At 40.0% G+C, this 57671-nt stretch carries 44 protein-coding genes, 1 tRNA gene, 1 pseudogene and 1 riboswitch; of the genes and pseudogenes, 24 read left to right on the top strand and 22 right to left on the bottom strand.

The window, feature by feature from the left end; genetic code table 11:
• Positions 1–77: 77 nt before the first annotated feature.
• The 3 genes from pyrR to ACE1AT_RS08675 form a co-directional block, all read right to left on the bottom strand.
• Positions 78–635 carry a bifunctional pyr operon transcriptional regulator/uracil phosphoribosyltransferase PyrR gene (gene pyrR / locus ACE1AT_RS08685; RefSeq protein ID WP_374867307.1) on the bottom strand — a complete coding sequence of 186 codons (558 nt, stop codon included), beginning with the start codon at positions 633–635 and terminating at the stop codon, positions 78–80.
• Between the two features lie 123 nt (positions 636–758).
• Entirely contained in the window at positions 759–1724 is a 966-nt protein-coding gene (cbiB, locus tag ACE1AT_RS08680; RefSeq protein ID WP_374867331.1) for an adenosylcobinamide-phosphate synthase CbiB, read from the bottom strand.
• A 116-nt stretch (positions 1725–1840) separates the two neighbouring features.
• Positions 1841–2284 (bottom strand): Rrf2 family transcriptional regulator, encoded by a 444-nt coding sequence (locus tag ACE1AT_RS08675; protein ID WP_374867305.1) that lies wholly within the window; start codon positions 2282–2284, stop codon positions 1841–1843.
• Between the two features lie 415 nt (positions 2285–2699).
• Here ACE1AT_RS08675 and ACE1AT_RS08670 point away from each other — a divergent pair, with 415 nt between their 5' ends.
• Complete coding sequence (locus ACE1AT_RS08670; RefSeq protein WP_016864216.1) at positions 2700–3113, top strand: AbrB family transcriptional regulator; 414 nt, start codon at positions 2700–2702, stop codon at positions 3111–3113.
• Positions 3114–3201: 88 nt separating this feature from the next.
• Here the strand turns inward: ACE1AT_RS08670 and ACE1AT_RS08665 are convergent, their stop codons facing one another.
• On the bottom strand, positions 3202–5106 hold the full coding sequence (locus tag ACE1AT_RS08665; protein WP_374867303.1) for a chloride channel protein: 1905 nt from the start codon (positions 5104–5106) through the stop codon (positions 3202–3204).
• Between the two features lie 346 nt (positions 5107–5452).
• On the opposite strand from ACE1AT_RS08665, the gene ACE1AT_RS08660 reads away from it, so the two are divergent.
• A complete protein-coding gene (locus tag ACE1AT_RS08660) occupies positions 5453–5833 on the top strand; it encodes a hypothetical protein (RefSeq protein ID WP_374867301.1) in 381 nt (126 codons plus the stop codon).
• Positions 5834–6045: 212 nt separating this feature from the next.
• On the opposite strand, the gene ACE1AT_RS08655 is transcribed toward ACE1AT_RS08660, so the two are convergent.
• On the bottom strand, positions 6046–7671 hold the full coding sequence (locus ACE1AT_RS08655) for an ArnT family glycosyltransferase (RefSeq protein ID WP_374867299.1): 1626 nt from the start codon (positions 7669–7671) through the stop codon (positions 6046–6048).
• A gap of 379 nt (positions 7672–8050) precedes the next feature.
• Between ACE1AT_RS08655 and ACE1AT_RS08650 the strand changes: the two genes are divergently transcribed.
• On the top strand, positions 8051–9613 hold the full coding sequence (locus tag ACE1AT_RS08650) for a hypothetical protein (protein WP_374867297.1): 1563 nt from the start codon (positions 8051–8053) through the stop codon (positions 9611–9613).
• Between the two features lie 297 nt (positions 9614–9910).
• Positions 9911–11419 (top strand): ArnT family glycosyltransferase, encoded by a 1509-nt coding sequence (locus tag ACE1AT_RS08645; RefSeq protein ID WP_374867295.1) that lies wholly within the window; start codon positions 9911–9913, stop codon positions 11417–11419.
• Positions 11420–11537: 118 nt separating this feature from the next.
• Here the strand turns inward: ACE1AT_RS08645 and ACE1AT_RS08640 are convergent, their stop codons facing one another.
• From ACE1AT_RS08640 to ACE1AT_RS08630, 3 genes are all read right to left on the bottom strand, one after another.
• Positions 11538–13610, bottom strand: a complete 2073-nt coding sequence (locus ACE1AT_RS08640) for an ArnT family glycosyltransferase (RefSeq protein WP_374867293.1) — start codon at positions 13608–13610, stop codon at positions 11538–11540.
• A 305-nt stretch (positions 13611–13915) separates the two neighbouring features.
• Positions 13916–14302, bottom strand: coding sequence for a VOC family protein (locus ACE1AT_RS08635; RefSeq protein WP_374867291.1), 387 nt, complete (start codon positions 14300–14302; stop codon positions 13916–13918).
• Between the two features lie 82 nt (positions 14303–14384).
• Entirely contained in the window at positions 14385–15629 is a 1245-nt protein-coding gene (locus tag ACE1AT_RS08630; protein WP_374867289.1) for a VWA domain-containing protein, read from the bottom strand.
• Positions 15630–15931: 302 nt separating this feature from the next.
• Here ACE1AT_RS08630 and ACE1AT_RS08625 point away from each other — a divergent pair, with 302 nt between their 5' ends.
• From ACE1AT_RS08625 to ACE1AT_RS08595, 7 genes are all read left to right on the top strand, one after another.
• Entirely contained in the window at positions 15932–16606 is a 675-nt protein-coding gene (locus tag ACE1AT_RS08625; protein WP_374867287.1) for an ATP-dependent Clp protease proteolytic subunit, read from the top strand.
• Between the two features lie 140 nt (positions 16607–16746).
• Positions 16747–17349 (top strand): ATP-dependent Clp protease proteolytic subunit, encoded by a 603-nt coding sequence (locus ACE1AT_RS08620; protein WP_016864202.1) that lies wholly within the window; start codon positions 16747–16749, stop codon positions 17347–17349.
• Positions 17350–17593: 244 nt separating this feature from the next.
• Positions 17594–18640 (top strand): type I glyceraldehyde-3-phosphate dehydrogenase, encoded by a 1047-nt coding sequence (gene gap, locus ACE1AT_RS08615; protein WP_374867284.1) that lies wholly within the window; start codon positions 17594–17596, stop codon positions 18638–18640.
• 680 nt (positions 18641–19320) lie between these two features.
• Positions 19321–20325, top strand: coding sequence for a transaldolase (locus ACE1AT_RS08610; protein WP_374867282.1), 1005 nt, complete (start codon positions 19321–19323; stop codon positions 20323–20325).
• A 166-nt stretch (positions 20326–20491) separates the two neighbouring features.
• The gene (locus ACE1AT_RS08605; protein ID WP_374867280.1) at positions 20492–21649 is read left to right on the top strand and encodes an anhydro-N-acetylmuramic acid kinase; all 1158 of its coding nucleotides are present in this window, start codon (positions 20492–20494) and stop codon (positions 21647–21649) included.
• 158 nt (positions 21650–21807) lie between these two features.
• Positions 21808–22257 carry a hypothetical protein gene (locus tag ACE1AT_RS08600; RefSeq protein WP_374867278.1) on the top strand — a complete coding sequence of 150 codons (450 nt, stop codon included), beginning with the start codon at positions 21808–21810 and terminating at the stop codon, positions 22255–22257.
• A gap of 227 nt (positions 22258–22484) precedes the next feature.
• Positions 22485–24044 (top strand): serine/threonine-protein kinase, encoded by a 1560-nt coding sequence (locus ACE1AT_RS08595; RefSeq protein ID WP_374867276.1) that lies wholly within the window; start codon positions 22485–22487, stop codon positions 24042–24044.
• Between the two features lie 611 nt (positions 24045–24655).
• On the opposite strand, the gene ACE1AT_RS08590 is transcribed toward ACE1AT_RS08595, so the two are convergent.
• A complete protein-coding gene (locus tag ACE1AT_RS08590; RefSeq protein ID WP_009455637.1) occupies positions 24656–24856 on the bottom strand; it encodes an NblA/ycf18 family protein in 201 nt (66 codons plus the stop codon).
• A gap of 413 nt (positions 24857–25269) precedes the next feature.
• On the opposite strand from ACE1AT_RS08590, the gene ACE1AT_RS08585 reads away from it, so the two are divergent.
• The gene (locus ACE1AT_RS08585; protein WP_374867273.1) at positions 25270–25461 is read left to right on the top strand and encodes a hypothetical protein; all 192 of its coding nucleotides are present in this window, start codon (positions 25270–25272) and stop codon (positions 25459–25461) included.
• A gap of 172 nt (positions 25462–25633) precedes the next feature.
• The gene (locus ACE1AT_RS08580) at positions 25634–27172 is read left to right on the top strand and encodes a radical SAM protein (protein WP_374867271.1); all 1539 of its coding nucleotides are present in this window, start codon (positions 25634–25636) and stop codon (positions 27170–27172) included.
• A gap of 119 nt (positions 27173–27291) precedes the next feature.
• On the opposite strand, the gene ACE1AT_RS08575 is transcribed toward ACE1AT_RS08580, so the two are convergent.
• From ACE1AT_RS08575 to ACE1AT_RS08565, 3 genes are all read right to left on the bottom strand, one after another.
• Positions 27292–28017 (bottom strand): Stp1/IreP family PP2C-type Ser/Thr phosphatase, encoded by a 726-nt coding sequence (locus ACE1AT_RS08575; RefSeq protein WP_374867269.1) that lies wholly within the window; start codon positions 28015–28017, stop codon positions 27292–27294.
• Between the two features lie 20 nt (positions 28018–28037).
• Positions 28038–29723 (bottom strand): ABC1 kinase family protein, encoded by a 1686-nt coding sequence (locus tag ACE1AT_RS08570; RefSeq protein WP_374867267.1) that lies wholly within the window; start codon positions 29721–29723, stop codon positions 28038–28040.
• A gap of 196 nt (positions 29724–29919) precedes the next feature.
• Positions 29920–30249, bottom strand: coding sequence for a DUF6825 family protein (locus ACE1AT_RS08565; RefSeq protein WP_374867265.1), 330 nt, complete (start codon positions 30247–30249; stop codon positions 29920–29922).
• A gap of 305 nt (positions 30250–30554) precedes the next feature.
• Between ACE1AT_RS08565 and ACE1AT_RS08560 the strand changes: the two are divergent.
• From ACE1AT_RS08560 to ACE1AT_RS08550, 3 genes and pseudogenes are all read left to right on the top strand, one after another.
• Positions 30555–31193: pseudogene (locus ACE1AT_RS08560) on the top strand (RNA-guided endonuclease InsQ/TnpB family protein); the annotation flags it as partial.
• Positions 31194–31389: 196 nt separating this feature from the next.
• On the top strand, positions 31390–32376 hold the full coding sequence (locus tag ACE1AT_RS08555; RefSeq protein ID WP_374867263.1) for a LysR family transcriptional regulator: 987 nt from the start codon (positions 31390–31392) through the stop codon (positions 32374–32376).
• Between the two features lie 60 nt (positions 32377–32436).
• A complete protein-coding gene (locus tag ACE1AT_RS08550) occupies positions 32437–32814 on the top strand; it encodes a hypothetical protein (protein ID WP_374867261.1) in 378 nt (125 codons plus the stop codon).
• 75 nt (positions 32815–32889) lie between these two features.
• Here the strand turns inward: ACE1AT_RS08550 and nblS are convergent, their stop codons facing one another.
• Together nblS and purD are read right to left on the bottom strand one after the other, a co-directional pair.
• On the bottom strand, positions 32890–34830 hold the full coding sequence (nblS, locus tag ACE1AT_RS08545; protein ID WP_374867259.1) for a two-component system sensor histidine kinase NblS: 1941 nt from the start codon (positions 34828–34830) through the stop codon (positions 32890–32892).
• Between the two features lie 207 nt (positions 34831–35037).
• Positions 35038–36315, bottom strand: a complete 1278-nt coding sequence (gene purD / locus ACE1AT_RS08540) for a phosphoribosylamine--glycine ligase (RefSeq protein ID WP_374867257.1) — start codon at positions 36313–36315, stop codon at positions 35038–35040.
• A 347-nt stretch (positions 36316–36662) separates the two neighbouring features.
• On the opposite strand from purD, the gene ACE1AT_RS08535 reads away from it, so the two are divergent.
• Positions 36663–37649: an NAD-dependent epimerase/dehydratase family protein gene (locus ACE1AT_RS08535; RefSeq protein WP_374867252.1), complete on the top strand. Its 987-nt coding sequence runs from the start codon at positions 36663–36665 to the stop codon at positions 37647–37649.
• Between the two features lie 578 nt (positions 37650–38227).
• Positions 38228–38446, top strand: coding sequence for a DUF4327 family protein (locus ACE1AT_RS08530; RefSeq protein WP_016864247.1), 219 nt, complete (start codon positions 38228–38230; stop codon positions 38444–38446).
• A gap of 83 nt (positions 38447–38529) precedes the next feature.
• On the opposite strand, the gene ACE1AT_RS08525 is transcribed toward ACE1AT_RS08530, so the two are convergent.
• From ACE1AT_RS08525 to ACE1AT_RS08505, 5 genes are all read right to left on the bottom strand, one after another.
• Positions 38530–39744, bottom strand: a complete 1215-nt coding sequence (locus tag ACE1AT_RS08525; protein WP_374867250.1) for a protein kinase — start codon at positions 39742–39744, stop codon at positions 38530–38532.
• A 161-nt stretch (positions 39745–39905) separates the two neighbouring features.
• Entirely contained in the window at positions 39906–41954 is a 2049-nt protein-coding gene (locus tag ACE1AT_RS08520; protein WP_374867248.1) for a serine/threonine phosphatase, read from the bottom strand.
• 177 nt (positions 41955–42131) lie between these two features.
• A complete protein-coding gene (locus ACE1AT_RS08515) occupies positions 42132–43676 on the bottom strand; it encodes a pseudouridine synthase (RefSeq protein ID WP_374867246.1) in 1545 nt (514 codons plus the stop codon).
• Positions 43677–44154: 478 nt separating this feature from the next.
• Positions 44155–46437 (bottom strand): SUMF1/EgtB/PvdO family nonheme iron enzyme, encoded by a 2283-nt coding sequence (locus ACE1AT_RS08510; RefSeq protein ID WP_374867244.1) that lies wholly within the window; start codon positions 46435–46437, stop codon positions 44155–44157.
• A complete protein-coding gene (locus ACE1AT_RS08505; protein ID WP_374867243.1) occupies positions 46428–47750 on the bottom strand; it encodes an NACHT domain-containing protein in 1323 nt (440 codons plus the stop codon). The genes ACE1AT_RS08510 and ACE1AT_RS08505 overlap by 10 nt, the downstream gene beginning before the upstream one ends.
• Before the next feature lie 209 nt (positions 47751–47959).
• A riboswitch (TPP riboswitch) is annotated at positions 47960–48054 on the top strand.
• Positions 48055–48061: 7 nt separating this feature from the next.
• On the opposite strand from ACE1AT_RS08505, the gene thiC reads away from it, so the two are divergent.
• The 3 genes from thiC to gltX all read left to right on the top strand — a co-directional run bounded on the left by thiC (position 48062) and on the right by gltX (position 51743).
• On the top strand, positions 48062–49444 hold the full coding sequence (thiC, locus tag ACE1AT_RS08500; RefSeq protein WP_374867241.1) for a phosphomethylpyrimidine synthase: 1383 nt from the start codon (positions 48062–48064) through the stop codon (positions 49442–49444).
• A gap of 632 nt (positions 49445–50076) precedes the next feature.
• Positions 50077–50150: transfer RNA gene (locus ACE1AT_RS08495), tRNA-Asp, on the top strand.
• 144 nt (positions 50151–50294) lie between these two features.
• Positions 50295–51743 carry a glutamate--tRNA ligase gene (gene gltX, locus ACE1AT_RS08490; RefSeq protein WP_374867239.1) on the top strand — a complete coding sequence of 483 codons (1449 nt, stop codon included), beginning with the start codon at positions 50295–50297 and terminating at the stop codon, positions 51741–51743.
• Between the two features lie 215 nt (positions 51744–51958).
• On the opposite strand, the gene xth is transcribed toward gltX, so the two are convergent.
• On the bottom strand, positions 51959–52741 hold the full coding sequence (gene xth / locus ACE1AT_RS08485; protein ID WP_374867237.1) for an exodeoxyribonuclease III: 783 nt from the start codon (positions 52739–52741) through the stop codon (positions 51959–51961).
• Positions 52742–53303: 562 nt separating this feature from the next.
• On the opposite strand from xth, the gene ACE1AT_RS08480 reads away from it, so the two are divergent.
• Together ACE1AT_RS08480 and ACE1AT_RS08475 are read left to right on the top strand one after the other, a co-directional pair.
• Entirely contained in the window at positions 53304–53426 is a 123-nt protein-coding gene (locus tag ACE1AT_RS08480) for a hypothetical protein (RefSeq protein WP_374867235.1), read from the top strand.
• Between the two features lie 177 nt (positions 53427–53603).
• Positions 53604–54671 carry a glycosyltransferase family 4 protein gene (locus tag ACE1AT_RS08475; protein ID WP_374867233.1) on the top strand — a complete coding sequence of 356 codons (1068 nt, stop codon included), beginning with the start codon at positions 53604–53606 and terminating at the stop codon, positions 54669–54671.
• Between the two features lie 354 nt (positions 54672–55025).
• On the opposite strand, the gene ACE1AT_RS08470 is transcribed toward ACE1AT_RS08475, so the two are convergent.
• Positions 55026–56126, bottom strand: a complete 1101-nt coding sequence (locus ACE1AT_RS08470) for a GAF domain-containing protein (RefSeq protein WP_374867231.1) — start codon at positions 56124–56126, stop codon at positions 55026–55028.
• A gap of 420 nt (positions 56127–56546) precedes the next feature.
• On the opposite strand from ACE1AT_RS08470, the gene ACE1AT_RS08465 reads away from it, so the two are divergent.
• On the top strand, positions 56547–56786 hold the full coding sequence (locus ACE1AT_RS08465) for a hypothetical protein (RefSeq protein ID WP_374867229.1): 240 nt from the start codon (positions 56547–56549) through the stop codon (positions 56784–56786).
• A 348-nt stretch (positions 56787–57134) separates the two neighbouring features.
• On the opposite strand, the gene ACE1AT_RS08460 is transcribed toward ACE1AT_RS08465, so the two are convergent.
• Positions 57135–57446 carry a hypothetical protein gene (locus ACE1AT_RS08460; protein WP_374867228.1) on the bottom strand — a complete coding sequence of 104 codons (312 nt, stop codon included), beginning with the start codon at positions 57444–57446 and terminating at the stop codon, positions 57135–57137.
• Positions 57447–57671: the final 225 nt, after the last annotated feature.

Raw genomic sequence — 57671 nt, 5'->3', positions numbered from 1 at the left:
GATATTTCTCGGTTAGAGATTTTTCGTCATAATTTTGGGGTAGTAGAGACGTTGCATTGCAACGTCTCTCCTATTAGCTAATCTGCAATTAATTCAACTGCATCTCTTCCATCTATATCTTGTAAATAAACCTTGACAATCTCTTCTTTGGCAGTGGGTAGCTGCTTACCAACAAAATCTGGATGTATTGGGACCTCACGATGACCTCTATCTACCAGTACAGCTAAACGAATTACCTCTGGTCTACCATATTCGTTGACAGCATTTAAAGCAGCACGAACTGTTCGTCCTTTAAAGATCACATCATCTACAAGTACAACAGTTTTATCTGTCAAATCAAAAGATATTTCGCTCTTGGCTGGAGTTCGTAGCCCTATTTGGTCGAGGTCATCGCGGTAGAATGTAATATCTAAGGCTCCTACCGGCACAGATACACCTTCTAACACTTCAATTTGGCGTGCTAATAATTCTGCTAAAGGTACTCCCCTAGTATGAATACCAAGCAGCACTAACTGGGATAAATCACGAGCCTTTTCGACAATTTGGGAAGCAAGACGAGTGACGGTACGACGGAGTTCTTCAGATGAGAGAATCTCAACCACTTTAGCTTTGGTAGAAGTGGTAGAAATAGTCATATACCAGTATCCCCCTGAGCAAAATTTATACTAAAAAACCGAGTCATGAGGAATCAGTAACAGATGATGAGCAAGAAAAATACAAATAACCGATTACTGATTACTAATTCCCTATTTTCATGATTACTTGTTTATGGCAATTAACAACAGAGTTGTTATCCCTAACCATAACAAAAAGCAATATCGAGTTAGTTGGAAGGCTTGATCAATGCTAGCTGAAGTGATTGGATGAGTAGCATCTCCCAACAGGGGTTTATGTTTAGCCACGCCGCGATACCAATTAGTACCTCCAAGCTGTACATTTAAAGCAGCAGCATATGCACACTCACTCCAACCAGAGTTTAGACTAGGATCATTGGGTGCATCGCGCTGACAAATTCGGATAACATGCAAAGGTTTACTCGACAGCAGCGCGATAGTAATCACCGTTAACCGACAAGGAACCCAAGTCAAGCCATCTTCTAACCGCGCACTAAACCAGCCCAAATCAGTATAAGGTGCTTGTCGATAACCCACCATAGAATCCAGTGTACTGCTGGCTTTATATGCCAAAGCCAAGGGAACTGGGCCGATAAATGGCACAAATGCGCCAACTATTGCATAAAAAAGAGGAGCCATGACTCCATCAACTGCATTTTCTGTGACTGTTTCCAGAATTGCTCGCAAAATCTCTGATTCTGTGAGATTTTCTGTATCTCGACCAACATAATTACTCAGAGTAGAACGAGCGTCCTGGATTTTTCCTAATGTTAAAGGTTGTAAAACTGTTTGAGCTGCAACTCGTAAACTTTTGGCTGCAAAACAACTGGCTAGGAGAATGATTTCTACAGCAATTCCCAACAACGGATGTAGGGATTTAGCAGTTTGTATTATTAAATAACCAACTATTCCACTACCAATGATCAGAGAAATGCCTAAAAATATTCCTGCTAGTCGTTGTGTGAGAGGATTTTGACAATATATGAAAGCAAATTTGCAGAAACGAGAAATTATCCACCCCATTACTCGCACGGGATGAGGCCAGCCCCAAGGATCGCCAATAATGTAGTCTAAATAAGCTGCAAGGATTAAAACAATCATAGAAGTTATTTGTCATTTGTCATTTGTCATTTGTCTTTTGTTGTTTGTTGCTTTGTCATTCATTATTTGTGCAAAGCTAATAACTAATAACTAATGACCAATGACCAATGACCAATGACCAATGACTAAACAATAAAACTGGCTTCTTCACCAAGAGATGCTTGCCAGCTACGGGCATCGTAATAGAGGTCTGCCAGAGTAATACTGTACAACGCTTCTTTCAATTTTTGGTGCAGCCTTTGCCAAAGAGTAAATGTTACCCAATCTTCTGTTTGTCCTGGGGAAGTTTGATGATGGGGTAAAGGTTCTATTGTTTCACCAACGGCTTCTAAAATTTCTCCTAAAGATATTTGTGCAGGTTTCTTTGCCAGTTGGTATCCGCCGATGCTACCACGAACAGATTTTACTAACCCAGCACGACGCATTTCTATTAGGAGTTTTTCTAGGTAAGGAGCTGGGATATCCTGACGAGAGGCGATAGCTTTAGTAGAAACAGGCCCATAAGCAGCTTGCAAACTCAAATCTAGCAATGCTTTGACACTGTAATGTCCTTTGGTAGTTAGTTTCATTTATTTGTCCTTTGTCCTTTGTCCTTTGTCATTAAGATTAGTCTTCACCAATGACTAATGACTAATGACTAATGACTATGACTAAGGATCAGTTTTACTTATCGTTCTGTGTGTTAATTATCAACTAAGTGTAAGTAAACTACTTTTTTCGCAATGGTTTATAAAACTTAAACAAATATAGATTACAGTGTAGCAGTCTTTCATAAACTAGAGATAGTTATCAGCTTCAGCCTGATTTTTTAAATTAATTTTCAAAGTAAATATTAATAGACATGCAAAAATTTGCTGATTTGTGTAATATACTTTGCGGTAGCTGATATAAAAATAAAAGGATTGTGTTATCACTTCCTCAATCTCAGCTAAAATAAAATCGATTCAACTCACTCAATCGTTCGTTCATTTTCGCTCTAAGTTGATGGCTAAACAGAAAAAAATTGAACCCCTAACCGGCGAAGAGTTGCTCAAGAAAGTCAAAGAACTAGAAAATCTGAGCAAAGAAGAAAAAGCTAAACAGTGCGGCTACTATACTGTGACAAAAAATGGTATAGAGCGCGTCAACATGATGAAATTCTTGAATGCCTTAATTGATGCTGAAGGTATTCAGTTAGATAGCGCTCCTAGCGCAAATGGTCGTGGGGGACGTAGCGCCAGCTATAGAATTAGTGTGCAGTCTAACGGTAACTTACTAATAGGTTCTGCTTACACAAAACAGATGAATCTAAAGCCCGGAGATGAGTTTATCATCACTTTGGGTAAAAAACACATTCGTCTGAGACAAATAGACTCAGATGAAAGAGAAGAGGTCGAAATTCTAGAAGCAACAGCATAATATAGTGAATGGTCAAGAGTCCATAGTCCATAGTCAATAGTCCATAGTCAATACTATTGACCATTGACTATTGACCATTGACTAATAACTAATGACTAGTGACCACATCTGTTTTTGTTACCGATGGTAGATAGTGGCAAAGAGCTTTACGTGTGAGTGCTACATTACAACTTAAAGTAATTTGTTCCCGTTCTAGTAATCCCAAAATTTGTTCCGGGTTATCTGATGCTACCACTGGTAACTGATGCAAACCGCGAACAGACATGCGATCTAAGGCTTCAGATAAGGGTTCATCTTGCCAAGCATAGAGAATATCAGTGGTACAAATATCAATTAGGGTTTGATTGGACAGATCACCCTGATTTGTAGTTGAGGAATCTGGGTAATTTTGCCAAGCAGAAAGAGTACGGTTAATATCTTTTAAAGAGAGAATACCAACTAATTGTCCTAATTCATTAACTACTAAAGCAGTGCGGGTGCGATCGCGTGTCATTTCCAAAGCTGCCTCGATCACTGACATGGTTGTTGGCAGTTTTTTGGGACAAGGATGCATAGCTTCTTCGACAAGAATTTGCTGTAAAATTTCTGCTTGTTCGTCTTTCAATTCCGAAAGACCTATTTGTTGAAGATTGGAGTTGGAGTTTGAATTGGGCTTTATCCGCTCCACCAACCAAACACTTAAACCAACTGCTGCCATTAACGGTAAAACAATGCGGTAGTCTCGTGTTAATTCAAACAATAATAAAATTGCTGTTAATGGCGCTCTCACGCTAGCAGCAAGTACAGCAGCCATTCCTACCATCGCATAAGCAGGGGGAGCTGCCATAAAACCACTCATTGTAGGTGCTATATTTGCTAAGATTTTGGCATAAGCAGAACCTAAAGAAGCACCCAAAAACATAGCTGGTGCAAAGACACCACCAACAAATCCACTTCCAGCACTGATTGCTGTCATAGCCAGTTTAACTATCAACAGCAAAATTAACAGTTGTAGTGAAAACTCCACATCTTGCAGCATCGCTTCTACTGTTTCATAACCAATACCTAAGATTTGTGGTAAGTATAAAGCGGTAAGACCAATAATGAGTCCACCAATAATAGGATGAATAGGTAATGGAATTTTTCCGAAAATAGAAAAACCGGGGACTTTACCTGCAAAGCAAGCTTTTGCTAGGTGAATTAATTGTGTATAGGTCAGAGAAACGACACTTGCCCATAAACCCAAGCCAAGATAGAGTGGTAATTCTAACGGACTGCGGACTTGGTAAACAGGTAAGGCAAAGGCTGGTTGTCCTCCCAAACCAATATGAGCAATTAACGCTGCAACTACTGCTGCGAGTAGCACTACACTTACCGCAGAAGTAGCAAATGATGTTGCTCCTAATACTACTTCTAAAGCAAAAAAAACACCTGCGATGGGAGCATTAAACCCAGCAGCTAAACCAGCAGCAGCACCAGCACCTAGTAGTAAACGCTGGCGTTCTTGTGATACTTGCAACACCACAGACACTAGCATTCCAAAGTTGGCACCAATTTCTACACTAGGCCCTTCTGGACCTAAAGATGCACCACTTCCCAGGGAAACTGCTGCTGCTAACATTTTGGTTACTGGTCGTAATTGTCTTTTGATCTCTCCCTTTTGGGAAGCAGCGATCAATGATGAAAGTCCAGGGCCAAAATCTTGTGTTCGCCAGCGCATCAAACCAACAATTAATCCACCCAGGATGGGAACACAAGCTAAAGTCCAAGCACCCCAAGTACCGATCACACTCATTAAATTTTCCAGCATCAAATGATGGATCAGCTGGATTAAATAATGAAATGTCACCACACCCATACCACTACCACTGCCAATTAGCAAGGCTAAAAATAACACTACTGTTTCTGGAGATGGTTGAAAACGGTTAAGTAAATAGGTTAAACGGAAGGAAGGAGAATGAAAGGTAGGTTGTTCAGTCACCTTCCTAATTTCTGTGGGAGGTAGGAGAGTCATGGAGTGAGGAGTAAATCTAAGAAAAAATTTAAATTTTTATATCTTACTTTTAATTGTGAGTGATCATTTAGCAACCAGACAAGATAGCAAAGAGAAAAGAGAAAAGCGGAAATAATCTTTTTAACCTTTACCCTATGACTGTAGAAAGTCAATTTGGGCAAAAAATCTACATATCTTTGTGTAATTTACAAAGCTTTGGTTAAAAAATTTTTATTGTGGAACATTTATGTGGCGATAATGCTTAAATGGAGAGAATTATGGTCGGGGAAATCTACACGCATTTTCAGCAAGAATTCAATATAGCTCTTGTTATGAACCAAGTAAGTGGACTAAACGGACGAGGTAGATGAATACACACACTTTTGATAATCATTATTTGACTTGCCCCATTTGCCAAAATTCTACGCCCACAGCAGTTAGCAGTTATGTTGGATTGTTTACCTGTCCGTATTGTCATCAGAAGCTAGTGGTTTGTAAAAGCGGCCACTATGTCCGTGATCCTTTTACCTTAAGACAGATTATGATTTCATCGGCACTACGCCGCCAAAGCCGACCTTTAGCCAGAATTATTCGGGATTTTTTTGTCTTCAAAAATCCTTTACTTGCTGTAGTGGTAGGAAGCGCTATTGTTTTTGGTATGATTGCAATATATCAGCAAAATCGTAATAGCGATACCTCGTCACCACAAATAGAAAAAACAATCGAGGAGGGAAGAAAATCCCAGTGAGGAATGCTCCTGGGAGTAATATCCTCTTCCACAGTTTTCAGTATTAGTATATCAAAAAATACTGGGGTTAGTGGTTAGTTGTAGGGACAAACAGTTGTGCGCTCTGAGAATAGTTAGTAGAAGTTTTTACTACTAACCACCAAATACTAACCACTAACTAATATCTTTTTTCAGAGGGAATTCTTAACCCTCTATTAAGAGTTCTCTGTTCCCTATTCCCTGTTCCCTTCTTTTGTAACCAGTTTCCAGCCTTCTGCTTGATCAATAACCTTGAGTGAATCAAGTTGGAGTGTATGAACCGCAGAATTATCAAGCAATAAATAAGGTTGTTTGTGATTGTACCAATGGTCTTGCAGTTGTTTAAAAGAAGCAGGAATAATATTACGATCGCTATAAAAAATCAATGAAGGGCGGTGTTCGGGACTGGATGTGTAAATTTTTGTGCCTGATGGTGTCCCCTCTCGGATTATAGTCGCAAGTGGTTGGACTGGATAACGTTCTGCCAATTCCCAAACCCAGTAATTTGATTTCATAAATAAGAGTAACGAAACATAAGATCCCCAAAATAAAACTTTGAGAAATTGGCGATCGCCTCGTTCTGCCAAAATTGCTGCTAAGGCCATTGTCATCGCTACTGCTGCAAAAATCAGTTGTAACTGTAAATCAGATTTTGCTGCGGGGACGAAAGTAAAATAAATACTACCAGCTGTTGCTACCAAAGCCAAAAATGTTAAAGTTGCTACCCAAAAGCGTGGATAGGATGATAGCAGAGGTGAATCTTCGACTTCCCCTAGTTTCGCTCCAATTATTAAGGCTAGGCTAGGATAAATAGGAAACACATACCAGGGAAGTTTTGTTCCCATCAAAGAAATAGCAACTAAATAAACTCCCATCCACACCAGTACTAGTTTTGCCCAACTGAGGTTATGATTTTCTCTAGCTAATTGCAAACTTGATGGTAAAAAAATCAACCACGGCCAAGTATATTTAAGTATTTCCAATAAATAATACCAAGGTGGGCCAGAATGGTTTTCCACAGATGACCAAATGCGATTGAGAGATTGACCGACCATACCAACATTGGTAAAGGTGCGACCATATTCCCACCATTGAGCTACATACCATAAAGCCACAGGTACACTACCGATGAACATTCCCATCCACATATAACCACTAGTCAGTAGTCGTGGTGTATCCCACAATAGAAATGCGATTGCGACAGCAGCGAGTAATACGCCTAGCATACCTTTGGTTAAACATATTAAGCCAAAAGCGATGCCGACACCCAGGCAATAACGTAAATCACGACGCGATCGCAACACACACAAAATCATCAATATAAAAAAACATATCACTGCCCCATCCAACATGGCTAAACGCCCATGGCGCACAACTGGCAGCATTGTCAAGTAAACTAAAGCACTATAAACAGCACAAAAACGCTGACGAAATATTTCTCTACCAACACAATACAGCAATGGTACTGATATTGCTGTTAAAATTGACCCTGGTAAGCGAGCTGTCCACTCATTGATACCGCCCAAGGAGTAAGCCAAAGCAATCAGCAAATGCATCAACGGTGGTTTGTTATGGTACGGTTCGCCTCCCAGAGTTGGGTAAAGCCAGCTCATTGCACTAGCAGGGGCGTGTAAAATCTCTTTTGCAACCTGTGCTACAGTTCCTTCATCCCAATCTCGTAGCGGTAATCGCCCTAAATCTATGGTAAAAAGTAACACAGCTGCTACCAGCAGCACTATTATCCATGTCCAATCAATCCATTTGTCGAGCGATCGATACTGCTTTTCGAGACGACCCCAAGTAAAGCTTCCTTCTTGCATATTTTAGGATAATAATTTTGCTTGCTGGTTCGAGTACAAACAGACGTTCGCGAATCTTCATCTGTTGCTGTTTAGCAACAACCATTGTTTGAAGTTCGTCCTAGTTTTTAAATTAACTCAATTTTTGCTAATTAATCATAATATTTTTTGACAATGTTTCTGACTTTACTCTTAAATCTATTTAACGAGCATTTATTGGTAAAATCGACACGAAAAATACTAATATCAATTCTGTATGAAGATGCGCTGGTGTGTAATCAATATGAACGAACCACAAAGGACACAAAGGACACAAAGAGAAGAAGTTATGGGAGAGTTTGGCGTCAATTCACAAAGAAATATTATAATTTACAGACTTTAGATATTGTGGAGAAAATCAATGAATCTACCTTTTATTTTAGATGTAGCAATCGGTTTAATCTTTATTTACTTAATCTTGAGTTTATTAGCTTCCGAAATACAGGAACTAATTGCTACTGTCTTTCAATGGCGTGCTGAACATTTAAAAAAATCAATAGAGATTTTGTTATCTGGTAATACGGAAAGTGCAGAAGAAGCTCACGTTATTCAACTTGCAAATGAGATTTATAATAATCCCTTAGTTAAAAATATTAATCAAGAAGCAAAAGGATTATTTGTAACCATACCTCGTAAGCTTACTTGGGCAATTGGTTCACTGTATCGCAGGTTGAAAAAACCTAGACCAGGAACAGATAAAAGTACAAGTATTTTTGGAGATGAAAAACATACTGGCCCTTCTTATATCCCTGCTGATGTTTTTGCTACAACTCTGGTTGAAACACTACAAATTCCTGCATTGGTGCAAAAATTAACAGAATTAAGGCTCAAAAAATTTAAAGAAGATAGATTAGCTGAGATACAAGAAATTATTATTAAATTACAAGAACAAGCAAGCGATGATTATAGATTTACAGATTTTTTTAGTAATATCTATAAGGAATTTTCAGAACTCAGTGCAGAATTTGAAAAAATTTGTTGGAACTTTCATCAAAAGAAGGCCAGTTTGAAAACAAGCCTAAACCGCATGGGAGAAAGTTTCGATAGATATATAGAATCTTTCCAAGCAGAAATGCCTGAAGATGAATTATCTCACAAATATTTACGAAGATTAAAATTTTTCAAGAAAGATATATTTGATGATATTGAACAAGCAGTATTGCTAGGAGGATTGCAACCGAATATTAACGAAGTTGTACAAACAATTGATAAAAATAGCGAGATTTATAAAGAGATAAAAGCAGCTATTCAAGATCAAGATAGCGAAGCATATAAGGGAATTCAACAAGCATTTCAGACAATTGAAACTAATTTACCAACTTCTGTGGTAGAAAATCTTAGTGTTTTAGCAAAACGCGCTCAAGCGAGAGTGAAGACAACAGAGGAAGGAATGAATGCATTGCGTTTAGAAATAGAAAATACTTTTAATAGTTCCATGGAAAGAGCTTCTGGAGTCTACAAACGCAATGCTAAAGGTGCAGCTATTATCATAGGTTTGGCGATCGCTATTACCGCCAATGCAGATGCAATTCATATGGTTAGAAGGCTATCAAAAGATTCTGCTCTGCGAGATACTATTACCAATAGTGCGGGAGAATTTGCCCGACGAAAAGATACAGTTAATTTAGAGCAAATTAGGGAAGAAGCAGATGAAGCTTTAACAAATATTTCTTTACCTATTGGTTGGAGTGATGCTAATTTACAACAGCAAATAAAATGGACGCGCCAATCAAAACAAACTTTCCCCTATTTCAAAATTTTAGCTTTGATTCCTGGCTGGATACTAAGTGGTATTGCGATTGCAATGGGTGCGCCATTTTGGTTTGATTTGCTAAGTAAAATTGTGAATGTGCGTAATGCAGGTGGTCGTCCTCATAGTGAGACCAGAAATGTGGCTGATAATGAGGAAGAAAGGGGAATTTAAAATTTTTTGCTAGTCGAGAGTAAAAAGAGGAATTTTCTTATTTTTACTTTTTTTGTGGAATTGGTGCGATCGCAACACAGAATAATATTTTTTTTAACGCAGAGAGATGCAAAGGTAAGCGCGGAGCAACGCGGAGTTTTTGGAGTTATGTCATAATCATGCAAATTAATACCAATTTTAAAAAAGGATGCGACAGATGAATTTTGTACCAGACGCGATATATCGCGTCTCATATTCTGAATTTATTGCAAACATTCTTTGAATTGTTATAAGTTTTAAATTTTTGGGTTTATAAACATGAAACAAATCAAAAATATTATTCCTGTAATATTTTTAATCTTTGTGAGTTTATGGTTGAGGTTAATTAATTTAGGTTATTCCAATTATCAAGGTGATGAAATTAAAGCACTATATAGACCTCAAGCAGACCAAAGCATGATTGATTTTTTGCTCAATCAACGAAAGGGACCAATTCAATTTTTGATTACATATTGTATGAGTTTTTTAAATCCTGGGTATGATAATGAATTGTTACTCAGGCTTCCTTTTGCTATAGCAGGTATATTAGCTATCTATTTTTTTTATAAATTTATCAAACTAGAATTTGGTAATGAAATAGCAATTTATTCATCTTTGTTTATTGCAATTAATGGTTTGTTCGTAGCCTTAACAAGAATTGTTCAGTACCAATCATTTGTAATCTTATTTTCTGTTTTGGCTTTATATCTGATCACTTTATCTACAAAGTTTGAAAAATGGAGAATTTATGGTTTATATTTAGGCGTATTTTGCTGGTCATTTTCCATTCTTGCACACTATGATGGCGTATTCATTACACCCTTTGTAATTTACTTAGTTTACAGATGGTATGTTAATGGCGAGTCTTCCTATGAACATAAGCAAATCCAGCATTTATTTTTTGCAGGGACGATTTTTTTAGTATTAATATCTATATTTTATTTACCTTTCTTTTTCTCAGTGTCAGAATCAACTAAGGCTTATTGGACAGAAAGAATAAGTAAGCAGTCGGTTAGTTCTACAAGAACATTTATGACTTATAATCCCTTGTTTATTATATACTTGTATGCTGCTTTGGGTTTACTGGGTCTATCGAGAATTAAAGAAAATTTTTTAGTCTTGCTGTGGTTTTTGTTTCCTCTCTTAGCTTTGGAAACTTTCGTTGGTAATCCTGGTACTCATATTTATACTTATATTTTGCCTTTTTCTGTTTTAATGGCGTTTGGTCTAGAAGTTTTTCAAAAGTTTATATTTAATAGATTTCCCGCAAAGTCCCAATATATTAATAATTTTTGCTTGAGTTTGATATATATATCGTCGTTTTTATTGTCTCATTTATTATTTATAGATAATCAAAAAGAATATCCTTGGGAAAATAAAAGATTCTTGTCTTTGGAACTGAAAAGACAAAGCAGACAAAGTTTATTTGGATTTCCCTATTACAGACATTGGGAAAAAGTAGGAGCATATTTAGAAAACACGGGTAAAAATGGTTACTTTATTACCAATGAGAAGCAAAGTATCACAAGATATTATCTTCCGGGAAGCTATAAAAATATAGAGTTACATCCGTATGATAATCAAGCACCTGGATACATCTATATAATATATATACAAAATCCGCAGAATGGAAACAAAAAAATATTAGATAAAGACCAAATTTATTGGGAAAAACTATATCAACCTGTAAAAACTTTTTCTAATCATGGAAGAGTTGTCACGACAATTTATCGCTTATCATTTGCGGATTGGGAAAAAGAGACGCGATTAATCCCGTCTGTACAATAGACATCTCCAGAAATTAAATATGCGTTATCCAGAAACCTTGTAGAGACGTAGCAGTGCTACGTCTCTACATTCATTTTCACGCCTATGTCTAATAGTTATTCGTCATTAATCATTTTTCCTATCTCCTTTGTCCTCCTTGTCCCTTATCCCTGATCCCCATGACTTCTACTTCGCCAATAACCTGTCCCTGATTGGAGAATCCTTCTACTTCTAGCTGATAATGCTGTGGTGGTGTCGTTGGGGAAATTTTCAGCTTGTGAACATCTCGTATTACTGTACCTGCGGTGATCTGTTCTGGAAATATGTAGCCATCTACAAGGGATGTGCTAGAAAAATTGGAGATATTATTTTTATTATTTTGGGGATTATTTTGGCGATCGCGCAAATTTATTTTAATCGAAACATCTGCTGGCAATGGTGCAAGAAATTCCCAGTAGAATGTGACTATCAAATCTTCATTGCTAGATATCTTAGTTTTATTCAAGTCGTAACCTAACAGACGGACTTTTTCGCTAAAAGCCAAAGACAAGGGAAATTGGATACGCTTTAAATCTTCAGGTAAAGCTAATGGGCCAGGATAAACCCATGCATAGTCAATATTTTGCAGCTGTACTGTATATAAAGGTTGTTGGTTGGTAAAGTAAGCTAACATCCTGGGTTCTGGTAATTGACGCTGCAATTGATTCTTGTAGAATACTAATCGATGAGCCTGTGTCCAAGGTTGAATACCAGACGGAATACGCTTGTCTATTGGTAAAACTTGACCGTGGAAGTAACTGGAAAAATAGCGACTATACCAACTTGCTACTTTAGTTTCCTTGACATGCGGCGACTGATTCAACCATTGAGCAACTTTTTCCAAACCTTCTCCTTGACCAATCATAAATATATTTTGGGCTGCTACTGCACCACCAAATAAAGGATTGTAGTAAGTCAGGTAGTAGGGATGGTAGGGGAGAAGGAAAACTAATTGCAGCGCAAAGATAATTAGACAACCCCACTCGTTACTAATTTTCAGTTGCGAAGAAAGTTTGTTAACCCAAAGTCTCACCCCAGCAATAATTTCTAACCAACCAATAGCCGCAAGTATTGCTAACATTGGCAAACACAGATTAATATAACGGTCGATTTTGTTATCACTCGCTGATAATATCAGTATGACGCAGACAGCAATTAATGCGATCGCAGCGATCGCACTCATATTTTTTAGCCGATGTCGTAGTTTGGGAATCAGCAATACTATACTTATAGCCACCAAACCCACTTGCAATATTGGTGAGAGACGATATATAAGTACCAAAGGATAAAATAGAATTCCTGGAGAATGGGTGAGTTGTCCTAAGAAAAACAAAAATCCCCGATCTGATTCTTGCAAAACACCATCACGAATTCTGTTGAGAACATATCCTGGTGAAACCCACGTTGCAGGAAATATCAGGATGAATGTAACTAAAATCGTCCCTACCCAAAGTCGAAAACTTCGCAACTGCTGCTTCCACCCTCTTTTAGGAAAACTTTCTTGCCAAACTCCTAACTCAATCAATCCGATAATAATTACAATCGCAGGTAATAAAAACAAAGCTGTAATTTTCGCCGCCGTTGCTAGTCCCAAAAATATTCCTGAAGCTAAAATAAACTTGCGTTCCCCATCTTTTCGCAAATAAAGTAAAAATGACAGCACAGCCAAAATAGCAAAATCAGCTTGTAGCGCATCAGTAGTAATAAAACGCTGATATGCTAAAAAAAATGGTTCTAATAACAAAATAATAATTGTACAAAGGGCGATCGCTTGTCCTAATAACCGCCTTGTGAGTAAATATATACACACCATACAAGCAGAAGTCACCACTGCTTGTAACAAACGCGGAAGAATATACAAATTAATTGCAAATCCATCTAAATTCAGACAAGCAGTGATCTCTGGAGGTAAATCTACACCCAGAAAACCACCGAAAAGCTTATTTAACCAACAATTCATCAACATCCCACTACCACTTAGCCACATATTGGGAACCCCTGGATGATGCTTGAGAATTGTATGGGTTAAATCTCCCTCAAACAAACGTTTGATAAACTGGCTACCACGATAGATCCATAAACCCTCATCAGTATTAAGGGAAGCAGTAATTGCTAAAGTACGTGACACCAGCGAGATTAGGAAAATCGCAAACAACAACAGGGAAGATTTCATTCTTGTTGATTAGTGACTGTTGGTAATCAATCTATAGGGGCGCAAAACCTTGCACCCCTACTAACAGTTATCATGAGTTTAGACCTCATCTCTAATTTTTAGTTTCTAAAAAATGGTGCGATCGCATCGAGTCAAACCATGTTCCCAATGCAATCAACCCGCATCAGTGCTTTATCGTATCAAGCACGAACAAGATGGAGAATGGGTATTTGTTTGTCCTCAATGTTGGTCTTCAGTGAGTGAAAACAACCCATTTTATGTTTATGGTGGAACGTGGAAAGCCAACAAAAAACGGTAGTAAATATCTACAGTTCATATATCTCTAATGGTAAAGCATCCGGGTCTTTAAAAAACGTAAACTTTTTCCCTGTAATTTCATCAATTCTAATAGCTTCAACCTCAACACCCTTAACTTTTAACTCACTCACAACTTCCTCAACATTCTCCACCTGAAAAGCTAAATGTCTTAAACCACAAGCTTCGGGACTACTAACTCTTTGCGGAGGATTGGTAAAAGAAAATAACTCAATTTGGTGATTTTCTCCCAATCTTAAATCTAACTTATAAGAATTTCTTTCTTTTCTCAAAGTCTCATTAATAATAGAAAAACCTAAAACTTCTGTATAAAATTTTTTAGAACATTCATAATCAGAACAAATAATCGCTACATGATGAATCCCTATTATCTTCATTATTTTTTCTGTGCTTCCTCTGTGTCTTGATCGTTAATTGTTTATTATATAGGGTAGGCAAAAAGCCCACCCTAAATAATCATTAATCTTGCAAAACCGTCTTTGAGACAATTCTGGTTTTTTTGCGATCGCTTTCGGATAACTCTTCCCCAGACTGCAATCTTGTAGCAGAAGTTTGTAACACCGTTGCTGCACCCACATCTCCCATTTGCAAAGCCGTTTTGGCAGCCGTTTGCAACATTGTTGCAGCACCAGCGCGATCGCCTTGTTGTAATTTTGCCTCAGCCAGTTGGGTTTGCCGATATTTAGCTAATGCCAAAATATGCTGTTGTACCTCTGGATTAGCTTCACCTTGGTAAGCTGGAAGCACATTCACTTCTACAGGTATATTTTCTGAAAGTAATCCAGTTTGGTTTTGGGCAGGATCATCATAGCGCACTTGTACATTAGCAATAATATGTTTACCAGTAGTAAATTGTCCTAAATAAATGTTTGCTAAAACTACTCTTTCTGTATCCTTCATCAAGTCTCCTAGACGCACGGCAAAACGTCCATCAGCTTCTTGTTGTACTGGTAATTCAATCGTATCTGGAGAAACTTGGGCTACAGGTTTGAGTTCTGCTAATCGTACTTTTGGCATGAAAGAAAATAGCAAATAAGCATTAGTAAGTGCCACAGCTTGTACTCGGTTAAAAAGACGAGCAAACTCATCTACAGCTTGTTCTGGTCGTTGGATATAAGATAAAGTTCCACCACCACCATCGGCAATTTTTTCTAGAATATCTTGGTTCCAATTATCACCAAATCCCAAAGTATTCAAAGTTAAATTGTAACCAGCAGCTAACTGAGCAAATTTCAAACAACGTTTGTTGTCGCCGTGTTCATTTTCACCATCAGTTAATAAAAAGGCTTGAGAAACTGTTTCTTTTTTACCCTTTGCTAGTTCCTCAATACCCAAACGTAATCCTTCATCAATCGCTGTTCCTCCATCAGCAGCCAGACGATTTATTTTCTGTTTAATAGCCTCTTTGTCATTAACAATTTGATTAGGTACTAATACTTTAGCGCGGTGATCAAAAACAACCACACTCAGGCGATCGCCTTCCTTGAGTCTATCAACAATTTGGTTAGCCGCTTTCTTGACAGTTTCTAGTGGTCGCCCACTCATCGAACCACTATGATCAAGAATTAAGCACAAATTTAGTGGTACATTACGATCACTCACTTGTGCGATCGCAGACAGAGAAATTGCCAACTGACGTTGACTGTTCATTTGATTGGCATCCAAATTGCCATCATTGAGCGTAGGCAGCAAACTAACCTTCATAATCTCAGGTTTCCATCCAGGATATACATATTTATAAATAACTTCAGGCGCTAAGATCCCCTCTACGGAAAAGATATTTAGCAAATTGGTTATTGGTCATCATGTAGAGACGCGATTATACTCTTACGAGAAGCCGCTCTGACGAGCGTCTACGCGTCTTTACAATGGTCATTGGTCATGATTGTATTAGCTTTACACAAAGGACAAATGACTAAATTAGCGAGTAATCCACACCTCCAACAACGCTAGCATCGCGTTAGGATGTATTACAGTTAACGGCATTATTTCAAGCAACAGTTCCTATGGACGTTTCTCCCATCAAGGCTGTGCAAGCCCCCTACTACGGCGATAACTTCTACCGCACACCACCACCAGATTTGCCTTCTCTATTACTAAAAGAGCGAATTGTCTATCTGGGAACTCCCTTATTTGCAGAGGTGACAAAACTCATCATTGCTGAACTGCTGTATTTGCAGTCTGATGATCCAGATAAACCAATCAAAATTTACATTAACTCTACGGGTACTTCCGATGGTAGTTCCGGTCAGATGGGACGCCTATTTGGTTTTGAAACCGAAGCTTTCGCCATCTACGACACGATGAAGTACATTAAACCCCCCATCCATACTATCTGTATTGGTAAAGCAGTAGGTATGGCTGCAATACTTCTCAGTGCTGGTACTAAGGGTTGTCGTGCGAGTTTGTCTCATTCCAGCATTGTCTTACACCAACCCAGAAGTTTTGCTCAAGGACAAGCAACGGATATTCAGATCCAAGCCAAAGAGGTACTCAACAATAAAACGGCGATGGTAGATATCCTCTCACGTACCACAGGACAACCCAAAGAAAAAATCGTGAAGGATATGGATCGTCACTTTTACCTGACTCCCCAACAAGCTGTGGAATACGGTTTAATAGACCGAGTTTTTGAAAAATCTGAAATCACTACCACCCCAGCAGCAGCAGGAATTCTCTAAATATTCATTTGTTATTTGTCATTTGTCTTTTGTTGTTTGTCCTTCGTGCAAAGCCAATAAATCATGACCAGTAACCAAATGACCAGTAACCAAATGACCATTGACCATTGACCATTGACCATTGACAAACGGAGTAAACTATGCCTATCGGCTATCCAAGCGTTCCCTACAGATTACCGGGGGAACAATTCACTCAGTGGATTCACATTTACAGTCGTCTTGCCCGCGATCGCATCATCTTTTTAGGAGAAGAAATTGATGATAAACTCGCTAACGAGATTATTGCCATCATGTTATATCTGGACTCTGAAGATCCAGGCAAAGATATTTATTTGTATATAAATTCTCCTGGTGGTGCGATAGACTCTGGCTTGGCGGTTTATGACACCATGCAACATATCAAATCTGATGTGGTGACAATTTGCGTAGGTTTAGCCGCTTCAATGGGTTCTTTCCTCCTGGCCGGTGGTACAAAAGGCAAACGCCTAGCTTTACCTCACTCCCGGATTATGATTCACCAACCCTTGCTTCCTGGTGGTATGCGTGGACAAGCAAGCGATATTGAAATCGAAGCTAGAGAAATTCTGCGTATCCGCCACCAAATGAACGAAATCTACGCCCAAAATACTGGTCAATCACTACAAAGAATTGAAAAAGACTCCGAAAGAGACTTTTTCATGTCTGCTGCGGAAGCAAAAGAATATGGCTTGATTGACAAAGTAATTGAAGAACGGCCGAATTAGGGAAGGGATTGAAAGGACAAGGGAAGGGGGACAAGGGGGAGGTGGAGACAAAGGAGAATATTTTTAATTGATTCACCGCGTCTGTTCCCAGTTCCCATTCCCCGTTCCCCAGACTAAACCTTAAAAGATGCCAAGTAAATGGGCGATCGCCAAATCAGACTGTCAGGATCGAAAAAGCAAACAGTAATATGTCATTTGCTTTCATTTCTCCTTTGTTCAACTTCCCAGAATAGGAGGTAAAATCTTGGCTAAGTTAAAAGTTGGTATCAATGGGTTTGGTCGGATTGGGCGTCTGGTATTTCGTGCTGGGATCACGAACCCCAACATTGAGTTTGTAGGTATTAACGACCTCGTACCACCAGATAACCTTGCTTACTTGTTGAAGTATGACTCTACCCACGGGATATATAAGGGTAAGGTTGAGGCAAAGGATAATGGCATCATTGTAGATGGGCATTTTGTTCCTTGCGTATCGATTCGGAATCCAGCAGAATTGCCTTGGGGTAAATTGGGTGCTGATTATGTGGTTGAATCTACAGGACTGTTTACCAACTATGAAGGAGCCGCGAACCACCTGCAAGCCGGAGCCAAGCGAGTGGTAATTTCCGCGCCTACTAAAGATCCAGAGCGAGTCAAAACCTTATTAATGGGTGTCAATCATCACTTATTTGACCCAGCGAAAGATACTGTATTATCCAATGCTAGTTGTACTACTAACTGTTTGGCTCCCATCGCTAAAGTCATCAACGATAACTTTGGTTTGACTGAAGGGTTGATGACCACAGTCCACGCCATGACTGCTACTCAACCCACAGTAGATGGCCCTTCCAAAAAAGATTGGCGTGGTGGCCGTGGTGCTGCACAAAATATTATTCCCTCTTCTACAGGTGCAGCAAAAGCTGTGGCGTTGGTTTTGCCAGAATTAAAAGGTAAATTAACCGGTATGGCGTTCCGGGTTCCGACTCCTGATGTTTCTGTGGTTGATTTAACCTTCAAAACTGCTAAAGCTACTAGTTATCAGGAAATCTGTGCAGCGATGAAAGCAGCAGCCACAGGCGAACTGAAAGGTGTATTAGGCTACACCGACGAGGAAGTAGTTTCCACAGATTTTCAAGGAGATACCCACTCTAGCATCTTTGATGCTGGTGCTGGAATTGAACTAAATTCCAACTTTTTCAAGGTTGTGGCATGGTACGACAACGAGTGGGGTTATTCTAATCGAGTCATTGATCTCATGTTATCTATGGCACAAGTAGAAGGCATTTTGCAAGGCGTTGCACTAGCAGTTTAAGCAGGTATAGGGAATTGGAATTTTCAATTCCCTATTTTTTAGAAAGTAAATATTTGCGCGATCGCACATCTGAAGAACCTCAAATCGTACAAACATAAATAGGACTTACGCAACTGGCATATTATTTTAAGTTCGTAGTGAGGACTAAAGTCCTCAAAATAAGCGCTTTAGCGCTTACTACAAACAAAAAATCTGATTTTTTGTGACACCTGCGTAAGTCCTAATAAATTATATTTTTATGTTTATTAACAATCATTAAATTATATAAAATCTCTTATGATTAAACTAAAAAATAGTCTGTTTTTCAGTGCCAATACTGAAAAAAAGCTGAAGAATTTGTGATTTAAATATTCAGTTATACAAGCATTACAAGAGTCAAAATTTGTCCAAATGTTGATGGTGACTAGGGTTGTAAATATCCGTTGATGACCAAAAATGCAAAATGATTTAAAAAAACTGCATACAATCACACAATCAATCTTGGCAGAACTTGCCTAGAATAGGGCTGGAGGGTATTGATTCAGGACTTTTGCGAAATTCTTTTGGTGTCATTGGTAATAAGTAATCAAAGGATATATTAATTTCCCATTACCAATCAACCATTACCATCAACTCAGCTATCAAGACCACTACAACCCAATCATATAAGTCCTGGAAAAACAAAATTCAAGAGGTAAACCATGTCAAAGAATTTACTAGAACAATTGCGAGAAATGACCGTTGTGGTCGCAGATACTGGAGACATTCAAGCAATTGAAAAATTCAAGCCGCAAGATGCGACTACCAACCCTTCCTTGATTACAGCTGCGGCTCAAATGCCGGAATATCAAGAAATAGTTGATCAAACTTTACTGCAAGCAAAAAAAGACCTTGGTTCTGGTGCATCTCAAGCTCAAGTAGTTTCTTTGGCATTTGACCGTTTAGCAGTGTCCTTTGGATTGAAGATTCTACAAATTATTCCTGGTCGAGTGTCCACAGAAGTGGATGCACGCCTATCTTACGATACAGAAGCTACTGTCACCAAAGCACGAGAGTTGATTGCTCAATACGAAGCAGCCGGAGTTTCTCGCCAACGTATTTTGATTAAAATTGCTTCCACTTGGGAAGGTATTTGTGCTGCGGAAATTTTGGAAAAAGAAGGAATTCACTGCAATCTCACCTTACTGTTTGGTGTTCATCAAGCGATCGCCTGTGCAGAAGCAGGTGTGACTCTGATTTCTCCCTTTGTCGGACGCATTCTCGATTGGTACAAAAAAGAAACCGGACGAGATAGTTACCCCTCAGCCGAAGATCCAGGAGTATTGTCTGTCACGACAATCTACAACTACTACAAGAAATTTGGTTACAAAACCGAAGTTATGGGAGCTAGCTTCCGTAATATCGGTGAAATTACTGAATTAGCAGGATGTGATTTGCTAACCATTTCTCCGACCCTACTGGGTGAGTTGCAAGCCACAATTGGAGAATTACCTCGTAAACTTGATGCTAGCAAAGCAGCAGGAATGGCAATTGACAAGATTTCCATGGACAAAGCTGCCTTTGATAAAATGCACACAGCTGACCGTATGTCATCAGAAAAATTAGATGAAGGTATCAAAGGTTTCACAAAAGCATTAGAAACCTTAGAAAAACTTCTCGCAGAAAGACTGGCTAAACTGGAAACTGAGACTAAAATTCCTGTATAGAAGGCTCTGCCAAAGCAACTTTGTGGTGTTTGTAGAGAGTGCTAAAGCACTCAGTTAAGCACTAAACTACTTATCAGTTACCATAAATTCAGCATCATTTTAACCCGATTTCATAAAAGAAATCGGGTTTCTCATTTCAATGTTATTAAGGTTCCACCTATAATTTATGACTCAGGTCATCGGTTTAATCAGTGGCACATCTGTAGACGGTATAGATGCTGCTTTAGTAGATATTTCTGGTACAGGCTTTGATTTACAAGTAGAATTGGTAGCCGGAGCAACATATCCCTACCAAGATGATCTCAGAGAACGTATTTTGGCTGTTTGTGCTGGTGAAGCCATCTCAATGACAGAATTAGCAGAATTAGATGATGCGATCGCCATTGCTTTTGCTCAAGCCGCACAAAATATTCAGAGCGATCGCCAACCAGCTACCTTAATTGGCTCTCACGGTCAAACAGTTTACCATCGACCACCCCATAGTCAGGGACTAGATAAAACTCAATTTCTAGGTTACACTCTCCAACTCGGTCGCGGCGCTGTCATTGCTCAATTCACAAGCATCACAACTGTGAGTAACTTTCGTGTAGCAGATATTGCTGCTGGTGGTCAAGGTGCGCCCCTTGTACCACCTGTAGACGCGGCTTTATTCAGTCATCCCCAAGAAGCACGTTGTATCCAAAATATAGGGGGTATTGGTAATCTTACTTATCTACCTCCTCGGCGAGATCACTGGTTAGAAAAAATTCGTGGTTGGGATACAGGCCCAGGAAATAGCCTACTAGATTTGGCAGTTAACTATTTAACAAATGGTACGAAAACCTATGATGAAAACGGCTCTTGGGCTGCTAGTGGTACTCCTTGCCATGCCCTAGTCGAACATTGGCTGCAACAAGAGTACTTTCATCTGCCACCACCAAAGTCAACAGGCCGAGAATTATTTGGTGTCGATTATCTGCAAGAATGTATAAAAGATGCAGAATCATACCAGCTTAATTCCGCAGATTTACTAGCAACACTCACAGAACTAACTGCTGCTTCCATTGTTCACAATTACCGCACTTTTTTGCCTGAAATGCCACAAAAAGTATTTTTATGCGGTGGTGGTAGTCACAATCTCTATTTAAAAAATCGCTTACAGCAGCTTTTAGAAACAGTACCAGTTCTAACAACAGATGAAGTGGGATTTAGTGCAGATTTTAAAGAAGCGATCGCCTTTGCTGTCTTAGCCTACTGGCGACAATTAGACTTCCCCGGTAACTTACCAACCGTCACCGGCGCAAGTCAACGAGTACTGTTAGGAGAAATAAATTTTCGTCAATAGTCATTGGTTATTTGTCATTTGTCAATAGTCAATTGTTATTCTCCCCTCTCCCTTGTCCCCAATCCCCGATCCCTTCTGAGTAAATAGCTATACTAGACGAGTCAACCGCCTAACATGCTATCTTGGCGGTACTCGCTCAACAGCAAGGAATTGACAAGGTGGCTCACACATTTGTATTGCAACCCGGACGCTGGATATTACAAGGGAGTTGGCTAGAACGCGATGGTTTACCAATCAATGTTAAAGGTATGACTGTAGTCGTTTGGAATCGAGATCAATGGTTCACAATGGCGACAAAGTTGATTTTTCCTGGTAGCGATCGCGCGGATATTGCTTTACAGTACAAAGGACGTTTAGATACAGGTGCGCGACAGTATAATTTCTTGCTACAACACAATATTTTAGGCCAAGTCGAAGGTGAAGGCTGGATCGGTTTAGATACAATTGTGCAGCGTTATTGGGTACTGAGCGATCGCGAACGTCGGAGTGGTTTTGAAACTCTACATCGGGTAAACGATGATAGCTACTATCTGACTAGTGGTATTATGGCTGGCCATTATTTAATTAGCACAATGGAAGCTAGTCTAGAACGTCAACGTATGAAGTAAGGCGTTGTCTCCAATTCTTGCATTCAAAGTTAATGAACTGAGTCAAAAGTGGGCAAACTAGGAATATAAAACAAAGTAAAGAATAGTACCAAGGCTTTTTGTCAAAGCCATGGTAAAGGTAACAAACCAAGATGAGAGGGACTGAAAATCAACCCTTTCCCTTTACCTCTTAATCTTTACCAATTTTTAATAGTTACCTACTTTTGAACATTGGAGTCAAATTTTGTATGTCAGACCCCAACATTGGTCGTTTACTCAGCAACCGCTATGAGCTTAAAGAGTTAATTGGAAGCGGAGCAATGGGTCGGGTTTATAGCGCTAAGGACGTTCTGTTGGGGGGTGTACCTGTCGCTGTGAAGTTTCTAGCTTTGTCAGTTCAAAATAAAAAAATGCGATTGCAACAGCGCTTTGAACGAGAAGCAAAAACCTGTGCTTTATTGGGACAAAAAAGTATTCATATTGTTCGGGTGATGGACTACGGCGTAGACGAGCATGATACTCCGTTCTACGTGATGGAATATTTACAAGGTAAAGGTCTAAATCATGTAATTCATAAGCAAGATTCTTCTTTACTCAGATTCTTGAGCTTGGCACGTCAAATTAGTTTGGGGTTACAGTGCGCTCATAGTGGTATTCCTGTTGATGGCAAAATCTACCCGATTATCCATCGTGATATTAAGCCCAGCAATATATTAGTCGTTCAAGACGCTAGTTTTGGAGAATTAGTTAAAATACTGGATTTTGGTATTGCGAAATTATTACAGGCAGATAGCAATAGTACAAACTACTATTTGGGAACACTAGCTTATTCTTCACCTGAGCAAATGGAGGGTAAAAATCTAGACAACCGTTCTGATATTTATAGTTTGGGTGTGATGATGTTTGAAATGCTCACAGGAAAAATGCCTTTAGTTGCGCCAAATCATTCTTTTGGAGCATGGTACAAAACACACCAAACCCAAGCACCACGGACTTTTGCTGAAGTTGCACCTACATTAAAATTACCAAATCAACTAGAAAATTTGGTGATGAGTTGTTTGGCTAAGTCACCAAGCGATCGCCCTCAAAATATCGGTGAAATTCTCAAAGTTTTAACATCTCTTGAACAAGTTGATTTCACACGCACTCAAGAAAAAAGCACTAATTTACCTGCTATTATCAATTCTCAACCTGTAAAAGCTGCGGTTGATCACAAACTTGGTAATGATTCGTGTGTATCTTCATTAAATAGTGAAATTTCACAACAAGCTTGCTGGCCTAAAGACAAACCTATTGCCAATATCGTTTTTCCTCAGTCTATTTGTCTAAATGGAGAACTCAAACCTGCTTTGTGGGTAATGCTACCCCAAGCAGAAATTCACAAGCGTTTAGTCTGTACTCGTTATAACCAGTTTCTTTTTATCCCTTCTCCTCATCCTATGCTGTTGTGGATTACTGTCCTCTATAACCACAAGCATGGTTCTAAATGGCTACCTTGTTACGTTGATCTCAAAACAAATGTCGCCCAAGAAACGATTCGCTTCTTAGCACAAAATGGTTACTATCGTCTACTCTTATTTGCAATAGAAGCACCAAATCATTGCGCTCACATCATCATCTCGACTATTGCTTCGGCTCAACGTCAAAGGCTCCAACAGTGGCTAACAATGAGCAAATCGTTAGCATTATCCAATGATCCCCAACTTAGTAAAAATTTGCTTAAATTAGAGTACGAAAAGATTAAGCCTCAAATTTTAACAAAATTACAAGCTATTGATACAGATTTGACCTTCGATCTCTCAGGCTGATTTGAACAGAAGGAAGAAACTGGAACGACTTGACTTGTATCTATCTACTTACTGTATAAAACGAGATAATATTAATTATTGTTAAGGAAAATTGTTTAGGAGTTGCAAAATACGCTTATAAGAAATATAAATAATAAAGATATAAACTAAAAAAAATAAGTTGGTTAGGGAATGTATTTATGATTATCTATGTGCATTTAGTGCTGTAAAGCAGTCATGTACGTAGAGACTAAGAAGATGTTTCTTAGGTGAAAGTTGTCACTAGTATACAAACCCGGTTGGCTTTTAAAATCATTCAATTGGTGCTATCGCAAATTAAAAACTAACAACATGTGCTTATGAATCAGCATTTTGTTGCAATATCGCGGATAGATGTCACGCAAGACTTGTACAAAGTAAGTTTATAATTCTTTGTATAGTTTTGTTTGTGAGTTTTTCATCTCTATAGTTGGAGTTGAACCTTGTAGAACTTTGATTTAACTACTAATTCTGTAGTTGTTACACTTTCTGAGTTAGTATTGTTCATCGAAGTTGACGCCCCGACATCCCCAGCTCTTTTCCCATGGTGGAACCTAGCAAGAGAAGGAGGTCGCCTACCGCGACTCAGGATTCTATGCTGCCCAACTAGAACCTGAATCTAAACCCCACTGGTGTTTGAGCAATTCTTTATAAGTTGCCTCCCTTACAACCATTTGTTCGTAGAGCTTGACTAAAAAGTCTTTCGCTTGGTCATGGCTCATGTTTTGCACCTGAGTAGCAAAAGAGCGGATGCTGAATTGCTGTTCTAAAGTTAACTCAATAGGCTTATCCATAATTGGCTCCTGAAATTAAGTACAAAGTTAAGTTAGGTCAATGACAGAGGCTCCGAAGAGCCAATTAAGCTAGTCTGTTATACCTTGCACTTGTTTGTCTATCTATATTAAGAAAGATAACAAGTGTTTGGCAGTTTGCCCATATTCTTTTATGGGGATTTTTTGACTAACCTAAATCTTTAATTTTCATCCTACTGATATAAACCTCAAGTCTACCGAAGCTAATTCCGGTAAAAAGAAGGCTTTTCAGAAACGCTCTGGTGGACGAAATTCCCTTTTACTTTTGGCAATGGATAAATAAGGGGTGTAAAAGAGAATTATATTCGCCATATCCTATAAAGCGCAAGGTGTCAATTAACTAAATAATTAAAATTCAGCCTCTGTAGATAAGTTTCTTCAGAGGTTAAATTTATATGTATCAAGTTGTAAATGAGAAAAATGCTCAGGCTGAACAAAATGATGAGTATATTTACCAAATAGTCGTACAAACCTGTTGTTGTCAGCAACGCTCTGTTATCGACCAATACGCTTGGTTTTCAGGATTGTTGGTAAAAAAAATTGGTTTGAGACGCGAAATGACCCTGCTGCTTACCAGTGGGGTTTGAATACTGTGAGCCAGGGAATTTATTCTCTGGTGGGATAGAGTATATATGCTAGATATCAGGCTATCAACTTTCTTAGAGATATCTAATATGCATATATTTAGTTATAGAATATTATTTATTGAATTAAAAATCGGCTAACAGAATTTTCCTAGTGCTAAGGAGTTGCAATCCAATGCATTCAACAATTGGACTGATTGAAGTTCCAGCAACAGGACTATACGATGCAGAAGGCAAAAATTGGACTTCTTTATATAGACATCGTTCCTTAATCAGCAAGCAAGTTTTGATCCCTGACTTGCAAGCAGGAGGATTTGATGCTCAATTGGTCAACCTTAGAGATGAGAATTATAGTGAAGAATTTGGGCAGGTTTTCTGGAAAGGGATGACCCTGCGAAAAACTTACGTTGGGGGCAAAATTTCCGCCCTCGCTCCTCACGCCTATGATGCGTGGGGAGTTACAGTTAATTTCTCCCAAGACCGTCAAGTCAGTTGTATGGTGATTGAGCATCTAGCTAAAGGCGGTCGTCCGATTGTCGTTGGTGGATCGGATGCTTTCGCTGAACCGCATCACTACTTGAAGGCGGGCGCAGCAGCAGTCGTTCAGGATAAATCTGGGGCAGCGAATTGGGCGATTTTTGACTATGTACTCGGAAAAACCCCACGGGAAGACCTCACGGGTGTGATTTTGGCAGATGGTAAACAGTATCCCAGAAAGAATAAAGCAAAAACCCCAGATGAGTGGGCATTACCCTCGGTGGAAGTGGCGCGAGACTGTTTAGGGACACTCCCCAATGTCCAGGGATGTGTACCAGTCGGTTCACTGGTAGCTGACATTGGTTGCGATCGCACCTGCGATTTTTGCATGACACCCACCTACGGCACTGGCTTTCGGAGAATGTCCCCAGAAACAGCTTTCAAATGGTTGGCTATCCAGAAAGAAGCGGGGGCTGTTTCGATCAATATCGGTTCCGATCAATTCCTCGCCCGTGGACTCTTTCCTGAAGGGCGAGAAGAGATCCTCGCAATTACCAATGGTGCGCGGGAGATGGGAATAACTCTCATGTGGCCGAATGGTTTAGAACTGAGGAAAACAACTCTCGGAGCTGGGCGTAACTACGAAAACACCGACCTCAGACCTGACGAAGAACTGATTGAAGCACTGTTTGGCTGGGATGGCAAAGTCGGTTGTCCTTTAGCTTATATCCCTGCCGAACGTCCCGTTTTTGGACGAGAAGCATACAAGAAACTCCTGCCTTGGCAAGAGCATTGTACATTGATGAAATCTGTAGTCAGAACAGGTGTACCTGTCATTGCTTATGGCATCATTATCGGGCTACCCGATGATGACCATGATGACTTGTTACGTCTTGAGGAAGCGATCTCAGAACTAGTGGACGAACTGGTAGAGATTAACCCTCAATTGGAATTTCAGACTTCATGCTACAGCATTATTCCCTTGCCTGGAACTCCGCAATCTCATAACTTACGCAAGTCAGGAATGCTACAGTTTGAAGACACCTGTCTTTGGGGAGTCTGGACAACTACTTCCAATACTCATCATCTTACCTACGAGCAGGTTTCCGATTGGCAAATTCGTCTATCTAATATTCGCAGAACACCGTCTGAATTTACCAACTATAACGGGGAATATTCAGGGATGGTTAGTGAAGCTTCCTCCGACGACTCAAAGGTTGTGTTGGGAAATTTTTGAGCTAAAAAACTTTTACTCATCACGAATCTAACTACCCTTCAAAGAGGAGATCAAGGAGAATTCTTCTCCTCATCTCCTTTGTGTTTGCCGTTCCCCGTTCCCTGTTCCCCCTTCCCCAATTATTCAAAAGCAACGATGATAACAGTGATGTTATCGTGTCCACCTTCTTTTTTGGCTGCTTCAACTAGAGCGATCGCAGCTTTTTCTACAAACAAGCTTTCTTGAAGATAGGAAGCGATATTCTGATCAGCTAGTTCTTCTGTGAGTCCATCGCTGCATAATAGCAAGCGATCGCCACTTTTAACATCCAGTTGTCGCACATCTATCTGATGTAAATCTTCACGCCCTAAACAGCGAGACAAGACGTGACGGAAAGGATGAATTCGCGCTTCCTCTGGTGTAATATCGCCTGTTTTGATGGCGCGTGCTATCCAAGTGTGATCTTCAGTGATTTGCTGCAATTGTGCATCTCGGAAGCGATATAGCCTAGAGTCACCAACATGAGCAGACCAAGGGGGTTCTCCATTGCGGAAAATCACCACTACAGCCGTTGTTCCCATATCAGATCGTTCTGGGTGATTCTGTTGATCCTGTAAGATAGCTTGATTCGCCTGCCATAGAGCATCTTCTAACAACTGTGCTGAGGTTTTAGAACAATCCCAATGGTCAAGCAAATACTTTTTCACTTCTTGAGCAGCTATTTGACTTGCTTGTTCACCTCCTGCATGACCACCCATACCATCAGCAACGATGAAAAAGCGCCCTTCTGGGTCAATATAGTAAGCATCTTGATTATTAGAACGAATAAGTCCCGGATCACTAATACCGGTAAAACGAAGTTTCATATATTTCTTTTCTGCAAAAATTAATACATACGGTCATAGCGGTCAAGACGCATTAGCAGTCTAATTAGCAACCATAATACTGCGGTTGCGATCAAACCAATAAAAAGAGCTTGCCAAAAATAATTATTTACAAATAGAATTGTCGCTGAAAGCGTAAAAGCACTTATTATTAATGCGTAGGCTATGGCAAGTTGAATATTGCTTTGCCGACGTAGCAGACGCTCTGTTTCCACAGACCGGACACGGAGGCGCACGTCTCCACGCTCTAGTTTTTCTAGTGTATCTTCCAATCTACGGGGAAGTCCAAGCGCCGTGCTACTCACTTGGGCAGCTTGCCGACTTAATTCATTTAAAAAGCTATTGCCGTCAGAACCATTCATATTCGTCATAAGCTGCATTGCATATGGTTGTGCAACTTCCATAAAGTTAAATTCTGGGTCTAAACCTTTGCCTACGCCCTCTAAAGTTGAGAAGGCGCGCATCACAAATGTGAATGTCGCAGGAAACCTAAAAGGTTGATCATAGGCTATCTCATACAAATCGTCACTAATTGCTGCTACAGACTGATTTTCAAAAGGCTTGTCCATGAAATTATCCAGCATATACTGGACAGAACGCCGTACAGGCCCCATATCTTCTACGGGTGCTAATGCGCCCAAATTGATCAAAGACTGCACAACGCGATCGCCATCTTTGGAAGCAATACCAAATAGTGTTTCCATCAGTCCTTCTCGCACGTTGGACTTGATGCGTCCCATCATACCGAAATCGTAGAAAATTAAGGCACCATCAGGACTAACAGCAATATTGCCAGGGTGTGGATCAGCATGAAAGAAACCATTGTCGAGTAGCTGAAGTAGATAAGCCTGAGCGCCTTGACGAGCAATTTGCTTGCGATCTAAACCCGCAGCTTCTATAGCTTCGTATTGACTAATTTTTATACCAGGAGCGTATTCTAGAGTCAAAACTCGCGAGGAAGTATAGCGCCAGTAAACACGTGGTACTTTTACCCAGTCGTAAGTGCGAAAATTGCGACGGAAAGTATCAGCATTGCGTCCTTCGCTCAGATAATCAATCTCTTCCCAAAGAATGCGACAACACTCTTCATAAATTCCGATCCAATCTCGCCCTCGTCCCCACTTCGGATGACTTTGGAAGTAACGAGCTATACCTTTGAGAATTCTTAAATCAATTTCAAATAACTTTTTTAACCCTGGACGTTGCACTTTCACAACGACAGCTTCACTTGATCGCAAAACAGCTTTGTGTACCTGTCCCAAGCTAGCCGCAGCTAGAGGAATTGGTTCAAAACTAGCAAAGAGTTCCGGAATCTTTTTACCCAACTCTTGCTCAATAATCGTTTCTACTTGTTGGTAGCTAAAAGCAGGTACTTTGTCTTGTAACTTTGACAACTCTTCTACATATTCACTCGGAAATATATCCGCGCGCGTCGAAAAAAGCTGTCCAACTTTAATAAAGGTCGGTCCTAAATCTAGTAGAGTGTTACGAATCCAGACTGCTAAAACTTTGCGTCTAGCAGCTTGCTTGGCTTCAGTAACTCCGCCTGCATAACTCCAAGATTTGTTGTAAAGCCAAAGTCTGAACAATAAAGTCAATACAAATGACCAAATGTCCACAAACCGCCGTCTACTCGAGTAGTTTTCGCGATTCCAACGGTATGCCTTATCTGTGTAACCCTTTTCCATATGCTTTGCTTACCGCTGGTTTTGAACTGAGTCAGTAGTAATAAACGACACTTTCAATTGTGAAGAGTCAATCATCAATGGTCATAAGTCATTGGTAGTTGGTTACTAGTTGATTTTTCCATAGACGCGTAAGCGGCTTCGGTGCAGGGTACAAAAAACTACTAACCACTAACCACTAACCACTAAACACTAACCACTAACTACTTCTACTGGTGCGATAACGTTGTAATTCTGTTCGCAAAAAGGCAATTTCTGCCCGCAGTTCATCTATCATGGCTTGTAAATCAACGGAATTAGTACCTGTATTACTAAATCCTGTAGTACTTTCACCTGTACCAGTAGCATCAGCTGCTCGATTGGCTCGCTCTATCACTTCGTCTGTGAACTGGCGCAAATTTTCTCTCAGTTCCGCATCTAATTTGCCTACTTCGCTCAAAGCATCAGTGAAAGCGTTTTCCAGGCGTTCTGTCATGATTTCAGCGACTGCTCTACCGACAAAAAAAGCTTGTACAAGGGGGTTGCTCATAAATTTTTGTTACGTTCGTCCGCACAAAAATTATAACTTGCCCGCTTGCTTTACTGCTTCTACTTCAAGGCTTGTTGATTATTGATTAGTGCTTGGTGTTTTAGCAAAAACGAGTAATCAACGCAGTTAGTCGCGAGAAATAAAGCTTACTCACGAGGGTTGCCATTTGTAATTTGTCATTGGTAAGGGTTTTTATGATCTTTACTTTTCGTAACTCAAGGTATGTATAGTTCTGCCGACTTACAGCGATTGAAGCAGAAAGCCCATGAGGGACAGTCGCACAGCGACGTATCCCGTCCTTTAGGCGTCAAATTGGAATTGATGTAGGTCTAGAGTATTTCTACACAGATTCTGAAGGTAGGACAGTAGAGAATCCTAGACTATTGCTAAAGAGTGAGAAATCTTTAAAACGTAAACAACGTCAAGTTTCAAAGAGTAAAAAAGGTTCATCTAATCGTCGTCAAGCTGTTAAAAAGTTAGCTAAAAAACACCTCAAGGTAAGTAGACAGAGGAAAGATTTTGCTGTTAAGACAGCAAGAACTCTAGTCCAGTCTAACGACTTGGTAGTCTATGAGGACTTGCAGGTAAAGAATATGGTGAAAAACCATCATTTAGCTAAATCTATCAGCGATGCATCGTGGTCATTGTTCACTGATTGGGTGGACTACTACGCCAAAGTTTTTGATACTTGGTCTATTGCAGTAGCTCCACACTACACAAGCCAAGATTGCTCAGTTTGTGGAACACGAGTTGAAAAATCGTTGTCTACTCGTACCCACAAATGCCATGAATGCGGAACAGTCATGCACCGTGACCACAATGCAGCGATTATGATTTTGAACAAAGGATTAAAAAGTACCGTAGGGCATACGGAATCTAAAGCTTCTGGACAGAACGACCTCTATCTAGGTGGGGAAACTCCTCTAGACAAGTTGGCTGGATGAAAGAAGAATCCCACGTGCTTCAGCCGTGGGAGTGTCAATTACCAAACATCAATCAAAGAACAAATTTTGGGAGATTTTTACTTAAACAACTTTAATGTTGTTAAAGTAATGTATATTAAAACTAAACAAAAATTAAGCAACATTTTGTCTTGCTTAATTTTTTTATTTTTTAATTAAGAAACGCTCACATAGTTCTATGAAAAGTTCTCTGGCGGAAATTAGACAAAAGGATAGCCTCTCAAAATCGATTACTCTCGATCAGTTGCAGGTATTTGAAGCAGCAGCGAGACACTGTAGTTTCACTCGTGCTGCTGAAGAGTTGTTTGTCACTCAACCAACAGTTTCAATGCAGGTTAAGCATCTTGCACAGGCTATTGGTATGCCTTTATTTGAACAAGTGGGTAAGCGTGTTTACTTGACACAAGCAGGTCAAGAAGTTTTGCATACTTGCCGCGAAATATTGCAGTGTCTAGATCGCCTAGAGACAACTATTTTTGACTTGAAGGGGATGAAACAGGGGCGACTGCGATTAGCGGCGGTGACTACGACTAAATATTTTCTTCCCAAGCTACTCAAGCCTTTTTGTCAACTCTACCCCGGTGTCAAATTCTCTTTAGAATTCACCAACCATAATGCACTATTGGCACGAATGCATGAAAACCTTGATGACTTGTATATTATGAGTTGTCCACCAAATAGAGAAGATATAGAGGTACAACCATTCTTAGCTAATCCGCTTGTGGCGATCGCTTCTGCAAGTCATCCTTTTGCCAAGGAACGCAATTTATCCCTGAAAGCTTTTGCTGAGGAACCCTTAATCATGCGGGAAGAAGGTTCGGGAACCCGCAAGATAGTAGAACAGTTTTTTAAACAGCATGATATAGACTTGCAAATTAACATAGAACTGGGCAGTAATGAAGCAATCCAGCAAGCTGTAATTGATGGATTGGGAGTTGCAATCATCTCTATGCACACTCTTAATTGTTCAGAAGTCAGAAAACAGCTAGCAATACTAGATATTGAAACTTTCCCAATTCATCATCAGTGGCATGTAATCTTTCCCAAAAAAAAGCAGCTACCGATCACTGCTAGCACTTTTCTAGAGTATTTGCTTAAAGAAAGTCAAAATCTGTCTGCGAATAAAGAAAATCCCACACAGCTAGTCGAAGCTTTGTGGTTTTAGTATTTGGAATCGGATTGGGAGTAGTTAAAATTAAAGTATTTACTCACTGACACTCAGGCTGTGGACATTACTAAAACTACCTGCCCTCGTTGTCATCAACCTGTAGACAAACAAGCTATTACTTGTCCCCATTGTCGCCTTCAACTCAAAGCTTACGGACATCCTGGTATTACTTTGCACAGAGCAACTGGAGATCAATATCTCTGTGACAGTTGCACCTACCATGCTGATGATAGCTGTAATTTTCCCCAGCGTCCTTATGCCCAAGAATGTACGCTATACCAAAATATTAAAGAAAGCGAATTGGAGTTACAGCAGTTACGGGAAGCAAACAGCTTTAGCAATACCATCAAAAATTGGATTAGACGCAATCAGCCTTTACTGTTGCTGTTAGCTTTGTTACTAGTATGTCTAATCATTACGATATTGCAATTGTAATTCCGAATTTTGAATTTATTCATTGGTCATTGGTAAGGGTTTCAAGTATATTTACTTTTTGTAACATAGCTATGTTTATTCCCGCCGACTTACTTCATTAACTTCAACAGAGGGTAATACAGGTTCTTCAAATACTCCTAGATCAAACCAAAAAGTTGTACCGACACCGACTTCGCTAACCAAATGAACTTTACTGTGATGCTTTTCTTCAATAATATTTCTAACAATTGATAATCCTAAACCTGTACCTTCTAGGGTGTGGACACGATTTTCTACTCTAAAGAAGCGATCAAAAATTGTTTGTTGGTCTTCTGGACCAATACCAATACCAGTATCAGCAATTTCTACTCGCACTTGCGGAGGGCGATCGCCATCATGGGAATGCGGTTCTAGTTGATAGGCACGAATCATCACTTTACCACCAGCTTTGGTAAATTTCAGCGCATTGCCTAATAAATTCGCCAGTACTTGCAGCAACAAATCATAATGACCTACTACTAAAGGTAAGTTTGGTTCTACTTGCTGATGTAGTTCAATACCTTTATCTTTGGCATTTAATTGGTATGTACGCATTGTCTGTTCTATGGCTTGCGCCAGATCCACGCCGTCTAGGTTGTAACTCCGACCAGATTCTAGCCTGGATAAATCCAAAACATCATTTACTAAACGCGTCAAGCGATCGGTTTCATGATTGACAGTTAACAAAAAATCCTGTCGTTGTTCTGAACTTAGTTCTTCGCCGTATTCGTGCAAAGTTTCAATAAAAGATTTGATGTTAAATAACGGAGTGCGTAATTCGTGGGAAACATTACTGATAAATTGACTTTTGGCTTCGTTTAGTTCTACTTCTCTGGTGATATCTTGTACGGTGATGGCGATTCCTTTGACACTCTCCCTTTGTTGGTCAACTACAGTCGCTAAAAGAATGCGGATAGTGCGTTTACTCGGTTGAGTAAAAGGAATCCGGAATTCGGCGCTTTCACATTCACCTGCTGCCATTTCGTATAAACTACGAGTGATTTCTATTTGTACTGCTGACGGCAAGAAATTTAGAACACTTTCACCCACAACATCAACCCCTTCCCAACCAAAAATGCGTCGCGCTGTAGGGTTGACTAATATCACCTGCATATGATCATCTATTAAAACCGCACCATCAGCAATGGTGGAAACTAAAGTTTCTAACTTAGCTTTTTCGGCAGTTAGTTCCTCAATATTCTGTTCTTCGTAACGTTCTAGACGCTCTGCCATTTCATTAAAGCTGAAAATTAGCTCTTTGAGTTCACCTCCAAATGGCAAATCAATACGCTGCTTAAAATTTCCCGCAGCTATTTGCTTGACTCCTAGTAATAGCTCTTTAATTGGTTTGGTGATGGTCAAAGCATTAATTACCCCTCCCAAAATCACCATTACCCAAATTGAAATAAATACAGCAATGGTGACATCGCGGGTGAAGTTTGTAGAAATGACCGCATTCGGATTGGGGTTGATGCCGATCGCCAAAACACCCAAATATTTATTTTCCACCGTCAGAGGCACAAATACATCTGTAACTACACCATCCGGGGACATATGTTGTCGCACCATTGGTTTTTCTGCATCAGCAGCGTAATCCTCTGGGAGTTGGATGCGTCGTTCAATCGTCAAGGAGGTTTCAACTTCTGGTTCCCAAAAGGGAATACCAAAATAAATTTTGCCCGTCTCATCAGCGTAAAGCATATAACGTACGCTGGAAGTACTGCTGTAGAAGCGTTGAGAAAATTGTGCGACCTCAGTCAGATTTTGATCAGCAATTAAGGGAGCAACGTTAGCAGCAAGCAGTAGTCCTAAATCACGACCAAAACGAGTGTCATTCAAACGGGCGTCCTGCTGAATGGTATTGATCGCCCAAAAGGTCAGACCACTCATCACCAAAGAAACCACCAAAGTTACAGCAGCCAAAAGCTTAGTCTGGAGAGTAAACTCTGACCACCAATTCGCGATCGCTTCTCGGATATTTTTTAAAAGAGCCAGCATTTTAAAATAAAAATTTGTTATGTCCGTGGTTATTTCTATTAAAAACGTCGTTTGTTGCGTAAGGGTATAGGGGTGTAGGAGTGTAGTGGGATTAGGGTGTCTGACAAGTGTAGGTTTTTAATCAAGCAATGAATAATGAGTGTAAAACTAAGGGAATAATCATCATTTCATAAACTCTTATACCCCTATACCCCCACACCCATACCCTCACACCCCCTTTAGTCTATGACCAATATCTCGTCGATAATACATTCCTTCAAAGTTAATACATCTGATAGCAGCATAAGCCTGTGCTAGTGCTTGTTCAAAATTTTCTCCTGTGCCAGTAACATTTAATACTCGACCTCCATCTGTTAGCAATTGCTGATCCTGTAGTTTAGTACCAGCATGAAATACAATTGCTCCTTGTGCTTCAGCTTCAGCAATTGAGGCGATCGCTTTACCTTTTTCATAGGTTCCAGGATAACCACCAGCAGCAGCAACCACAGTGACCGCTGCACCTTGTTTCCAAGCAATTGGTGGCATTTGTGCCAAGCGCTGCTCAATGCAAGCAAGCATTAATTCTTCTAGAGGTGTTTCCAAAAGCGGCAGAATTACTTGTGTTTCTGGATCGCCGAAGCGACAATTAAATTCTAAAACCTGAAAATTGCCATCAGGAGTAATCATCAATCCAGCATAGAGTACACCTCGATAGTCAATGTTTCTGGCTCTAAAAGCTGCGATCGCTTTTTCTAATACTTCTGTTTGAACTCTTGCCATCAACTCTGGCGTTGCAATGGGTGCTGGGGCATAAGCTCCCATACCACCTGTATTTTCTCCTGTATCACCCTCACCAATACGTTTATGATCTTGAGCTGGCAATAATGGCCGAATAGTCAAGCCATCTGTTAAAGCTAAAACCGAAACTTCTTGACCAGTTAAACATTCTTCAATCACGACAAATTTTCCAGCATTGCCAAACTGTCCCTGGAAAATAGCCTCAATCGCGGCGATCGCTTGCTCAAGTGTTTGAGCAACCGTCACACCTTTTCCAGCTGCCAAGCCATCAGCTTTGACAACGATGGGTACACCATGATCTTTGACATAAGATTTAGCAGCAGCAGCCTGCGTAAATACCACACTATGAGCAGTCGGAATTCCTACTTCCTGCATTAAGGCTTTTGCCCAAGCTTTGCTTGCTTCTATTTGCGCTCCTGCTCTGGTTGGGCCAAAAACCCTCAAGCCTTGAGAGTGGAGATAATCTGAGATACCCATAGCCAAAGGCACTTCTGGCCCGACTACAACTAAAGAAATTCCCTCTTTTTGGGCAAACTGACTTATACCCTCAAAGTCATCTATTGGTAAAGGCAAGTTTCGGCACTGTGACATACTGGCTGTACCGCCATTTCCTGGCACACATACAACTTGCTCAATTTGCTTTGATTGCAACAGTTTCCAAGCGAGGGCGTGTTCGCGCCCTCCATTACCTACAACTAAAACTTTCACTGACTTCCTCTTGCGTCCCTTGAACCGCGAGAATGCCCAATTGCTACTCGCGGTTCAATTTTTTCACCAATTCTAGTATTTATGCAAGTTAATAAATAGGGGTGTAGGGGTATCCGGGGTAAGGGTGTAAAGGATCTGGATAAATTTAAATTGGTATATTTAATTTAATTTTCATGTAAAATACTGAATTTTTAACAATCACTAAATACAATTTTCCGTAAAAATAACTATTCATTTCGCAAAAGCATCAGACTTTTAAAAATACTTAGAAAGTAATGGCAGTTATTAGCTTCTAAGGATTAACCTGTGAATATCGATGTGCAAAAATATCCAAGTCACAAAATACTATGGCTAAGAGTTTAGTTACCGGATCTGCTGGTTTTATTGGCTCTCATCTTGTAGACGCATTGTTGAAACAAGGAGAAGAAGTCATTGGTATAGATGAATTCAATGATTACTACGACCCTGTGATCAAACGTCAGAACATTGCACATTTACAAAAAAATCCGGCGTTCACATTAATAGAGGGAAATATTCAGACTTTAGACTGGCACACACTTCTCAAAGATGTCGATGTCATCTATCATCAAGCAGCACAAGCAGGGGTGAGAGCCAGTTGGGGTCAAGGTTTTCGTGCTTACACCGAACGTAATATTAACAGTACTCAAGTTTTGTTGGAAGCAGCAAAAGATACTCCGTCTCTCAAAAGGTTGGTATTTGCCTCTACTTCCAGCGTGTATGGTGATGCTGAAACTCTACCAACCCATGAAGAAATTTGTCCCAAACCTGTTTCACCTTACGGGATTACCAAGCTAGCAGCCGAGAGTTTATGTGGACTTTATCACAAAAACTTTGGTGTACCATTTGTATCTTTGCGCTACTTTACTGTGTATGGGCCAAGGCAACGCCCTGATATGGCGTTCCATAAGTTTTTTAAAGCAATTTTAACAGATGAAGCTATTCCAATTTATGGGGATGGACAGCAAACTCGAGACTTTACCTTTGTCAGTGATGCTGTTGCGGCGAATTTAGCCGCTGCTACCGTACCAGAAGCTATAGGGGAAATATTTAATATTGGCGGTGGTAGTAGAGTCGTTTTAGCAGAAGTTTTGCAGACAATGGAAGAAATTGTTGGGCATTCCATCAAAAAGAACTACATAGAAAGAGCTATGGGAGATGCTCGTCACACCGCAGCAGATGTGTCAAAAGCACGAAGTATTTTAGAATATCAGCCACAAGTTTCCCTATATGAAGGGTTAAGCCAACAATGGCAGTGGATACAGTCATTTTATTTACAGAAAGTCGGCGGCAAAGAATTCCTTCGAGATCAGTAATTGGTAATTGGTAATTGGTAATTCTTGCCTATTACCCATTACCACATTCTGAGTCCCCTTGTGGGCAAGGAATTTTAAATTGGCTGTTCGGAAAAACATTAAATTTTTATAAAAAATACAATTTATCTTCTCCAACTGCAAAAGAGTACGATATCCTATATAACAATTTGATAAATATGGTAGATGTTTCAATCCTGTCAAATTTGCTGTTACTCAAAAATCTACCACTAAGCCCTTGTTTAAATGGGTTGGTTAAATAATGCACACATGCTAATGAAAAAATGAATAAAATTTTACTATCCTTTCCCGGCTGTATTCTCTATGCTTGGGATAGATGTAATTTATTTGTATCTGTGTCTGCAAAAGCTGGTATTCACTATTGAAATTTTTTAGTGGTGATTACCGTACAAAACCGAATTTGATAGCAACTAAGTAGAGTTAGTTATGATATATTTAAGAAGCCAAGACTGGCTTTACCAAAGTACATAACTCTACGGATCGGCAATAGTTCCGAAGCGGAAAGCAGTTTTGACTAAGCATTTACCAAACCAAATCTGAATTTAAATTCAATCGAGGTTATGATTCAGCAAGTAATTCACCCTATGGTGAAATTGCAGCGTAACGTGCAATCACTCGTAGACTCAAACATTATTAAGCCAACCGATAGTATCTGGAAAATAGCTCTACTCTTCGGTAATGAATGGCAGCATTGGAAAAAAGAATTGTTGGATTTTGGATTTAACATGCAAGATCCGGTTAGTGATTTGTTAGCAGTAGAGGCATGGGACGAAGAGTAAAAATAGTTAGTAGTTAGCCGTTAGTAGTTAGTAGTTGATAACTATGAACTACCAACTGCTAGCTACTGACCATTAACTTTTGGTTATTGACAAGTTGCTAGGGCTGTGGCTAATTCCTTTGCTGTCTGATAGCGATCGCGTGGTAGTGGTTGTGTAACGCGATGAATTACTTCTGCTAGTTTAGGGGTAATAGTTGGGACTTTAGCCACATCAAACCGAAAGCCTCGCCCTTGCTGACGGTAAAACTTGAAAGGGTTTTCACCACTGAGTAGATAAATTAATGTCGGGCCAATAGCATATAAATCCGATTGAGTCAGAGGTTGTCCCCGTTCCTGTTCGGGAGCGCAATAGCCTTCTGCGCCGATCCTAGTGCCAGGTGCAGTACCAACAATTTCCTTGACTGCACCAAAATCTAGCACAACTATGCAATTATTGGCATTCCGCACCATGAGGTTTGCTGGTTTAATGTCCCGGTGAATGAGCGGAGGTTCTTGGCTATGCAAATAGTCCAAAATATCACAAGTTTGGATCATCCAAGCGATCGCTTGAGTGGGAGTGACAGGCCCTTTGTATGCAATCAATTTTTCTAAATCATCACCATGGACTAATTCCATAGCCAAGTATCTTTTTCCGCCCTCCTCAAAAAAATCATAATATTTGGGAATTCCAGGATGGTAGAGAGATTTAAGAGTATTAGCCTCTCGTTCAAATAGTTCACGGGCTTTAGCAATTTTAGCCATGTCAGCATTCATTTGCTTCAGCACCAAAAGTTGTGGGTGTCCGGCTATTTTTCCAGTATGATCCCAAGCTAAATAAGTGGTTCCCATACCTCCCTGTCCTAATGTCCGCAATACCTGATAATTACGAATAGTTTTGATTACAGACAAGGGTTGACCACAATGAATACAAAATAGATTATTGGGGGAGTTGCCTTCGTGAGTACAACTACTCAGTGAATTTATTGGTCTATTTGAAACCTTTATTTGCTCAATTTGAAACTTTAAAATCGGGCCTCCCCGCGCTAATTGCAGCAGGGAATCATTTGGTATGGAACTTTGAGTAACTAGCACACCATTGAGAAAAGTACCATTTGTACCTTTACTAATCACCTGCCACAAACCGCCATCATCACCAGAACTAATTTGTCTGAGTTCAAGATGATGTCTAGATACAAGAGTATCGCTTAAAACAACATGATTATCCGCCGAACGACCAATCCGAATCACTGGTTCGTCTTCAAAATGCCAGTTTTGGAGGGGTGTTTTTTGTTGCGGTTCTAACAGGGTCAGAGTAACCACAATTACAAAGTAACTAAGGGAATGGGAATTTTTGGTAGTTGATAGTTAATAGTTGGTAGTTGATTGCTGGTTGTTTCTCCATAGGCGCATAGCGACAGGCGTACAAGTAGCCACTCCGTGTCGAAACGTAGGGTACACAAACAACAAACAAAAAACAACTATTAACCATCAACTATATCTTTTTGACTATCTAATACTGGGCGTACTTTTGCCCTAATTAGCACAATGGTGATGTTGTCATGACCATTGTAATTGTTTGCCAAATCAATTAAATCCTGAACGCCAGTTTCCAGGTTAGCGCCAGAACTGAGTAAGGGAAGTAAATGAGTTGAATAGTGAGTTTCTAGTAAATCATTATCTGATAAACCGTCTGAAGCTAAAACAAATAAAGTATCTTCAGCAATCTCAAAAAACTGCACATCCGCAGAAATTGAGTGTTCATCACGTGGCCCAAGGGCTTGTGTGAGTTGGTATGCATCCGGGCGGGTATATGCCACACTAGGCTCAACTCCTCGCGAAATTTCCCGCTGGCCAACTTCGTGGTCTACTGTTATTTGTTCTAAACCACATTTGCGGGTGAGGCGATAAAGACGACTATCACCCACATGAGCCACAGCTGCTTGAGTATCATGAATTAGTAGCATCACCAAGGTTGTACCCATTCGCCCAACGCCAGAACGGGCATCTTGTTGATTAACATTGTAAATTGCTTGGTTTGCTTGTCCTATTGCTTCACGAATTTGCTCTTCTGTGGGTAATTCATTCTCAATCCCATGAGTTTGAAAGTATTTTTGCAAAGTGTTAACAGCCAAAGCACTTGCAACTTCTCCACCAGCATGTCCACCCATACCATCACAAATAATATACAAAGCATGGGCCTGCACATTGCGGCTAGAAGGCAATTCTACCTTACTGATTTTGGCATCAATACCAAAGTAGTCTTCATTGTGATGTCGTTGACGCCCAACATCGGTCAGCCCAGCATGTTCTAAGCTGATTAGCTGCATTGGTAGCACTATTGTGGCCATATCATCATTTTTTGAGACATGGTCTGCTTCTGAGTCATCTAATTGGAGAAGAGTAGGTGAATTAGTAGCGAGATTGACTGTTGCACTCACCTCTGACTGATCAAAACTAGAGTTTGGTTGCAATTCTGTGGCGATCGCCTGCAAACCAGACTGTAATTGCAACAAAGTATCAATCTTACCAGTTTCCAAATCTGTCAACAGTTCTAACAAAGAACCAAATTGTGTACGCTGAGATTCTCTAAAAAGCTTTTGCCAAACATCGGCCAAAGCTTGAATATTCAAACCCTTTTCCCATCGTTCGGATGTGTTGTTCTCTTCATTGGTTAGTGGGCTATCAGTATTGCTTGGATGAGATTGTGACATATATAATATCTGTAATGCCACTGCTTGGTCTTCATCTAACCGCAGATTCGACAAATCCAAAAGACTATGACAACAATTTAAAGGTTCTAGTAAAGCCCAAAGTATTGTCATCTGATAACAACAATTGACCATTTGTAGAGAAGTCGTTGACTCATCGTGCCACAAATCCAGTAAACAGGGCCAATCAGAACGGTCTTCAATCAGTATGAACTCGATATTCTCGTTTTGCCAAGCATCATGAATTGGCGGTATGCCTTGATGAGTATAAGCTGCTAGAGCCACATATGCTGCCGCAGAAGCAGGAACACTACTAGCTTCAATTGCAGGTGTTACTAGCCCTTGATGCTGATTAGCGATCATAGCTTCCAGAGGAGAAACCTGATAAGGCAAACAATCTAAAACTTTTACATACACTTGAGTCTGAGGTGCTAAATCTCCCAAATTTGGCAGTGACTCTAGCAACTGATAACGTTGTTGTTGATCTAAGTAGGGGTCTTCTGGAAGCAGGGATAGGTTAGCAGAAGCAACAGAGACAACCGGACGCGATGAGGTGGGGACAATTTCACTCTCCGGATCACTATCTCTCTCCTTCTGGGTGTCATGAGAGTCTACTTCCCCGACTTCTAAATTTTCTTTCTTGGTAATAATTGCCCACCAAACTCTGCCACATTCCGCACCACAGTTATGACACTTTTGTGCATTCACAGGCACTTGGGTATCGCATTGCAGACAGAACTTATGGGTCAGGGACGCCCCACATTTTTGACAGAATTTGTTGGAATTGGGGTTTTCAAATTGACACTGAGGGCAAATCAGCATTGTGGAAGTTCCTTAATTCCCGACCAAGGTGCTTGTGGCTACTACACTCAAAGTGCCACAATCGGCAGCCCCTGCCTATAGTAGACCTACAAATGATTGTAGTTTCACAAGGGAGTTTTTGTAGCAGTCTGATTCATCCCCACCCCTCTTGTAGGTGGGGAATTCTGTTGAATTAGGTTAAAGCGGCAGTTGAATAGTAAAACAAGTATAGTTAGACCCACTTTCGACTTTAATTGTTCCCCCTATATACTTAGTCATCTTTTGTACCAATGTTAAACCTAATCCTGTACCTCCCTGTTTCAAAGGATCGTTACTGGGGATACGGTAAAATTTGTCAAAGATGCGTGGCAATTCAGATGCAGGAATTTCTATACCATAATTAGTAACCTGAATTTGCATGAAACTAGCTTTTGACTGAGCAGCAATGATAATTTCTGCATCTGCTGGACTAAATTTACAGGCATTTGTCAGCAGTTCTATCAAAATACGCTCCAAGCTAAACTGATCGCAGATGAAACTCGGAAGATTGTCAGCTATCCTGATGTGCAAATTATGTGCATCACTGTTGCGATCGCGTATTTTAAATAGCCTCACTACCCGTTCTAACCATTCTTGAACTTGAATAGTTTCTAATACTAGGGGTTTGGCATCTATATCCAAACGTTGCAAATCTAAAAACTTATTAATGAGATTGATTTCTCTGTCACATTCATTGTTTAAAATTTGGAAGTAGCGAGCCACTTTTGAACGTTCTAGATGAGGTTTTGACATTTCTGATAACAAGTTTTGCTCTTGGTCGAGCGCAATTCCCAACATCTGTATGGCCATTTTCATGTTGGTAAGGGGCGTCCTTAGTTCGTGGGAAATAGTGTTGAGAAATTCATCTTTGAGACGATTGAGGGTTTCTAATTCCTCCAATTGCGCTTGTGTGGCTTTTTGACTTTCTTTGAGAGCAACTTCTGCTAATTTTCGCTCGGTTATGTCTTCACATACCATTAGAATCAATGGGTTTTCCTTCCCTGAATGCAATACCCGCACTCCTACTTTTACCCATACCATTTGACTGGCAGGACAGTCTCTGTTTATTCCCGAAGACTTGCTGAAATTAAGCTGTTGTTTTCTCAAAGAGCGATTTGGAAAAGATAAGTTATTTAGTGACTTGATTTCGTCTGGTTTCAAATCACGCCATTCACCTGGTTTTAAATTATCCAAGTGTAACTGAGCGATCGCCACTCGTACTAATCTTAAAGTCGGAAACCCTACAGCAGCTGTCATTCTCCGTACTTGGCGATTTTTTCCCTCAGTCAAAGTCATCTCCAACCATGCTGTCGGTACATTCTTACGAAATCGAATTGGCGGGTCGCGATCGCTTAACGTAGGTTCTGCTGACAATAGTTGCACCTTAGCCGGCCGAGTGCGATAATCCTGAATTATGACGCCTTCTTCTAACTTTTGCACAGCAACATCATCAGGAATACGTTCCACCTGTACCCAGTAAGTACGTTCATGGCCAAACCGAGGATCACAAAGTCGATGTTGCAGTTGTCCATGGTTTGTCAACAACAATAAACCTTCACTATCCCAGTCCAAACGCCCCACCGGATACACATCGGGAACTGAAATATAATCTTTTAAGGTGCTACGAGTTGGAGTATCTTGGGTAAACTGGCACAGAACCCCATAGGGTTTGTAGAACAAGATATATCGATAGTGATTTGTCATTGGTCATTGGTCATTGGTCATTTGTTATTGGTCATTGGTACAGACGCGATTCATCGCGTCTGTACAATAGTCATATCAGGTTCGCTTGATTACTTATAATTCCCTTTGAACCCCACCCCGGCTTCGCCACCCCTCCCCGCTTGCGGGGAGGGGTTGGGGGTGGGGTGCAATGACTGTGGGAAGTATAACTAATTATCCGAACCTGATATCATTAGGCTCTGTGATTCTTACAAATCATATAGGATTGCTATGGCGATCGCACTCTTCAAAATTCACGTTGGTCACGAAAATTGTTTGATCCATAGAGAACATTAAAGCGTTGGTTCAAAACGTTTTAACGTTGTTTATTAATTAAACGATTTTCACTTTTCCCTATCTCATCGATAGCTTATTTTCGCTGAAAAAATCGATCCGCCTGACGGCGGAAAAAAGGAAAAAAGAACAAGTGTAGAGGGCAAAAGGGCTAAAGTACAAAGGGCTACTGAAGAATCCTCCCAACCGCGCAGACAACACGAAAACCAAAATTGTAGAAGAAGTTGTCGCGCCTATAGTTGACGTTGCGAGACGCAGAACGGCAGATCGCAGGATAGTTGAGGCAAGAACCGCCCCGCAGTACGGCTCTTCTTTGCTTTTGAAAAAGGTTATTATTATCATCAAACCACGCACTACCATCTGTCGGCGCACTTTCATAGTTATCGTGCCAATCATCAAGACACCATTCCCATACGTTCCCGTGCATATCGTATAGCCCAAAAGCGTTAGCGACTCCAAAGCTTCCCACTTCTGTTGTTTTTTCTCGATATGTTCCTTTTACCCCAGCACCGTAAGTTTCGGTAGCACGATAATTGGCTAACTCTGATGTGATTGTTTCGCCAAAATGGAATGGTGTTGTTGTTCCGGCTCTACAGGCGTATTCCCATTCAGCTTCACTGGGGAGACGATATTCTTTTCCTGTCTGTTTCGATAATCTGGCACAAAACTCAACTGCATCGTACCAAGAGACTTGCTCTACGGGACAGCGATCGCTGTCTTTGAATTTGCTAGGATTGGGTTCAAGGTCGCGATCGACTTTTAAATCTTTACGAGATGCGATCAGACGCCACTGTGCTTGGGTAACGGGGTACTTACCCATAAAAAAAGGTGGAACAGTTACCTCCTGCTGGGGGCGTTCAGAATCTCGGCTTTCAGCTTCAGTTTTGGGCGAACCCATCGTAAACGTACCACCTCTGATAGCAACCATGTCTAGAGTGACGCTATTACCAAGGTCTTCGGTAAAGTATTGTGCTTGGCGTCGTTCCCATTGAATTTCCTGTCCTTGGGTGTTGACGGTGACAACATCAAATGCAAACAGTGGCGGTAAGGGCTTGATTCCGCAAGCATCATGTTTTTGGACAAGAGCCTCAAAAATTTCTTTGAGGTTTCCAGAAGTGTTCAACCACCATCCACAACGTAAGTCACTCTTAGCTGAAGATAATCTAGCATCTCGCACACCCCAACCAAAGCGCCCTGTGGAGTGCATCCAAAGCTGATCGATAGTAATAAGACAGGAGGGAAGTTTTTTTATCGACGCGACATCAAACTCACGCTTGCTTTGTGGGTTAGCTACCTTCAGCATAACTTTTACAGTTTCCTGAGCGGCTTTTTCCCAATCTCCAGCCGCAAGGTAATTAACGAGTTCAGTGTACTCTTGATCAACTCGGTTTTTAACTACGCAAATCTCCTTCTCTCCTGTGTTGTCTCCATCTATAGTCCAGCATTTTGCTTGAGCCAAATAATTTTCAGCTTCAGCTAAAGTCGGTAGTCTGTAATAGTACACCGAACTATTTTCAGAATTTTCATAATTACTTATACTTAGCGAGAAAGGATTGAGATTTAGCCAGTTACAGAAACCAAGGGTATTTTCCCAACTCATTCCAACTATAGGATGTTTGGCATTTCCAGCATCAAATCTCATTTGGCTGGAGCCTTGCTCATCAAGAAAAAGTTGATATTCGGCACAGGTAATATAACTAGTATCAATTTCTAAGTTTTGATCAACTGGCTGCAAGTTGTTCAATCGTCTTGTGAGTTTCACCTGTGCTGCTAATTTAAAAATTTCTGGGTCATTAGACTCTAACCCAGCATCAAGTTTATCTATAAGTTGTTGCCTGAGTTGTGGGTCAATACGCCAACCTTCTTCTTCGTAATCCGAGACAAGTACGAAAGCATTCACAGATGGAGAAGGCATATTTATCACTGCACGCATCAAATTGCTGGCATTATTAATCTGAGCCGCATAGAGACGGATGGTTTCAGCCCACCAAGAATTATTGATATTTGCGATTAATAAATCTTCTTGATTTGATTCTTTGATTTGAACAGCTGCTAAATATTCTTGGAAACTCAAGTGAGCAAATTCATAAATATCCAGTTCTTTTTCTACTAACAACCCACAGTCATCGCGAATATGCTTGAGAAAATCTTCTGCATTAGCCAAATTTGGGGGAAATGTTGTCAAATGGTCTTGAATCAGAGATTTTCCTTGAGATAAGGTAAACTCACGAGTATTTTTTTGCATCAGTTCCATTGCTAGCACTTGCAAAACAGATTGCTTTTGGGAAGCTGGTAGAGCATTGGGTATATTCTTATTTTTAGCTCTTTGTCGTTTTTCAAGTACAATCTCGCAAATTTCCTTGTAAAGCTCGACTCTTTTTCCAGGTAAAGCGCTACCACCACAGTGAACTGTAGCAATCATTGTCAGCAACAAAGGATTCACCGCCATAATGCGTAAGGGACGGCTATCTGCGCTGATTTATAGCCGTTTGGTCGAGAAGTTAAGATAAAAGTTGTGTTTGGATAGTGTCCCATTTCTTCATCTACCCAAGCACTAACCTGCTGACGCTCTTGTTCATTTGCTACTTCATCCAACCCATCTAACATTACTAAACATTTGTTTTGCTTTAATTTGTCAGCAAACCACTTAGGTGGTGGATTAAGTGGATGACGTTTTTTGAGATGCTGTACTTGTTTAGTAATCAAATCTGGCAAAGGAGGTTTATTCGTGATAATTTCCTGACGCACCTCTCGGAGATACAATAACACTGGAATGAGTTTTGGTGCTTGAGGATAGACTTTGCGCTCTTGCTTGCTGGCATAAATCAGCGTCAAATGTCTTAAAAGTGTTGTTTTTCCCGAACCTGGTGCGCCCAAAATTACCATGCGCCGAAATTCACTCTTGTCTAAAAAATCCCAAATTTGTTTTTTCCTGGAGCTATTCGCTTCACGTTTGTGCTGCTGAATGATGTCTTGTTTTACATTTGCAGCATAATTTTCCGATATCTTGAGTGGTACAAATACCTTTTGTAATTCCAGAATGCGGTTTAAATTCAATCCCTGTGTCTCAAAGTCTCGACATTTGTATATTAGAGCTTGGTAATATTCACGCTGAAATGGAGAGGTTAATTCTATCCACAAATCTTCAACCTTGCTCTTAATCCAAGCAGCAACACTAGCTGCACCTTGTCTTTGCCATTCCTGCCAAATTGCTGAAAGTTCAGCTATCAATTTCTTCCAAAACTCTTGGCTACCAACTATAACTGTAATAATTACTGTAAAAATTAAAGACAGAATTGCTGCCGTTGATTGCTTTTCCCAAATAAAATGAAATGTGAGAAACAGTGTTGCACCTGGAATCAGCCATAACATTTTCTGACGCCATGTTTCGGGTAAAATCAGCACAGGCGGTAGTACTGCTCCTAAGCCAAACATTCCTATTGATGCATAAGAAAATACTGGAGAAAATTCTGTTGGTACTAACTTGAAATACAACGGTATTGTTAGGATCACACCTCCTACTAAAGGTAAAAAGCCACCAATCCAGTTTTGATTTGTAGTCGCTGAATTCTGTTGAGGGTCATTGGATAGTAAAGTTAGAATCAGAAGTGTTACTATACATCCGACTGTTAACCAAAATATTTGTGAATCTGAAATATTTAAATCTTGTTTACTAGGAAATTGATTAGTCGTCCAAGCAAAGAAACCATTGGCGATTATCGTCAGCAGTGGTAGCAGCAAAGCTTTGACAAATCTGGACATAGGAGGTAAAACAAGCAAACTCAGCGTTTGTTTTTATATTAACCCGTTCGTAGTAAGGACTTTAGTGCTTAGAAAATAAGGACTAAAGTCCTTACTACGAACTTTATGATGACGGTTTTTCCAGATTCGGATTTGAGTACACACTCACTTTGAATGGTTCTAAATTGTTAATTCCCTCATCTGCTCCCCTGCCAAAATGCTAAAATTAGTACTGATGCTAGGGGTGCCTGCATCCAGGCTGAGATTATACCCTTTGCACCTGAATCCGGATAATGCCGGCGCAGGGAAGCTGTTTATTGAGGAAAGCAAATATGCGGACAGAATGGATTGCCAAGCGAAGAGGCGAGAGCAATGTGAGTCAAATGCACTACGCTCGTCAAGGTGTCATTACTGAAGAAATGCACCACGTCGCTAGGCGAGAAAACCTCCCCGTTGAACTAATCAGAGATGAGGTAGCACGGGGACGGATGATTATTCCTGCAAATATCAATCACACAAATTTAGAACCAATGTGTATTGGTATTGCTTCCAAATGTAAAGTAAATGCTAACATCGGTGCTTCTCCCAACTCTTCTGGAATTAACGAGGAATTGGAAAAGCTAAATTTAGCGGTAAAATACGGGGCTGATACCGTCATGGATTTATCCACTGGCGGTGGTAACTTAGATGAAATTCGCACCGCGATTATTAAAGCTTCACCCGTTCCCATTGGCACAGTGCCAGTATATCAAGCTTTGGAAAGTGTACATGGTAGAATTGAAAATCTCACAGCAGAGGATTTTCTGGATGTAATTGAGAAACACGCCCAACAAGGGGTAGATTACATGACAATCCACGCTGGGATTTTAATTGAACACTTGCCTTTAGTCAGAAACCGCCTAACTGGCATTGTCTCTCGTGGTGGTGGTATTTTGGCAAGATGGATGCTGCACCATCATAAACAAAACCCGCTTTACACCCACTACCGAGATATTATTGAGATTTTCAAAAAATATGATGTCTCATTTAGCTTGGGTGACTCACTCCGTCCTGGTTGTACTCATGATGCTTCTGATGCAGCCCAATTAGCAGAACTCAAAACCCTGGGACAATTAACCCGCAAAGCTTGGGAACACGACGTGCAGGTGATGGTCGAAGGCCCTGGACACGTACCAATGGATCAAATTGAATTTAACGTTAAAAAGCAGATGGAAGAGTGTTCCGAAGCACCTTTCTATGTGCTTGGCCCATTGGTAACAGACATTGCTCCTGGTTACGACCACATAACCTCTGCGATTGGTGCAGCCATGGCTGGTTGGTATGGCACGGCTATGTTGTGCTATGTTACACCTAAAGAACACTTAGGTTTGCCAAATTCTGAAGATGTACGCAATGGATTAATTGCTTACAAGATAGCAGCTCATGCGGCGGATATCGCCAGACACCGTCCTGGTGCAAGAGATAGAGACGATGAACTCTCCCGCGCCCGTTACAACTTCGATTGGAATCGTCAGTTTGAATTAGCACTTGACCCCGACAGAGCTAAGGAATATCACGATGAAACTTTACCAGCAGATATTTATAAAACTGCTGAGTTTTGCTCGATGTGTGGGCCTAAATTCTGTCCGATGCAAACTAAAGTAGATGCAGATGCATTGACGGAACTAGAGAAATTCTTGGCGAAGGATAAACAAGAAGTAGTGACACAAAGTTAACCAGTCTTTCCGGTACGCCTTGGAATGAAATTCCAAGGCTATAAAGCAATACGCTTGGTGTTAATACCAATTCTGTATGAAGATGCGCCTAATTATATAAGGCAATACGGTTCAGTTAAGGCTAAAAACTAAAACTAGCGTAGGTTGGGTTGAGGAACGTAGACGCGCCCTGCGCGGCTTCTCGCAGAGTAACCCAACATTATCAAGGCTTTGTTGGGTTTCGCTTGCGCTCAACCCAACCTACATTTCTTCTTAACTGAACCGTATTGTTATATAAGGAACGAACCACATAGACGCGCTTTACTCGGCTATCTACGGTAGGCGCGTTAGCGACTTCTGCAAGTAGACAGGGAGTGTCGAAGCGCAGGGTAGGGCGCAAAGAACACAAAGAAAGAAGAAGTCAATCAAATTTCGCGCAGCCTCATAAAGAAATGGTATAAGGATTTTTGCTACAAAAAATTGGTCTGTAGAGACGCGTTCGCTTTTAGCGTTCCCGCAGGGTAATTTTGCGTCTGGTACAAAGGATTGTGGGCTAAACTGAAATCCTCTGCTTTTCTTTCGGTCAAGAAACTTTTCCAAAAAAGCTTGACAATTTTAAAGGTGTTAGGCATAATTAAAAAGTTGCAAATCAAGGGACTGTAGTTCAATTGGTTAGAGCACCGCCCTGTCACGGCGGAAGTTGCGGGTTCGAGCCCCGTCAGTCCCGTAGAAAGTAAAGTTTACATATTAGATTAGATATAGTGTTATTCAGTTTATATAAATGATATAAACTCTTGGAATTTATAACACTATTTCCAGAATAACCTACAATGATCATGCTTTGCGATAATCAATCATTTGCGAATTTGCTGTGACTGTTAGAGTACGTATTGCCCCTAGTCCAACTGGAAATTTACATATTGGTACAGCGAGAACGGCTGTATTCAACTGGTTGTTTGCCCGTCACCACGACGGCAAGTTTATTTTACGAATAGAAGATACAGATTTAGAGCGATCGCGTCCCGAATATACAGAAAATATTCTCCAAGGACTACGCTGGCTGGGATTAAATTGGGATGAAGGGCCTTTCTTCCAAACCCAACGCCTAGATATTTATAAACAAGCAGTACAAAGTCTCCTAGAACAAGGACTAGCTTATCGCTGCTACACCACTGCTGAGGAACTAGAAGCATTACGAGAAGGCCAAAAAGCTAGAGGTGAGGCTCCTCGTTATGATAATCGTCATCGCAATTTGACACCAGAACAAGAAGCCGCATACAAAGCCGAAGGGCGTAGCTTTGTGATTCGTTTCAAAATTGATGACCACCGAGAAATTGTTTGGAATGACTTAGTCCGAGATCAAATGGTTTGGCGCGGTAGTGATTTGGGCGGTGACATGGTGATTGCTCGCGCCGCAGCTGATGGTATTGGTCAACCTCTGTATAACTTTGCAGTTGTAGTAGATGACATAGATATGCAAATTACCCATGTCATCCGGGGAGAAGACCACATTGCCAATACTGCCAAGCAAATCCTACTCTATGAAGCCTTTGGAGCAAAAGTCCCAGAGTTTGCCCACACACCCTTGATCCTCAATCAAGAAGGACGCAAGCTTTCTAAACGAGATGGCGTTACCTCTATTTCTGACTTTCAAAAAATGGGCTTTACTGCTGAAGCTTTGGTCAATTACATGACATTGTTGGGTTGGTCTGCTCCCGACTCGACAAAAGAAATTTTTACTTTACCAGAAGCAGCCCAACAGTTTAGCTTTGAGCGTGTGAATAAAGCAGGCGCAAAGTTTGACTGGGCAAAGTTAGATTGGATCAACAGTCAGTATATCCACGCTATGCCAGTAGATAAACTGACAGATTTACTCATTCCTTTTTGGGAAGAAGCCGGGTATAAATTGACTGGAGGACGAGAAGAACGTCCTTGGTTAAAACAACTAGTAGTTTTAATTCAACCTAGTTTGACTCGGCTTGTGGATGCTGTCGCCATGAGCAAACTATTTTTTACCGATGCAGTGGAATTTAGTGAAGAAGCTGCTGTGCAACTCAAACAAGAAGGTGTTGCTGCTGCAATTGAGGCGGTGAACGCTGCATTACAGAACCAGCAGGAATTCAACGAAGCCAGCGCCCAAGATATTATCAAGCAAGTAGTCAAACAGCAAAATGTTAAGAAAGGTTTGATTATGCGTAGTCTGCGAGCAGCCTTAACTGGAGACATGCATGGCCCTGATTTGATTCAATCGTGGTTGCTATTGCATCAAATTGGTTTAGACCAGTCTCGATTAATTAAAGCAACACTAGAATCTCAGTAAGTCGGTACAATTTTGGTGTCTTGGTGTCTTGGTGTCTTGGTGGTAAAAAAATAAATCTTAAATTTAACCACCCTACTCTACGAGAAGCCACTTCGTGTCTACGGGTTCGCCACCTTGCCAAGTTCCCTCCGGGACGCTACGCGAACGTGACGGGAACCGCCAAGACGGCAAGTGGACTCACCAAGACACTAAGACACTAAGAAAATCCCCGTATATCAAAATTCGACAATTACTGGTGCATGGTCGCTAGGTTGGGTTAACTTGCGGGGAGTAATATCAATGGTGCAACTTTTGGCACGCTCGTACAAATTGGGTGTCAAATAATGATGGTCAATTCGCCAACCTAAATTGCGGCGGAATGATGCGGCGCGATAATCCCACCAAGTGTAGTGTCCACCTTCGGATGTGAATTTGCGAAAAGCATCGGCAAACCCCAGTGTTAAGATATCTCGCAGTGCTTGGCGTTCGCCTTCAGATGCCATTATGTGATTTCCTGGATTCGCTTTTTCGTGGATATCTTGATCTTCCAAGGCAATATTAAAGTCACCACACATACAAATGTCCGGGGTTGATGTTAGCAGAGTTTGTAAATACTCTTGTAGAATCGCCAACCAACGCAGTTTATATTCGTACTTTTCGCTGCCAACTGCGGAGCCATTGGGTACGTAAAGATTAATAATTCTAATGTCGTTGATTACACCTGTCAATACTCGCTTTTGCTCGTCAAATTCTGGTGATATTTCTGGCAAGATTGCGGTAAAACTGGTGCTGACATTTTGTAGAGGTTGTCGGCTGAGAATGGCAACACCATTGTAAGATTTTTGACCAGAAAAATAGAGATGATAGCCTAATTCTTCAAATGGCGATCGCGGAAAATTATCATCAATAACTTTTGTTTCTTGCACGCACAACACATCAATTGGATTTTGAATTAACCAATCAACAACATGCTGTAAACGAGTGCGAATAGAGTTAACATTCCAAGTAGCAATTTTCATTATTTAAAAGTTAACAGTCAATAGTTAGAGTCTGGGTAATTAGTTAATAATTAATTGTTGATGGTTAGCTTATTCGCACTACTATTCCTCATTTTCCATTCTTTCTTCTCCTTTCTCAACTTCTCAAAATTGATCTTCTAACAAAATTTAGTATTTTTCCTTACAAAATCTTTTATTATCTATGATCCCCAAGATAGATGCAACTAAAATATTGCTGGTTTTAAATTGATTTAGTATAGTTACCTGATTGCTTGTGCTGATGATCTGCAATACCTACTAGATTGTGGTAAGCATCATCAGAATATTAAGAATATATAAAAAGTTTCTTGTTTGAGCTTTTGATTTTCTTTTTTCTGTCTTGCTGCACTACAAGGCAATTGCAAAGTTAGGTTAACTAATATTGCACTCTTGGGAGTCATTTAGGTTAATGTTAAAGTCAAATAGTTAAGTACAAATGCTTGATCGACGTATGTAATACCAATTCTGTATGAAGATGCGCCTAATTGTATAAGGAACGAACCAGATAGACGCGCTTTACTCGGCTACCTACGGAAGCCACTCCGTGTCTACCCGCAGGGTAGAACACAAAGAACACAAAGAACACAAAGAACACAAAGAACACAAAGAACACAAAGAAAGAAGAAGTCAAGAAAATTTAGCGCAGCTTCATACAGAATTGGTATAAGTCTTATGAAATCAATAAGCAGTAACCAGTTGTCAACTTAATAAATACTCAGCTACTCCTAATACTAAATCTGGAGGGATGATTATCCAAGCTGTAAAATTAACAACTGATAACTGATAACTGATAATTGATAATTGTTGATAGAGGACTGTATCACCTGCTGAACCAAAACAATATATGAAGATCGCTCAAGTAGCCCCTTTATGGGAACGAGTTCCGCCTCCAACCTACGGAGGAATTGAACTGGTAGTGAGTCGCCTGACCGATGAATTAGTTCGTCGTGGTCATGAGGTAACACTGTTTGCTTCTGGAGATTCACAAACTTTGGCTAAGTTAGAAGCAGTTTATCCGCGTGCATTGCGTTTAGACCCTAATGTCAAAGAGTACACAGCATACGAGATGCTGGAACTCAGCCAAGTTTATCAACAGGCGGCGGAATTCGATTTAATCCATTCTCATGTAGGGGTTTCGGCTTTACCTTTGGCCAGTTTGGTGTCAACACCTACAGTACATACTCTGCATGGCAATTTTACTGAAGATAATTGCAACGTCTACAACCATCATCAAAAGCAACCATACATCAGTATTAGCGACGCGCAGAGACAGATAAACCTGAATTACGTTAGCACAGTTTACAACGGAATTAACCCAAACGATTATCTTTTTGTAGAGAAACCCCAAGAACCACCATATTTGGCATTCTTAGGACGCTTTTCACCAGAAAAGGGACCACACCATGCGATCGCGATCGCCAAAAAAACAGGTTGGCGCTTGAAAATGGCTGGAAAAGTAGATGTCGTAGATTCAGAATTTTTTGAAAAAGAAATTGCTCCTCAAATTGATGGTCAGCAAATTCAGTTTTTTGGAGAAATAAATCACGCTGAGAAAGCAGCACTTTTTGGGAATGCTGCTATTACTTTATTTCCTATAACTTGGCCAGAACCTTTTGGTTTGGTAATGATTGAATCTATGGCCACTGGTACGCCAGTCATTGCGATGAGTTTGGGTTCTGTACCTGAAGTTATTAATCACGGTGTCACTGGTTTTATCTGTCAAAATGTTGACGAAATGGCGGCGATGATTCCGAAAGCATTGGAACTCAATCGTCATCGATGCAGAGAATACGTAGAAAACAGATTTAGCGTTATCCAAATGGTCAATGGGTACGAGGCGGTTTATGAACAAGTGATCAAAAATCGCGCAAATTTAAATGGGCGAATTCATTCTGCAAAAATCCTGTTTTAAATAATTTTTTCTTGGCGGATCTTAATCAATAATTTTTTTAAAGGAGGACATTAGTATGAGCATGAGAAGCAACATATGTCCATGTTGTGGAGATTCCCTCTTGCGTCATGTCCGTCATGGTGAATTCTACTGGTTTTGTCAAACATGTCGGCAAGAAGTACCACTGTTAAATGTTAATATTAACAGTCTCTCAACTGCGATCGAACGCAGAGTTGGGGCTAGAGACTAATAATTTGTCAAGTTTGAATGAAGAGTTCGTAGTAAGCACTTTAGTCCTGAATTTTTAAGCACTAAAGTGCTTACTACGAACTTTCTTAAATTTTGTCTTTCTTTTGCCTTGTTCAGTGAAATTTTTCAAGTAAGATTATCTTTGTTTCTAAACTGCTCTGCGTATTGCTGCAACTTTTGAAAATAATCAAGGTTCACAATCTCAGCAACATCGCTTTCTTTTTTTGCCAGGTCAATTTGAATTTTTAAATCTAATACTTCTTGTTTGAGCTTCTGTTCGCGTTTGTAAAACTCGCGAGACATGTGAATAGCTGCTGCTGCTTGGTTTGCTAAAGCACTCAAAAACTCTAAATCTTCGTCAGTATAACTGATCAGAGGAGATAAATTATCGACGTATAACACCCCGATCACTTGCGTATAAGTTTTGAGAGGTACGCACATGCAATTTTGAATTGCTTCTCGGACAATTGAGAAAGAATCATTAAATCGCTGATCGCGTTTAGCATCCTGAGTGATAATTGCATCCCCGCTTTCATAAGCGAGATTGACGATTTTGCTACTGTAAAGCTGTTGATAGCCAGCAAGATCCTCTCGTAACTTGCTGGCTTTTAGTTCGAGTTGTTGAGACTGTTCATCGACTAAGAGAATCGCCGCGTGATCGATTCTCATAATTTGAAACACTAAATCGAGAATCTTGTGGAGAAGTTGATCGGGTTCGTCAGGTGAACAAAGTTGTTTGCTGACTTCTAAGAGAATTTTGAGTTTGTTGACTGTTTGTTGTTCGCGATCGCGAGACTTTAATTTGATAATAGAGTCTTCGCTTGGCTTCTGGGCGACCAAATCCTGAAGTTGCGAGTCACTTTGGGGGAGAGGAATTTGTTTAAAATGATCGCTTAATGATTCTTGATGATCTCTGATCGGTTGGGACTGGGATTTTTTCAAGGAATGAACGAATTTTAACTGAAGTTGACCACAAGCGATCGCATCGCCGTCACGAAGTTGAGAGACGGTGACTTTGACTTGATTGACAAAAGTATGATTGCTACTACCACAATCTTTAATCGTCACTCCATTGGGGGCGACGTGAATCTGCGCGTGGTAACGAGATACGGTTTCTTCCAGCAAAACAATAGTATTGTCGATTTTACGACCAAGGGTGTTAAATCCTTGTTTCAACTCATAAACTCTCTCATTTGGTGTTTCAGGGGCGTAGATTAAATACGGCACTTTTACTGTTTGGATGTTCTGTAGCTGATTACTTTAAATGGTAACTATCTTTTTAGTGAGTCGCACAGAGGTACTTTTTTAAGACCTAAATTAAATCAAGAACGAACCTAACGCCATAAGCAACTCAGTCACCCCCAAAACTCGCGATGGGATGTCACGTCAGGTGCTGGTAGTTGTGAAAGGCATTTAATCCCTATAGATAAGTATAAGCATACCCAAATTTTTTCAGGAATTAGCTTATCCAGAGCGATCGCCTATAGTTTTCAAACATGCTCTCATATGGTTGTTCTAAGATTCATTTTAAACATTTTAAAAGACATATTTATTTTCCAAATGTTCATAAATTAAAAACACATATTTGGGCGATTATTTGATTTATTTTTTAAATAATAAATCAAATACACTCGGTTATTTGTTAGTATGAGAGCAGCAAAAAACTTAAATAATTCTTGTTGGACAAATAACATGATTATTGCTGATTTAAAATTTGATGAATTAGTAGAAACCCCAAACACGATAATTGGTGGTGCTTCATCATTTTATACTTACACTAATTCCAATCCTGATGATACATCTGGATTAAAAAAAGCTGATGAAAAGCTAATGGAAATGTCACCTTCAGTAAAAACTTTACAAGACTCAATCATGGAAGACATTTAACAGCTAATTTTGCAAAATTAATTAAGAGTGAGCATAGGTTATGATAAGGATGGTTTATCCAATTCTACAAGTTTCACTTTTAATTTTGGCATTAGCCATAAAAAATATTAGAAAGAAAATTGATTGTTTGTAATTATAATTTAAACCATCTAATATTTTTGTATATCCCTTGTTTTTCAAAAACTTTTCTAAAACAAGGGATTTGATTTTAATATTAAATAATATATTTAACAGCTTAAACGAAATATTTATGAGAATTAAATATAGGCATAACAAAGATTTGCTATGCCTATACTAAATTAACTATCTGACTACAAACAAATTGTTTCACGTTTAGGTACTAATTAATTAAATTACTGATATTGCTGATAAACTTCCAGCATAATTTATACCATCTTTAGTACCTTTTGATGTCCTAGTTATAACTTTACTATTTTCAGTTTTCTTTGCTGAAATTTTATGCTTGATTCCGAATTTATCTGTTGTCTCCTTTTCCAAAGAATATTCTCCTGGATGCTTATCAAACTCAGCTAAATCATCTCGAAAAATATCTGATATGTCTTGAAAAACATGATTTGGGAATAAACCACCCTGAATTTGCAGATCATTATAAAGCTCTATTTCACAAAAACTTAGATTATCAATTTTTAATCCACTCATAATTACATCCTCATTTGCAATACAATGTAGTTCACTAACATACCACCCCACACAAATTCACTAACTGATTACTTGCACTATTCTTAAACCAAGTCTACTTTGAGAACTGTAGTTTTATAGGTTGGGTGTAGCGACAGCGAAACCCAACATTATAGTCTGGTTAATGTTGGGTTACACTCCGTTCCACCCAACCTACATAATGTCCTTTTTGAAAAACTCCTCTTT

The sequence above is a fragment of the Pelatocladus sp. BLCC-F211 genome (genome assembly GCF_041928655.1).
Classification (GTDB): Bacteria; Cyanobacteriota; Cyanobacteriia; order Cyanobacteriales; family Nostocaceae; genus Pelatocladus.
The sequence above is the reverse complement of the archived record's forward strand: the minus strand, read 5'-3'. Positions and strand labels throughout refer to the sequence as shown.

Bases quoted from the DNA above. Each gene is read 5' to 3' on its own strand.
- pyrR (WP_374867307.1), bottom strand. From the start codon at position 635: ATGACTATTTCTACCACTTCTACCAAAGCTAAAGTGGTTGAGATTCTC.
- ACE1AT_RS08515 (WP_374867246.1), bottom strand. From the start codon at position 43,676: ATGACAAATCACTATCGATATATCTTGTTCTACAAACCCTATGGGGTT.
- ACE1AT_RS08460 (WP_374867228.1), bottom strand. From the start codon at position 57,446: ATGAGTGGATTAAAAATTGATAATCTAAGTTTTTGTGAAATAGAGCTT.
- ACE1AT_RS08580 (WP_374867271.1), top strand. From the start codon at position 25,634: ATGCATTCAACAATTGGACTGATTGAAGTTCCAGCAACAGGACTATAC.
- ACE1AT_RS08665 (WP_374867303.1), bottom strand. From the start codon at position 5,106: ATGACTCTCCTACCTCCCACAGAAATTAGGAAGGTGACTGAACAACCT.
- ACE1AT_RS08555 (WP_374867263.1), top strand. From the start codon at position 31,390: ATGAAAAGTTCTCTGGCGGAAATTAGACAAAAGGATAGCCTCTCAAAA.
- ACE1AT_RS08625 (WP_374867287.1), top strand. From the start codon at position 15,932: ATGGACGTTTCTCCCATCAAGGCTGTGCAAGCCCCCTACTACGGCGAT.
- ACE1AT_RS08655 (WP_374867299.1), bottom strand. From the start codon at position 7,671: ATGCAAGAAGGAAGCTTTACTTGGGGTCGTCTCGAAAAGCAGTATCGA.
- ACE1AT_RS08640 (WP_374867293.1), bottom strand. From the start codon at position 13,610: ATGAAATCTTCCCTGTTGTTGTTTGCGATTTTCCTAATCTCGCTGGTG.
- ACE1AT_RS08650 (WP_374867297.1), top strand. From the start codon at position 8,051: ATGAATCTACCTTTTATTTTAGATGTAGCAATCGGTTTAATCTTTATT.
- ACE1AT_RS08630 (WP_374867289.1), bottom strand. From the start codon at position 15,629: ATGAAGGTTAGTTTGCTGCCTACGCTCAATGATGGCAATTTGGATGCC.
- ACE1AT_RS08635 (WP_374867291.1), bottom strand. From the start codon at position 14,302: ATGAAGATAATAGGGATTCATCATGTAGCGATTATTTGTTCTGATTAT.
- ACE1AT_RS08585 (WP_374867273.1), top strand. From the start codon at position 25,270: ATGTATCAAGTTGTAAATGAGAAAAATGCTCAGGCTGAACAAAATGAT.
- ACE1AT_RS08670 (WP_016864216.1), top strand. From the start codon at position 2,700: ATGGCTAAACAGAAAAAAATTGAACCCCTAACCGGCGAAGAGTTGCTC.
- ACE1AT_RS08605 (WP_374867280.1), top strand. From the start codon at position 20,492: ATGACTCAGGTCATCGGTTTAATCAGTGGCACATCTGTAGACGGTATA.
- ACE1AT_RS08660 (WP_374867301.1), top strand. From the start codon at position 5,453: ATGAATACACACACTTTTGATAATCATTATTTGACTTGCCCCATTTGC.
- ACE1AT_RS08465 (WP_374867229.1), top strand. From the start codon at position 56,547: ATGAGAGCAGCAAAAAACTTAAATAATTCTTGTTGGACAAATAACATG.
- ACE1AT_RS08590 (WP_009455637.1), bottom strand. From the start codon at position 24,856: ATGGATAAGCCTATTGAGTTAACTTTAGAACAGCAATTCAGCATCCGC.
- ACE1AT_RS08570 (WP_374867267.1), bottom strand. From the start codon at position 29,723: ATGGAAAAGGGTTACACAGATAAGGCATACCGTTGGAATCGCGAAAAC.
- ACE1AT_RS08475 (WP_374867233.1), top strand. From the start codon at position 53,604: ATGAAGATCGCTCAAGTAGCCCCTTTATGGGAACGAGTTCCGCCTCCA.
- ACE1AT_RS08520 (WP_374867248.1), bottom strand. From the start codon at position 41,954: ATGCTGATTTGCCCTCAGTGTCAATTTGAAAACCCCAATTCCAACAAA.
- ACE1AT_RS08535 (WP_374867252.1), top strand. From the start codon at position 36,663: ATGGCTAAGAGTTTAGTTACCGGATCTGCTGGTTTTATTGGCTCTCAT.
- ACE1AT_RS08530 (WP_016864247.1), top strand. From the start codon at position 38,228: ATGATTCAGCAAGTAATTCACCCTATGGTGAAATTGCAGCGTAACGTG.
- nblS (WP_374867259.1), bottom strand. From the start codon at position 34,830: ATGCTGGCTCTTTTAAAAAATATCCGAGAAGCGATCGCGAATTGGTGG.
- ACE1AT_RS08510 (WP_374867244.1), bottom strand. From the start codon at position 46,437: ATGGCGGTGAATCCTTTGTTGCTGACAATGATTGCTACAGTTCACTGT.
- ACE1AT_RS08505 (WP_374867243.1), bottom strand. From the start codon at position 47,750: ATGTCCAGATTTGTCAAAGCTTTGCTGCTACCACTGCTGACGATAATC.
- ACE1AT_RS08675 (WP_374867305.1), bottom strand. From the start codon at position 2,284: ATGAAACTAACTACCAAAGGACATTACAGTGTCAAAGCATTGCTAGAT.
- ACE1AT_RS08610 (WP_374867282.1), top strand. From the start codon at position 19,321: ATGTCAAAGAATTTACTAGAACAATTGCGAGAAATGACCGTTGTGGTC.
- ACE1AT_RS08595 (WP_374867276.1), top strand. From the start codon at position 22,485: ATGTCAGACCCCAACATTGGTCGTTTACTCAGCAACCGCTATGAGCTT.
- xth (WP_374867237.1), bottom strand. From the start codon at position 52,741: ATGAAAATTGCTACTTGGAATGTTAACTCTATTCGCACTCGTTTACAG.
- ACE1AT_RS08620 (WP_016864202.1), top strand. From the start codon at position 16,747: ATGCCTATCGGCTATCCAAGCGTTCCCTACAGATTACCGGGGGAACAA.
- ACE1AT_RS08565 (WP_374867265.1), bottom strand. From the start codon at position 30,249: ATGAGCAACCCCCTTGTACAAGCTTTTTTTGTCGGTAGAGCAGTCGCT.
- thiC (WP_374867241.1), top strand. From the start codon at position 48,062: ATGCGGACAGAATGGATTGCCAAGCGAAGAGGCGAGAGCAATGTGAGT.
- ACE1AT_RS08645 (WP_374867295.1), top strand. From the start codon at position 9,911: ATGAAACAAATCAAAAATATTATTCCTGTAATATTTTTAATCTTTGTG.
- ACE1AT_RS08575 (WP_374867269.1), bottom strand. From the start codon at position 28,017: ATGAAACTTCGTTTTACCGGTATTAGTGATCCGGGACTTATTCGTTCT.